Source organism: Natronorubrum halalkaliphilum, assembly GCF_009834785.1.
Lineage (GTDB): Archaea > Halobacteriota > Halobacteria > Halobacteriales > Natrialbaceae > Natronorubrum > Natronorubrum halalkaliphilum.
This window is the reverse complement of the sequence record NZ_WUYX01000013.1, coordinates 97,820-148,367: the sequence shown is the minus strand read 5'-3', so window position 1 is coordinate 148,367 and position 50,548 is coordinate 97,820. Positions and strand designations below refer to the sequence as shown.

The 50,548-nt window shown below is 64.3% G+C and carries 50 protein-coding genes, 1 tRNA gene and 1 other RNA gene; 25 read left to right on the top strand and 27 right to left on the bottom strand.

Annotation, left to right across the window (positions count from 1 at the left end; genetic code table 11):
- The first annotated feature begins 275 nt into the window (after nt 1-275).
- Nucleotides 276-1,250: a deoxyhypusine synthase gene (locus GS429_RS03215; RefSeq protein WP_160062633.1), complete on the top strand. Its 975-nt coding sequence runs from the start codon at nt 276-278 to the stop codon at nt 1,248-1,250.
- Between the two features lie 356 nt (nt 1,251-1,606).
- Here GS429_RS03215 and GS429_RS03210 read toward each other — a convergent pair whose 3' ends face one another.
- From GS429_RS03210 to GS429_RS03200, 3 genes are read right to left on the bottom strand one after another with little or no spacing between them, the layout of a single operon-like run.
- Complete coding sequence (locus GS429_RS03210) at nt 1,607-2,680, bottom strand: Brp/Blh family beta-carotene 15,15'-dioxygenase (protein WP_160062631.1); 1,074 nt, start codon at nt 2,678-2,680, stop codon at nt 1,607-1,609.
- Nucleotides 2,673-3,464, bottom strand: a complete 792-nt coding sequence (locus tag GS429_RS03205; RefSeq protein ID WP_160062629.1) for a lycopene cyclase domain-containing protein — start codon at nt 3,462-3,464, stop codon at nt 2,673-2,675. The genes GS429_RS03210 and GS429_RS03205 overlap by 8 nt, the downstream gene beginning before the upstream one ends.
- 42 nt (nt 3,465-3,506) lie before the next feature.
- Nucleotides 3,507-4,361 (bottom strand): bacteriorhodopsin, encoded by an 855-nt coding sequence (locus GS429_RS03200; protein ID WP_160062627.1) that lies wholly within the window; start codon nt 4,359-4,361, stop codon nt 3,507-3,509.
- A 168-nt stretch (nt 4,362-4,529) separates the two neighbouring features.
- Between GS429_RS03200 and gatB the strand changes: the two genes are divergently transcribed.
- The 7 genes from gatB (at nt 4,530) to GS429_RS03165 (ending at nt 12,083) form a co-directional block, all read left to right on the top strand.
- On the top strand, nt 4,530-6,026 hold the full coding sequence (gatB, locus tag GS429_RS03195; protein ID WP_160062625.1) for an Asp-tRNA(Asn)/Glu-tRNA(Gln) amidotransferase subunit GatB: 1,497 nt from the start codon (nt 4,530-4,532) through the stop codon (nt 6,024-6,026).
- A gap of 103 nt (nt 6,027-6,129) precedes the next feature.
- Nucleotides 6,130-7,152, top strand: coding sequence for an MBL fold metallo-hydrolase (locus GS429_RS03190; RefSeq protein WP_160062623.1), 1,023 nt, complete (start codon nt 6,130-6,132; stop codon nt 7,150-7,152).
- A 117-nt stretch (nt 7,153-7,269) separates the two neighbouring features.
- A complete protein-coding gene (locus GS429_RS03185) occupies nt 7,270-8,604 on the top strand; it encodes an ABC transporter substrate-binding protein (RefSeq protein WP_160062621.1) in 1,335 nt (444 codons plus the stop codon).
- Nucleotides 8,605-8,607: 3 nt separating this feature from the next.
- The gene (locus tag GS429_RS03180; protein WP_160062619.1) at nt 8,608-9,501 is read left to right on the top strand and encodes a branched-chain amino acid ABC transporter permease; all 894 of its coding nucleotides are present in this window, start codon (nt 8,608-8,610) and stop codon (nt 9,499-9,501) included.
- Nucleotides 9,494-10,639: a branched-chain amino acid ABC transporter permease gene (locus GS429_RS03175; RefSeq protein WP_160062617.1), complete on the top strand. Its 1,146-nt coding sequence runs from the start codon at nt 9,494-9,496 to the stop codon at nt 10,637-10,639. The genes GS429_RS03180 and GS429_RS03175 overlap by 8 nt, the downstream gene beginning before the upstream one ends.
- On the top strand, nt 10,636-11,364 hold the full coding sequence (locus tag GS429_RS03170; protein ID WP_160062615.1) for an ABC transporter ATP-binding protein: 729 nt from the start codon (nt 10,636-10,638) through the stop codon (nt 11,362-11,364). The genes GS429_RS03175 and GS429_RS03170 overlap by 4 nt, the downstream gene beginning before the upstream one ends.
- On the top strand, nt 11,364-12,083 hold the full coding sequence (locus GS429_RS03165) for an ABC transporter ATP-binding protein (protein WP_160062613.1): 720 nt from the start codon (nt 11,364-11,366) through the stop codon (nt 12,081-12,083). The genes GS429_RS03170 and GS429_RS03165 overlap by 1 nt, the downstream gene beginning before the upstream one ends.
- A 91-nt stretch (nt 12,084-12,174) precedes the next feature.
- Here GS429_RS03165 and GS429_RS03160 read toward each other — a convergent pair whose 3' ends face one another.
- Both GS429_RS03160 and GS429_RS03155 read right to left on the bottom strand, forming a co-directional pair.
- Nucleotides 12,175-12,633, bottom strand: a complete 459-nt coding sequence (locus GS429_RS03160; protein ID WP_160062611.1) for an acyl-CoA thioesterase — start codon at nt 12,631-12,633, stop codon at nt 12,175-12,177.
- A 92-nt stretch (nt 12,634-12,725) separates the two neighbouring features.
- The gene (locus GS429_RS03155) at nt 12,726-13,517 is read right to left on the bottom strand and encodes an N-acyl homoserine lactonase family protein (protein WP_160062609.1); all 792 of its coding nucleotides are present in this window, start codon (nt 13,515-13,517) and stop codon (nt 12,726-12,728) included.
- A gap of 116 nt (nt 13,518-13,633) precedes the next feature.
- Here GS429_RS03155 and GS429_RS03150 point away from each other — a divergent pair, with 116 nt between their 5' ends.
- Nucleotides 13,634-13,768 (top strand): transporter, encoded by a 135-nt coding sequence (locus tag GS429_RS03150; protein WP_160062607.1) that lies wholly within the window; start codon nt 13,634-13,636, stop codon nt 13,766-13,768.
- A gap of 240 nt (nt 13,769-14,008) precedes the next feature.
- A complete protein-coding gene (locus tag GS429_RS03145) occupies nt 14,009-15,310 on the top strand; it encodes an NAD(P)/FAD-dependent oxidoreductase (RefSeq protein ID WP_160062605.1) in 1,302 nt (433 codons plus the stop codon).
- A 327-nt stretch (nt 15,311-15,637) separates the two neighbouring features.
- Here GS429_RS03145 and GS429_RS03140 read toward each other — a convergent pair whose 3' ends face one another.
- Nucleotides 15,638-16,369 (bottom strand): metallophosphoesterase, encoded by a 732-nt coding sequence (locus tag GS429_RS03140; RefSeq protein WP_328821216.1) that lies wholly within the window; start codon nt 16,367-16,369, stop codon nt 15,638-15,640.
- Between the two features lie 13 nt (nt 16,370-16,382).
- Entirely contained in the window at nt 16,383-17,414 is a 1,032-nt protein-coding gene (artA, locus tag GS429_RS03135) for an archaeosortase A (protein ID WP_160062603.1), read from the bottom strand.
- 183 nt (nt 17,415-17,597) lie between these two features.
- On the opposite strand from artA, the gene GS429_RS03130 reads away from it, so the two are divergent.
- Nucleotides 17,598-18,380, top strand: a complete 783-nt coding sequence (locus GS429_RS03130; RefSeq protein ID WP_160062601.1) for a DUF7839 domain-containing protein — start codon at nt 17,598-17,600, stop codon at nt 18,378-18,380.
- A gap of 125 nt (nt 18,381-18,505) precedes the next feature.
- On the opposite strand, the gene GS429_RS03125 is transcribed toward GS429_RS03130, so the two are convergent.
- Together GS429_RS03125 and GS429_RS03120 are read right to left on the bottom strand one after the other, a co-directional pair.
- A complete protein-coding gene (locus tag GS429_RS03125) occupies nt 18,506-19,405 on the bottom strand; it encodes a glycosyltransferase family 2 protein (protein WP_160062599.1) in 900 nt (299 codons plus the stop codon).
- A gap of 400 nt (nt 19,406-19,805) precedes the next feature.
- Nucleotides 19,806-20,513: a class I SAM-dependent methyltransferase gene (locus GS429_RS03120; RefSeq protein WP_328821215.1), complete on the bottom strand. Its 708-nt coding sequence runs from the start codon at nt 20,511-20,513 to the stop codon at nt 19,806-19,808.
- A 335-nt stretch (nt 20,514-20,848) separates the two neighbouring features.
- On the opposite strand from GS429_RS03120, the gene GS429_RS03115 reads away from it, so the two are divergent.
- From GS429_RS03115 to GS429_RS03105, 3 genes are all read left to right on the top strand, one after another.
- Nucleotides 20,849-21,130, top strand: a complete 282-nt coding sequence (locus GS429_RS03115) for a MarR family transcriptional regulator (RefSeq protein WP_160062597.1) — start codon at nt 20,849-20,851, stop codon at nt 21,128-21,130.
- 126 nt (nt 21,131-21,256) lie between these two features.
- Entirely contained in the window at nt 21,257-22,042 is a 786-nt protein-coding gene (locus GS429_RS03110) for an MBL fold metallo-hydrolase (RefSeq protein WP_160062595.1), read from the top strand.
- Between the two features lie 29 nt (nt 22,043-22,071).
- Nucleotides 22,072-22,752, top strand: coding sequence for a YkgJ family cysteine cluster protein (locus tag GS429_RS03105; protein WP_328821214.1), 681 nt, complete (start codon nt 22,072-22,074; stop codon nt 22,750-22,752).
- Between the two features lie 272 nt (nt 22,753-23,024).
- Here the strand turns inward: GS429_RS03105 and GS429_RS03100 are convergent.
- A tRNA-Arg gene (locus GS429_RS03100) sits at nt 23,025-23,099 on the bottom strand.
- 153 nt (nt 23,100-23,252) lie between these two features.
- Here GS429_RS03100 and GS429_RS03095 point away from each other — a divergent pair.
- The 4 genes from GS429_RS03095 (at nt 23,253) to GS429_RS03080 (ending at nt 25,636) form a co-directional block, all read left to right on the top strand.
- Nucleotides 23,253-23,435, top strand: a complete 183-nt coding sequence (locus GS429_RS03095) for a DUF7511 domain-containing protein (RefSeq protein ID WP_160062593.1) — start codon at nt 23,253-23,255, stop codon at nt 23,433-23,435.
- 42 nt (nt 23,436-23,477) lie between these two features.
- On the top strand, nt 23,478-24,332 hold the full coding sequence (locus tag GS429_RS03090; protein ID WP_160062591.1) for a geranylgeranylglycerol-phosphate geranylgeranyltransferase: 855 nt from the start codon (nt 23,478-23,480) through the stop codon (nt 24,330-24,332).
- 182 nt (nt 24,333-24,514) lie between these two features.
- Entirely contained in the window at nt 24,515-25,147 is a 633-nt protein-coding gene (locus GS429_RS03085; RefSeq protein WP_160062589.1) for an RAD55 family ATPase, read from the top strand.
- A 78-nt stretch (nt 25,148-25,225) separates the two neighbouring features.
- Nucleotides 25,226-25,636, top strand: a complete 411-nt coding sequence (locus GS429_RS03080) for a CoA-binding protein (RefSeq protein WP_160062587.1) — start codon at nt 25,226-25,228, stop codon at nt 25,634-25,636.
- Nucleotides 25,637-25,724: 88 nt separating this feature from the next.
- Here GS429_RS03080 and GS429_RS03075 read toward each other — a convergent pair whose 3' ends face one another.
- The 3 genes from GS429_RS03075 to GS429_RS03065 all read right to left on the bottom strand — a co-directional run bounded on the left by GS429_RS03075 (nt 25,725) and on the right by GS429_RS03065 (nt 28,396).
- Complete coding sequence (locus tag GS429_RS03075) at nt 25,725-26,867, bottom strand: class 1 isoprenoid biosynthesis enzyme (RefSeq protein ID WP_160062585.1); 1,143 nt, start codon at nt 26,865-26,867, stop codon at nt 25,725-25,727.
- Between the two features lie 111 nt (nt 26,868-26,978).
- Nucleotides 26,979-27,959 (bottom strand): PLP-dependent cysteine synthase family protein, encoded by a 981-nt coding sequence (locus tag GS429_RS03070; RefSeq protein ID WP_160062583.1) that lies wholly within the window; start codon nt 27,957-27,959, stop codon nt 26,979-26,981.
- Nucleotides 27,960-28,063: 104 nt separating this feature from the next.
- Nucleotides 28,064-28,396 carry a DUF5798 family protein gene (locus GS429_RS03065; protein ID WP_160062581.1) on the bottom strand — a complete coding sequence of 111 codons (333 nt, stop codon included), beginning with the start codon at nt 28,394-28,396 and terminating at the stop codon, nt 28,064-28,066.
- A gap of 372 nt (nt 28,397-28,768) precedes the next feature.
- Between GS429_RS03065 and GS429_RS03060 the strand changes: the two genes are divergently transcribed.
- From GS429_RS03060 to GS429_RS03045, 4 genes are all read left to right on the top strand, one after another.
- Nucleotides 28,769-29,527, top strand: coding sequence for a DUF7847 domain-containing protein (locus GS429_RS03060; protein ID WP_160062579.1), 759 nt, complete (start codon nt 28,769-28,771; stop codon nt 29,525-29,527).
- 153 nt (nt 29,528-29,680) lie between these two features.
- Nucleotides 29,681-29,991, top strand: an RNA gene (ffs, locus tag GS429_RS03055) — signal recognition particle sRNA.
- Between the two features lie 168 nt (nt 29,992-30,159).
- Entirely contained in the window at nt 30,160-30,885 is a 726-nt protein-coding gene (locus GS429_RS03050) for a helix-turn-helix domain-containing protein (RefSeq protein ID WP_160062577.1), read from the top strand.
- A gap of 45 nt (nt 30,886-30,930) precedes the next feature.
- On the top strand, nt 30,931-31,857 hold the full coding sequence (locus GS429_RS03045) for a DMT family transporter (RefSeq protein ID WP_328821213.1): 927 nt from the start codon (nt 30,931-30,933) through the stop codon (nt 31,855-31,857).
- A gap of 174 nt (nt 31,858-32,031) precedes the next feature.
- Here the strand turns inward: GS429_RS03045 and GS429_RS03040 are convergent, their stop codons facing one another.
- Nucleotides 32,032-32,580, bottom strand: coding sequence for a tRNA (cytidine(56)-2'-O)-methyltransferase (locus GS429_RS03040; RefSeq protein ID WP_160062575.1), 549 nt, complete (start codon nt 32,578-32,580; stop codon nt 32,032-32,034).
- Nucleotides 32,581-32,755: 175 nt separating this feature from the next.
- Here GS429_RS03040 and GS429_RS03035 point away from each other — a divergent pair, with 175 nt between their 5' ends.
- Nucleotides 32,756-33,238, top strand: a complete 483-nt coding sequence (locus GS429_RS03035; protein ID WP_160062574.1) for a cupin domain-containing protein — start codon at nt 32,756-32,758, stop codon at nt 33,236-33,238.
- Nucleotides 33,239-33,406: 168 nt separating this feature from the next.
- Nucleotides 33,407-33,622 (top strand): DUF8119 family protein, encoded by a 216-nt coding sequence (locus GS429_RS03030; RefSeq protein ID WP_160062573.1) that lies wholly within the window; start codon nt 33,407-33,409, stop codon nt 33,620-33,622.
- Between the two features lie 190 nt (nt 33,623-33,812).
- Here GS429_RS03030 and GS429_RS03025 read toward each other — a convergent pair whose 3' ends face one another.
- From GS429_RS03025 to GS429_RS02990, 8 genes are all read right to left on the bottom strand, one after another.
- Complete coding sequence (locus GS429_RS03025; RefSeq protein WP_160062572.1) at nt 33,813-34,271, bottom strand: universal stress protein; 459 nt, start codon at nt 34,269-34,271, stop codon at nt 33,813-33,815.
- 9 nt (nt 34,272-34,280) lie between these two features.
- Nucleotides 34,281-35,954 carry a solute symporter family protein gene (locus GS429_RS03020; RefSeq protein WP_160062571.1) on the bottom strand — a complete coding sequence of 558 codons (1,674 nt, stop codon included), beginning with the start codon at nt 35,952-35,954 and terminating at the stop codon, nt 34,281-34,283.
- On the bottom strand, nt 35,951-36,364 hold the full coding sequence (locus GS429_RS03015) for a DUF4212 domain-containing protein (protein WP_160062570.1): 414 nt from the start codon (nt 36,362-36,364) through the stop codon (nt 35,951-35,953). The genes GS429_RS03020 and GS429_RS03015 overlap by 4 nt, the downstream gene beginning before the upstream one ends.
- Before the next feature lie 57 nt (nt 36,365-36,421).
- Nucleotides 36,422-38,398: an acetate--CoA ligase gene (acs, locus tag GS429_RS03010; RefSeq protein WP_160062569.1), complete on the bottom strand. Its 1,977-nt coding sequence runs from the start codon at nt 38,396-38,398 to the stop codon at nt 36,422-36,424.
- Between the two features lie 265 nt (nt 38,399-38,663).
- Nucleotides 38,664-40,925, bottom strand: a complete 2,262-nt coding sequence (locus tag GS429_RS03005; protein ID WP_160062568.1) for a bacterio-opsin activator domain-containing protein — start codon at nt 40,923-40,925, stop codon at nt 38,664-38,666.
- A 137-nt stretch (nt 40,926-41,062) separates the two neighbouring features.
- On the bottom strand, nt 41,063-43,039 hold the full coding sequence (gene acs / locus GS429_RS03000; RefSeq protein WP_160062567.1) for an acetate--CoA ligase: 1,977 nt from the start codon (nt 43,037-43,039) through the stop codon (nt 41,063-41,065).
- 93 nt (nt 43,040-43,132) lie between these two features.
- Entirely contained in the window at nt 43,133-45,172 is a 2,040-nt protein-coding gene (locus GS429_RS02995; RefSeq protein ID WP_160062565.1) for a cation:proton antiporter, read from the bottom strand.
- Nucleotides 45,173-45,400: 228 nt separating this feature from the next.
- Entirely contained in the window at nt 45,401-45,898 is a 498-nt protein-coding gene (locus GS429_RS02990; protein ID WP_160062563.1) for a universal stress protein, read from the bottom strand.
- 172 nt (nt 45,899-46,070) lie between these two features.
- Between GS429_RS02990 and GS429_RS02985 the strand changes: the two genes are divergently transcribed.
- Nucleotides 46,071-46,286 (top strand): hypothetical protein, encoded by a 216-nt coding sequence (locus GS429_RS02985; protein ID WP_160062561.1) that lies wholly within the window; start codon nt 46,071-46,073, stop codon nt 46,284-46,286.
- A gap of 10 nt (nt 46,287-46,296) precedes the next feature.
- Here GS429_RS02985 and GS429_RS02980 read toward each other — a convergent pair whose 3' ends face one another.
- The 5 genes from GS429_RS02980 to GS429_RS02960 all read right to left on the bottom strand — a co-directional run.
- Entirely contained in the window at nt 46,297-46,776 is a 480-nt protein-coding gene (locus GS429_RS02980) for a hypothetical protein (protein WP_160062559.1), read from the bottom strand.
- A 104-nt stretch (nt 46,777-46,880) separates the two neighbouring features.
- Nucleotides 46,881-47,858: a hypothetical protein gene (locus GS429_RS02975; protein WP_160062557.1), complete on the bottom strand. Its 978-nt coding sequence runs from the start codon at nt 47,856-47,858 to the stop codon at nt 46,881-46,883.
- 137 nt (nt 47,859-47,995) lie between these two features.
- Nucleotides 47,996-49,009 (bottom strand): hypothetical protein, encoded by a 1,014-nt coding sequence (locus GS429_RS02970; protein ID WP_160062555.1) that lies wholly within the window; start codon nt 49,007-49,009, stop codon nt 47,996-47,998.
- A gap of 60 nt (nt 49,010-49,069) precedes the next feature.
- Nucleotides 49,070-49,582, bottom strand: a complete 513-nt coding sequence (locus GS429_RS02965; protein ID WP_160062553.1) for a hypothetical protein — start codon at nt 49,580-49,582, stop codon at nt 49,070-49,072.
- Nucleotides 49,583-49,584: 2 nt separating this feature from the next.
- On the bottom strand, nt 49,585-50,548 hold a 964-nt coding region (locus GS429_RS02960), incomplete at its 5' end, for a DNA primase (RefSeq protein WP_235920718.1).

Below are 50,548 nucleotides of genomic sequence, written 5' to 3'. Positions count from 1 at the left end.
GGCGACCTACACGGGCGAGGATCTGGGCGATATGGGCAGCATCGAGAACCCTCAGGCCCTCGAGGAACTCGAGGCGGCGCGGTAGCGCCGTCGGGATCGTCGCGGCTACTGATACGGTTTACTGTAGTCAATGACCGTCGATCACCAGGGACGGGGTCGGTGATCGGCGGTACATAGTTACAGCAATCCGTATGAGTCACTGTACGTTTGGTAACGCAGCTCAGACTCGGGATCGATCACGAGCCATTCAAAACGCGTCCCGCGTATCTATGTATATGAGCGAAGACGAATCCCGCGACCACGTCGTACCTGACACCGAAGAGGAGCTGTCGACGGCGGACGTTCGGGGCTACGATTTCCGCGGCGAGTTCGATTTTCAGGATCTGCTTAAATCCTACGAGACGACCGGCTTTCAGGCGACACAGCTCGCGGAGGCGATCGACATCGCCGAGCGGATGCAAGAAGAGGACGCGACGATCTATCTGACCTGCACCTCGAACATCATCTCGTCGGGGCTGCGCGAGGTCGTCGCGGCCCTCATCCGCGAGGGTTACGTCGACGTGCTGATCACGACGTCCGGTTCGCTGACCGAGGACGTTATCAAAACGGCGAAACCGTTCAAGATGGGTGAGTGGAACGCGGACGAGGCCGAACTCCGGGAGCGCGGAATCAACCGGCTCGGCAACATCTTCGTCCCCTCCGACCGGTACGTCTGGCTCGAGGAGTACCTCTACGACTTCTTCGACGACTTCTTCGCCGAGGAGAAGGTGCGAACGCCAACGGCGTTCGCCCGCGAGTTGGGCGAGACCCTCGACGACGAGGATTCGGTCCTGAAACAGGCTGCCGACAACGACGTGACGGTGTACTGCCCGGCGCTGACCGACGCCGAGGTCGGGAACTTCCTCTACTACTATCGGCAGGGGTACGACTCGGAGGTCGGCATCGAAATTCTCGACGACTACGACTCGTTGATCGAGGACGGGCTGCTGGCGGATACCACCGGTCTGATCGCGGTCGGCGGCGGCGTCCCGAAACACCACGCGATCATGACGAACCTCTTCCGCGGGGGCGCGGATTACGTCGTCTACATTTCGACGGGGATGGAAGGGGACGGCTCGCTGTCGGGCGCGCCGCCGAACGAAGCGGTCTCGTGGGGGAAGATCAAGGACACGGAGACGAACTACACCCAGATCGAAGCGGAGGCGACGCTCGTCTTCCCGCTGCTCGTTGCGGGCGCGTTCGACCTCTGATACGGATTGCTGTAACGATTTACCGGCGCAACCGCGACCCGGGCGGCGGTTACGCTGGAAATGACTTACAGTAAACCGTATGAAGGCCCGTCATCGAGAGCGACGCCGCGGAATTCGATAATCTCGAGGCGGAACTCCCAACGGAGATCAGCGAGGAACTGAGCAAGCCGTTCCGACCGCGAGAGATCCTCGATTCTCGGGACCGCCGTCCTAACCGATTCGTCGGCACGGCGGTCGAGTCACCACGGTGGTGTAAGAGCGGATCGGTGGCGGCCGCTGTGACGCAGACGCCGAGGCGTTCCACACCGCGGGTTCGGGGCGTCCGAGCGGTGCTCCGGCGTCGGTGGTTAATTCCTTCACGACCGCGAGCGCGGCGTCCAGAGTCCGATCCGTCGGTCGAGCAGCGTAACGACGACGACGTGGGGGAGTGTCAGTACCGCGATCCCTACCAGATAGAGCCCGAGCAAATCGGCGGGAGTCGCCGGCGTCGTCGGTATCGCGAGTGCGAGAACGGCGAACAGCACCAGCGCGCCGGCGGTCAGCGGCGCAGCGTCGCGAGCGAACCGGCTGAACGCGCCAGCGAAACAACGCCGAGCGAGGCGTCCGCTCGTCTGGCCGTCGAGCAGCATCGCCCGGAGGATGTGTCGCAGCGAATGCCAGAACGGAAAGTACAGCCCGATGGCGAGGATCGGCGGTACGACCGCGAAGTACGCGACCAGTCCGAGCGTTTCGCCGGCATCGAGCAGCCAGGGGCCGCGGTCGTCGGCTCTATGAAGGCCGAACGCGAGCGACCCGAGTATCGCCGTCGCGAGGAAAGCGCCGACGGCGAAGCGTGCCTCGAGCGTGAATGCGGGCTCGAGAGCGGTCGCTGCGGCGGGATCGAACAGTCCCACCAGCGCCTGTGCGACGAAGGCGTACTCGGCCGGAAACGCGATCAGCGGGACGAGCATCGGGATTCCGCCGCGAACGAACGCTGTCAGCGCGCGGACCGCCCGCGTTCGGAGGTGGTCCGCACCCGCGAGCGCGACGAGTGCGTAGACGTCGCCCTGTCCCCAGTGGACGAGCGTCAGTGCGATGAACGCCGCGAACGCGGCCGCGGGTGCGCGCCACCAGACGATCGCATACAGGCCGCCGACGACCAGGTACAGGCTACCGACGAACGCCAGGTCGCGAGGGGTGATTGGGCGACTGCGCGCACGGGGAAGCACGAGGTGATCGACGGCGCCGTGGGGGAACCCGAGGACGAGGACGCTCGCCGCGAACGGAAGCAGCTGTGCCCACAGCGGGATCGAGTCGGCTGCGGCGGCGATGACCACACCGACGACGAGGATCGCGACGCCACCGGTAAGCGCGATTCGGGCGGCGACCCGACGTGCGACACTGGCTGTCATCTCTGTCTCGGGCGCGCTCGAGGCCGTCGGCTCAGTCATCGAGCGGCCAGCCGTCGAGTCGCCTCGAGACCGATCGGAACGGTGAACCGGTCGGATGCACGCTCAGGCGGTCGATAACCCATACGTAGAGGACGATCCCCTGAACGATGAAGACGTTCGTCACCAGGAAGAACAGCATCTCCTCGAGCGGCAGACCGGCGACGCTGATGCCGATCGTGTGCGTCTCCGAGATCATCCAGATGCCGAGCGAGATCGCGACCCAGTCGGCGAACCACAGGTATAGCGTCGGAACGGCGATCGCGAGTAACACCTGTCGTCTCGCGCGGACGAGGTAGGTGAGACCGAACCCCCACTGGATCGCGAGGATCGGGCCGGCCCAGACCAGAATCGCTCCGAGATAGAACGTCGACGTCGAACCGAGCAGGAGCCAGCCGGCGAGACAGATTGCTGTGCCGGCGAGGACGCCGACGACGCGGTGACTGATCGGGAGGTCGAGCGAGACGTCGGCGACCTCGAGCAGGTGAAAGAGCCAGAACGCCGTAAGCGCCGTCTGGAGGACGAAAAAGAGGTACTCCTCGATGGGGGTGTACCAGACCGTCGCAATAACGGCACCCTCGCCGTACCACCAGACGCCCTCTGGGATCAATGCGTTCGTCCACGGTGTGGTGTACACCACTGCTAGCGCGACCAGAACGACGAACCCCGAGATCGCCTGCCAGTTCCACCGGGCCCGCTCGCGTCTGACGGCGAGCCAGCTCAGCAGGGCGATCGGCGGGAGCGTGAAGACGAGGTGGAAACCGAGGTAGGTGAGCGGAGGTGTCATCGGATGGAGCTGGAGGCCAGTATCGGGTCAGTTGCGTCCGGGTCAGTCGTCACTCGTCGTCGCGACGGCCTTGCGGGTCGAGCCGTAGTCGAGACCCGCGGTGATCGACTCAGGCTCCTTGGCGACGTAGAGGACGACCAGCCCGGTGACGATGTACTTCGTGATGATGTCGAGGACACTGTAGCCCCACGAGGTGATCGCGACGTCGAGCACGGCGATCCCCTCGACGCCGAGTCCCCACAGGATCGGGTAGCCGAACCAGCCGACGACGGTGAGAATTTTCAGCGTGTTGAACAGGTCGGCGGTCCCCGTCTTCTCGGCTTCGGCCGTCCAGTCAACCATGATGATGTAGACGATTACGAGGAAGAACAGCGAACTGATCACGAACCACCACCAGCGCATGACCAGCGAAGAGGTGGTCAGTGCGGCGGCCAGACCGGTCACACACATCGCGATCGTAAACGCGCAAGTCGTCATGATCTTCGTCAGGTTCGATCCCGCGATCAACCCGAGCACGATGAGGATAAACGGCGTCGAGAACGTCCAGGTGAGATAGCGCCCCCACATGGTCAGCACCTCTTCGCCGGCCCGCGGATGACCCGCGGGCATCTCGATGAAACTTATCGTAAGTCCGGAGGCGAGCCCCGTATAGCTCGAGATCGAGACGACCGATATCAGCATCGTCGCGACGAGGATGAGATTGGCTCGCGGATCCGTTACCCCCCGACCCATCGCGACGATAAACAGAATCGTCAACCCTGCGAGCGCGATGTTGACCACGAACGACAGCGCGAGCAGCGTGTCGTCGAAGACGTACTCGAAGATTTCCGCCTGCGTCTCCGGTGCCTGGAGAACGATCTGCTGGGTGGTTGTCGCTAGTGTGTGAATTGTTTGCATCTATTTCGACACATTCGACCGTATCGAATTGACAATGTGGCCATACTAGTAAGGGGCCTTCGGGCCGCTTATCGAGGTCGACAGAGGCTCTGAACATAACGAGTTCGTTGCCCCCTGACGTAGGTCCGTCCCGTTACGTTTTACCCCGCCCGGCCCGAATCGCCCCCAATGACTGCCCAGACCGTCCAGCAGGGCGACCTCGTGACCGTCATCGGCCTCGAGGTCCACGTCCAGTTGGAGACCGATACGAAAATCTTCTGTAGCTGTTCGACCGAACAAACCGACGAACCCAACGCGAACGTCTGTCCGGTCTGTCTCGGCCTACCCGGCGCCCTGCCGGTACTGAACGAGGCCGCCGTCGAAGCGGCCGTCAAGATCGGGAAGGCGATCGACGCCGACATCCCCGAAGAGACCCGCTTCCACCGCAAAAACTACTACTACCCCGACCTGCCCAAGAACTTCCAGATCACCCAGTACGACGAACCGATCTGTCAGGAGGGGACACTCGAGGTCGCCGTCGAGGGCGACCGACGCAACGTCACGATCGAGCGCGCCCACCTCGAGGAGGACCCGGGCAGCCTGCAACACGTCGGCGGCGGTGGCGGCATCGATTCCGCGGAGTACACCCTGGTTGATTACAACCGGGCGGGGACGCCCTTGATGGAGATCGTCACCGCCCCGGACTTCCGCAGCCCGAGCGAGGTTCGGGCGTTCCTCGCCGAACTCGAGGAGGTCCTCGAGTACCTGAGCGTCTTCGACGCCGAACGGGACGGCAGCCTGCGCATCGACGCCAACCTCTCGATCATTCCCGACGAAGAGATCGAGAGCGACGACGTCACCGAGATCGGCGCGGAGGCGCTGGCAGCGGCCAACCGCACCGAAGTCAAGAACATCTCGAGTCACAAGGGCGCTCAGAAGGCGCTGGCCTACGAGGAGACTCGCCAGAAGAACGCGATTCAACGCGGTCGCGCGGTCGAACAGGAGACCCGCCACTGGGACGAGAGTCGGGGCATCACGGTGTCGATGCGCTCGAAGGAAGAAGAGAAGGATTACCGCTACTTCGAAGAGGCCGATCTGCCGCCGCTGCGCGTCTCGGACTGGAAAGACGAGATTTCGATTCCGGAACTCCCCTCGGCGCGTCGCGAGCGGTTCCAGGACGAATACGAGTTGAGCGAGGAGGCCGCCTCGAAGCTCACCTCGACGAAACAGGTCGCGGATTTCTACGAGGACGTCGCCGGCGAGTACGACCCGGACCTCGCCGCCACCTGGGTTGCGGACAACCTGCTTGGCGAACTCAACTACCGCAACATGGAGATCGCGGACCTCGAGGGGCGACTCGAGGCGGTCAAGCGACTCGTCGAACTCGTCGCCGAAGACGAGATTACGGCGAAAAACGCCCGTGAGACGGTGCTTCGATCCATGCTCGACGACGAGAAGGGGCCCGACGAAATCGTCGAAGACGAGGGGCTCGGCAAGACCGGTGAGGACGAGGTACAGGACGCCGTCGTCGAGGCCATCGACGAGAATCCCGACGCCGTCGAGGACTACGAGTCGGGCGACGATGGCGCGATCAACTTCCTCGTAGGACAGGTCATGCAGAAGACCGGCGGCAGCGCGGACCCCGGCGACGTCAACCAGTTGCTGCGCGCCGAACTCGAGGGGTAATCGACGACTCGGATCGATTTTCGGCGACCAATCTAGTTGGGAAGTTGACAGCGACGTTCCGCGACCATGCGAATTATTAGCGGAACTCGTGTCGGTAGTCGGCATGGATCGCATTTCGCTGGGAAACGACGAGTTCGAAGGACGAAATAACGCGTACGTCCTCGCCGACGACGAGAGCGACGCGCTCGCGCTTGTCGACACCGGTATCGCCACGGACTCCGTCCGAGGCGACCTCCGCGACGGACTGGCAACGCGGGGGTACGAATTCACCGATATCGACGATATCATGCTCACGCACTTTCACGTCGATCACGCCGGGTTAGCGGGGGACATTCAGGCCGAAAGCGGCGCGACGGTCTACGTCCACGAAGCCGATGCGCCGCTGGTCGAACAGGATCCCGACGCGGTGGCCGCCGTCGAGGACCGCCGCCGCGACGTCCTCGAGGAGTGGGGCGTTCCCGAAGCCTCGCGCGAGGAAGTCCAGGCGTTGCACGAACAGTTCTCTCACATCGAAGGAGCCCCCGCCGACGTGACGCCGATCGAGGACGGAACGGTTCTCGAGGTCGGTGGTCGAACCCTCGAAACCGTCCACGCACCCGGTCATTCGGCCGGACTCTGCTGTTTCGAGCCCATCGGTGGGCCGGAGACACCCCCCGGGGATAGCGCGGCCGCCGAAACCGGGAGGGAGGCGTTCGTCGGCGACGCCGTGTTGCCCGTGTACACGCCGAACGTCGGCGGGGCCGATCTTCGCGTCGAGCGCCCGCTCGAGCGGTATCTAGAGTCGCTGGCGCGTCTCGCGAATCGCTCCTACGAGCGCGTCTGGCCCGGCCACCGGGATCCGATCGACGAACCGACCGAGCGGATCACGACGATTATCGAGCACCATCGCGAACGAACTGAGACGATTCTCGATCTGCTCCGCGATCACGGTCCGGCGGATCCCTGGACGGTGAGTGCTCGACTCTTCGGCGACCTCGAGGGGATTCACATCGTCCACGGCCCCGGCGAAGCGTTCGCGCATCTCGATCACCTTCGTCACGAAGGAGTGGTCGCCCTCGAGGGCGGCGAGTATCGACTGGTCGATCGAGCGGTCGATCCGGAAACCGTGATCCCCGATACCACGTAGCCTACACAGATCCTTTAATACGTTCATACTCCTCCATCGGTTCGTGCCAACAACCCGCATATTTATTAACGGGGAATAGAAACTGGTGTGTGAGAATCGGTAACTCAGTGACTCACAATGGCTAACGAAGATAACAATAACCGGGATCCGGGAAAAGATGGAAACGGAGCCGTCGGACGGCGAACGTTTCTGGGGGCCGCAGGTGCAGGGGCTGTCGCGACTACCTTCGCCGGTTGTCTTGGGGGTGAGGACGAAGCGCTCACGATCGGTCATCTCGCACCGATGGACAACCCGCTCGGGGTCGGTTCCGATCGAACGGCACAGATGGCCGTCGACGAGATCAACGAGAACGGCGGGTTCGACGGCGAGGAAGCCGAACTCCTCACGAGAGATACGCGAACCGAACCGTCCGAAGCACAGGACGTGACAGAGGAACTCATCCAGCAGGAAAACGTCGACCTGCTCGTCGGGACGTTCAACTCCGAAACGACGCAGTCGATTCTGGATCTTACCGCGGAGTTCGATGTCCCGTTCATGATCACCGGCTCGGCCGACCCCGGGCTGATCACGGACTTCGTCGGCGACGACTACGAGGAGTTCAAGAACGTGTTTCGCATCGGTCCGATCAATTCGGACTTCCAGTCGGAGTCGATCGCGGACTACTGCGAGTACCTCTCGGAGTTACACGGCTGGGACGAAGTCGCCTTCCTCCGCGACAACGCCGCGTGGACGGAGCCGTTCGGCGAACACGTACCGGATCTGCTCGCCGAGCGGGACATCGATATCGTGCTCGAAGACGCCCTGTCGATCGAAATCGACGACCTCGCTCCGGTGCTGAGCGACGTCAACGAATCGGGTGCGGACTACATCCTCCGGTTCTTCGCTCACATCAACGCCGGGGAGATGCTGGGAATCTGGCACGAAGCCGAGTACGAATTCGGGATCGAAGGCATCCACGTCGCCGGAATGTTGCCGGTGTACCACGCCGCCACGGAAGGTGCCGCGAGCTACGAGACGACCTCACAGTCCGGTGCCGCCGGCGTCTCGCCGATCACGGATCGAACGCAACCGTTCGTCCAGGACTACGCCGAGCGCTATGAAGGCGAGGACGAGCCACCGACGCAAGCGCCGATGTACATGGGTTTCAACACCTACGACGGCATCTCCATCTTCGGAGAAGTCGTCGACGCGATAGGAACGACGAACACGCGAGACAATCTCGACGAGTTCGTCGACGAGATGCTCGAGATCGACTTCACCGGCGTCGCCGGGCAGATCAGTTTCTACGGCGAAGACTCCGACTACCCACACGACGTCGAGGAGGAGCGCGGAGACGACGGAACGATCACGAACTTCCCGATGACCCAGTGGACGCCGGAGGGAGACATCGAGTGTGTCTACCCCGAACAGCATCAGACCGCCGAACACCAGATGCCCCACTGGATGCAGTAAGCAATGCTCGGAGATATCGGCACATTAGTGCTACAGGGCGCGATGATCAGTGCGATTTACGCGCTGATCGCCATCGGTTTCACGATGATCTTCGGCGTCGGCGGCATTCTGAACCTCGCCCACGGTGCCCTGATCATGGCTGGCGCGTACATCTTCGGAATCCTCGTCAGGGAGACGACCGTCTCCTGGATTGCGCTGCATCCGGCTATCGCGTTCCCGGTCACGGTCGTCGCCGTCGCCGTCCTGTCGTGGGGTCTGTATCAGGTGCTCGTGCGCTGGGTCGAAGACAACGTCGTCATCACGTTCCTCGCGACGGTCGTCGTCGCAGTCGCCTCGACCGAACTCGTCATCTATCTGTTCGGAGACACCCCGATGGGGATGACCCTGATATCGGGTGCCCTGAACCTCGAGCCCTTCGGGATCAATGCCAGGCCGCGGTACGTTCAGTTCGCCGGGTTCGTCGTCTCGTGGATCGCGATCGGGCTCCTCTGGTTCTACATTACCAAGACCGACGATGGACGGTCGATTCTCGCGGCTTCGATGAGCGAACGCGGCGCCCAACTGACCGGCGTCGATCTGCACTCGGTCCGGGCAAAGACGTGGCTCATCGCCGGAGCGCTGGCGGGAATCGCCGGCATCTTCCTGGGATCGACGGGCAGTGCGACGCCGCTCATGTGGCTCAACCCGCTCGCGCTGGCGTTCATTATCGTCGTCATCGGCGGTATCGGATCGATCAAGGGGTCCGTTGTTGCGGCGTATTTCATCGGATTCCTCGAACAGTTCACGGTTACCTTCGTGGGACAGGGATTCAGAGGAATTCTGTCGCTGGTCGTCCTCGCGATATTCCTGTTGTACCTGCCCCAGGGCCTCTACGGGAGGGAGTTCGTCCATGATTAGTACGATTCTACTACTCGGAACGATACTCAGTACCGTTCCCGGTCGTATCGAGGACGTGGCCGGTTCGGTCCGACGGAACGTCCTGTTGCCGATCGGGCAGACACTCGATCGACTCCTCGCACCGGTCGACCGAGCGCTCCAGCCAGTTGCAGACGGCTACAATCGGCGGCTGGGGACGTACTTCGGAGAGATGACCGGACTACAGTTCGCGCTCATCTTCGGCGCGCTTATCGCCTTGCTCACCGCGGGGCTCTGGGCGCCGCTCGTCAGCGGCAGCCTCTTGCGAACGCTGGCCCTCGCCAGCATCTGGGCCATCTTCGCCATGAGCTGGGACATCCAGAGCGGCTACACCGGCTACATCAGTTTCGGTCACTCGGTTCTCTCGGCGGCCGCCGGCTACACGACGGCGCTGCTGCTCGTCCACGTCAACCCGGAGCTGTCGCTGTGGATCACCGCACCGATTTCGGTCCTGGCCGCCCTCGTGCTCGGACTGTTGATCGCGCTGCCCTCGCTCCGACTCGAGGGGCCGTACTTCTCGCTGATCACGTTCGTCGCCGTGCTCCTGTTCTACAGGCTGACGACCGCGTTCACCTCGCTCGGCGGCATTCCCGGGTTCAGCAGTCCGGACGTGTTCACCTGGGATCCGACGATGCGATACTACTACATGCTCGTCCCGATGTTGCTCATCGCGCTGGCGCTGACGTTCATGGCGCGGTCGAACCTCGGGATGATCCTCGTCGCGATCCGGGAGAACGAATCGGCGGTTTCGGCCGCCGGCATCAATCCCACGAAGTTCAAGATCTGGTCGTTCGCGCTCAGTTCGATCCCGATGGGGATCGGCGGGGTGTTGCTCGTCGGGTTTACCGGCAACGTCGACCCCCACACCTTCGTCATCGTGGACAACAGCATCGAGATGATCGCGATGGCCGTCATCGGCGGGATGAGCTCGATCCTCGGCCCGCTCGGCGGCGCATTCCTCTTCGAGTTCCTCAACCACGAGGTACTTCACGGGTTCTCGACGCCAGTCCGGTATCTCTTCCTGTGGGGGCTCGTCTTGCTCGTGCTCGTGTTCGCACGCGACGGCCTGTTCAGGATGATCTGGCACCGTCTCGGCGCCGTTCGAGGTGAGAACGAATGAGCGTACTCGAGGTCGACGGCCTGACGAAACGGTTCGGCGGACTCGTCGCCGTCGACGACTTCTCGCTCGACGTCGAACAGGGCGAGATCGTCGGACTGATCGGGCCGAACGGCTCGGGCAAGTCGACGGTGTTCAACTGCATCATGAGCATCTACGACGTCACCGAGGGGACGATCCAGTTCAACGGCGACGCGATCACCGACGACAAAACGCACGAGATCGTCAACAAGGGACTCTCACGGGTCTCACAGGAGTCGAACCCGATCGATCTCTACCCCGTCGCAGGGAACATCAAGCTGTTCACGCTGCCGAACAGTATCCGCTCGCTCCGGGGCGGCGCGAGCGACGAAGAGATCTACGAGTACGCCGCGCGGATCGACATCGAGGACAAACTCCAGGAGATGCCCGACGAGTTGCCCCACGCGGACGTCCGGCGGCTCGAGATCGCCAAGGCGCTGGCGACGGAGCCGGAGATGCTGTTGCTCGACGAGCCGTTCGCGGGGATGAATCAGGCCGAGATCAACGAGCTCGCGGGTCAGATCGAGCGCTTCCGCGAGGAGGGGATGACGATCGTCGTCGTCGATCATAACATGGGCGGGTTGATGAACCTCGTCGATCGCGTCGTCGTCCTCAACAACGGTGAAATGCTCGCGGCGGGCTCCCCCGAGGAGATCGCCGAGAACCAACGCGTCCAGGAAGCGTACCTCGCAGGGGAGGGACTATAATGACGGACACGATCCTCGACATTCAGGACCTCAACGTCTACTACGGCAAGTCACACGCCCTACAGGGCGTCTCGCTGTCGATCGAGCAGGGAGAGATATACGGCGTGATCGGACCGAACGGGGCCGGCAAGACGACGATGCTGAACGCCGTCGCCGGCTTCATCGACTATGAGGGGACGATCCGGTACGACGGCACGGATCTCTCGACCGTAAGCGGACGGGAAATCGTCGAGAGCGGGCTGATCTACTGCACCGAAAATCGGGACCTGTTCCCGTTCTTTTCGGTCCACGAGAACCTCCTGATGGGGGCGCAGTTCCGTGACGACCGCGATGCGGTTCAGGACGATCTCGACATGGTCTACGACCTGTTCCCGCGGCTCGACGAACGCCGCGAACAGGAGGCCGAGACCATGAGCGGCGGCGAACAGCAGATGCTCGCCGTCGGACGGGCGCTGATGAGCGATCCCGAAGTGTTGATGCTCGACGAGCCGACGCTCGGACTCGCGCCGGTCATCATCGAGGACATCGGCGAGGCACTCACGACGCTGAACGAGGAGGAGGGGCTGACGATCTTGCTCGCCGAACAGAACTCGACGTTCGCGCTGCGTCACGCCGACCGGCTCTCGCTGATCGAAACCGGGGAGATCGAGTTGGCGGGAACCCACGAGGAGTTCCACGACAACGAGTACGTTCGCGAGGCGTACGTCGGCGTTCACTGACGACGGCGCGGAACGGGTTTTTCGGAGAGTGGCAAATATCGAGCACCAAGAGGGCGGATGACTCGACTCGAGCCGTCGAGTCCAACCGACGTTAGCCGTCGGTCTCGAGTCCACCCTGAAACGCTGCGACGGCCTCGCGGAACGCGTCGGGAACCGGCCTGGTCTCCTCGGTCTCGAGGTCGACGGCAACGTGGGTGACCATGCCGTCGGCGAGGAGACCGCCGTCGGCGTTCCGTTTGACGCGGTACTCGAACGTGAAACTCGCGGACCCCATCTCGACGACCCGCAGTTCGTTGACGAGCACGTCGCCGAACTCGGCCGCGTCGCGGTAGTTCAACTCCGTGTTGGCGACGTGGGTCTGCCAGCCGTCGGCCGCCATCCGCTCGTAGCCGTAGCCGATCTCTCGGAAGAACTGGGAAACGGTCTCGTCCTGAAACGTGAAATATTCGCCGTAGAAGACGATTCCCTGCTGGTCTGTTTCGGCGAATCGAACGCGGTTCTGGAAAAACGGTTGGAACTCGGCTTCGGCGGATTCCGTTGGCGATCCCATACCGGTACGGGTTCCGGCACCGCAAAAACCGTACCGGTCACCGCCGCTCGGAGTCGAGGTCGCAACCGCGGCCGCAGTCGGTCCCACGCGGGTTACAGTTTTTGTAGCGTCTCGAGGTCGTCCCCGTCGTGGCCACAGACGACGGTTGCATCGTGGCGTCGCTCGAGGTCTCGAACCAGTTGCAGACTCTCGAGCCAGTGGCGTTTGCTCCAGAGCAGACTGCCGCCCATCGGCTGTCCGTCGTGATAGTTCGCCCGCGTGTAGGCCTGGTCGCCGGCGAGGATAACGGTCCCCGCGTCGTCGAGATCGAGTTGCACGCCGAGCAGGCCGGGCGTGTGGCCCGGCAGGCGGACGAACTCGAGGTCCGCGAAGTGCTGTTCGCGATCCCGATGGACCGGCCGCCAGTGTAGGTCGCGGTCGAAGTCCCCGGGGATGTAGGCGTCGGCGCCCTCGCTCGTCTTGGCGCTGTAGTAGGCGTACTCGAGTTCGCGCTTGTGGACGTAGACCGGCGTGTCGGTGCCCTCGAAGGCGTAGAGGCCGCCGGCGTGATCGAGGTGGAGATGGGTCTGGATCACCGCGTCGATGTCGTCCAGTTCGTAGCCGGCGTCGGCGAGGTCGTCCTCGAGCGGTCTCACTCCCGTGTGTTCGAAAGCGGCGTAGAGTTCGGCGGGCCAGTGGCCCGAATCGGCCTCGGGGTGGGAGCCGGTGTCCCAGAGAATCGTCGCCTCGGGGTGGTCGATCACGAGGTTGTAGACCGGGCCTTCGGCCATGATCGTATCCGGATTCGGTTCGTGGGCCGTTCCCAGTGTGGTTCCCTCGATGATGTTATTGGCGTCGGTGGTGATCGTGCCCCGCTCGATCGGCGTAATGGTCGCAGAAACCATAGGGGAGTACTCCGCGTCGCGAGTGATAAATGTCGGCACGGCGGGTCGTCGGCCGAACGGCACCTCGCTGTGTATGCCTGCCGTAACCATACCTATCAGTCCGTTGCCCGTACGGTATGGTCCGCATTTCGACGATCGTTATCGTCATCGGTATCGTCCTACTCCCAGTCCCGATTCCGCCGTTCGCAACGATCGCCGGAATCCTCCTGATCCTTACGGGACTCGCGCTGCGCGTGCTCACGGATCTGTAGCATCCGTAGCGCATCCGCGCGAAGTCACAGCGATTTCCGCATATTGGAGCCATACGCCCTCGGTTCCGTCCGGTTGTAGCCGCCGTTGCGGGCGAACGGCGACGCGCTTAGATGAACGGTTGCGTTTGTTTCGGCACTGCACGCGGTTGGGTTCGGTTGTCCCGTTACCCAACCCCGGCTATCGGCCGCATCTGCATGGGTAGGTCCACGGTTTTACGGGCTTCGGACCGATGGGGGCGTATGCAAACGACGCCACGGGTGTTCGTCGTCGGCGGCGGACTCGCCGGCCTCGTCGCGACGCGCCACCTCGCCGGCGCCGGGCTCGACGCAACGCTCCTGGAGCGCCGTGAGACGGTCGGTGGACGGGTCCGGACGATCGAGCGGGACGGGTATCGGTTCGATCGCGGCTTCCAGGTGCTCTTTCCCGCCTATCCCGCGGTGAAGCGGGAACTGGACCTCGAGGCCCTCGATCTGCGTCGGTTCACTTCGGGGGCGACGATCGCGAGGCCGAATCACCGCTCTGTGCTCGCCGATCCGCGCCAGCAACCGAGTTCACTCCCCGCGACGATATTGAACCCTGATATTACGATGGGCGACCGACTCCGCGTCGCTCGCCTCTGGTGGGAGTTGCGGGGGGCCGACCCCGATCAGTTTTTCGACGGGATCGGGGCCGATACGGACACGTCGATCGAGACCTTCCTTCGCGACCGCGGGTTTTCCGACGGGTTCATCGACAGCTTCGTCGCGCCGTTCTACGGCGGGATCACCCTCGATCGGTCGCTGTCGACCTCGAGTCACGTGTTTGAGTACACGTTCGCGATGCTCGCGGCGGGCGGGGCTGCGGTCCCGGCCGCGGGGATGGGAGCGATCCCGGCACAGCTGGCCGATCGCGTGCGGGCGGTCGGCGGGGAGATCGAGACCGGCGTGGTGGTCGAGTCGATCTCGAGCGAGGGGGCGTCGGTGACCGTCACGGCGGCCGACGGCACGACCCACGAAGGAGACGCCGTCGTCGTCGCGACCGACCCGCCGAGTGCTCGCGGCCTGACCGGCCTCGAGTCGATCCCGACCGATGCACGAGCCTGCGTCACCCAGTACTACGCGCTCCCCGGCCGGCGGGATCTCGACACCGGAAAGCGACTCCTGTTGAACGCGGCCGGCGACGGCGACGACGGACCGAATCACGTCGTGCCCCACAGCGCGGTCGCGCCCGAGTACGCTCCGGACGATGCGACGCTTCTCAGCGCGACCTATCTGGGCGAACCTGAGGCGACCGAGGCGGAACTGGCCGACCGGACGCGACGCGCGCTCGAGTCGTGGTTTCCCGAGGGGCGCTTCGACGAACTCGAGACGCTTCGAACCGACCGAATTCCGTTCGCCCAGTTCGATCAGCCACCGGGGATTCACGAGGGGTTGCCCGACGCTCGAGATCCGGCGGGGAGCGTCTATCTGGCGGGCGACTACACCCGCTGGTCGTCGATCCAGGGTGCGATGCGAAGCGGTCGAGACGCGGCCCAGGCGGTGCTCGAGGATCTGTCTCGGTAGTTCGTCGGCCGTCGCCCGTCGCCCGTCGCGTCCTCGAACCGACCCTCGACCCTCAACCCTCGACCCTCGACCATCAACCCTCAACCCGCCGGATCGTTCGATCGGGCACGACCAGCTATCCCTTTGCGGGAGTACAAGCCAAGGAGATGTCACGCAGAGGCACACAGCGACCCGAAGCGGTGGACCGCCGGCTCACCCGACTGTTCGTCGCCGCGGTGAGCATTTCGCTCACAGCGGCCGCTCTCGTCGTGTTAGTGGCCCATCGATTCGGCGACACGATTATCCGATGGCTGCGGCGGTGCTAGCCCGTTCGACGAACGGTCGCGGTCACAACAGCCGTCGACACTCTCCCAGCCGCGGAAACCATAGCGGCTCCTCGCTCGAGTCGTCCCAGACGGCCGGGTGGAACCGGTCCGCGTCGGAAACCAGCGGCGATTGAAAGTCTCGAGCGCGCATGCCGTTGACCGTCGCCCCCGCGGCGAGCCTCGTGAAGGCGGGAAGCATGACGACGTCGGCTTCGGCTTGCGCTTCGTCCCCGACTCCGTCGGCCGCATCCGGCCCGTAGAGAAAACACGGCAGTTTGCGCCCCTCGACGGAGAGTGCCGGGTGATCGTGGCCGACGACGTACCGCGTCGCCTCCAGTTCGGGTCGTTCGTGGCCGTGACAGACGACCGTCTCGCCATCCGCGAGGCGGTACTCGCTCGCCGTCGGTCCGTCGAACACGTCCTCGAGCATCGCGTCGTGATTGCCAGGCGTGACGACGAACGACGCGCCGGCCGCGTCGACGCAGTCCTCGAGAGCGGAAAGTTCGCGTTCGACGCCGCGGGGAACCCCCCGGAAGGAGTGGAGTACGTCGCCCGCGACGACGACTGTGTCGGGGTCGGTGCGAGCGAGGAGGGACTCGAGACGGTCGCGAACGTCAGCCCCGTCGTCGATCGGCGCGTCGATACTCGAGTCGGCGGCCTTCCCGAGGTGGAGGTCGGCGACGACGAGCGCGTCGGCTTGGGGGACGAAGAGCACGCGTTCGATCGGCGAGACGGGGAGATCGACGGTGGTCACTGTCGGTGATTCGTCATCGCTCGCTGTCAGCGCGCTCGGAACCGCCGTCGGCCCGAATATCGTCCGCGCCGAGCGCCTCGAGCAGATCGTACTCGTTGCCGGTGAGGATGAAGAGGACGTCCTCCAGGGGTTCTAAGATTTCGGGGACGATCTTCACGAGAAGGTAGGTGATCCCGAGGAGGGCAACGATCGACAGCGACTGGGCGATGTAGTTGTGGGCCACGAGGAAGGAGACGCGACTCTCCTCGGCTCCCATGTAGGTGACCATGAACGAGACGAGCCAGTCCTGCTGGAACCAGCCCCACGGCGAGGCCAGGCCGATGAAGACGTTCCGGAGGAGGTTGAGGAACCAGATGACCCCGATCGCCAGCGCGAACGCGGTGACCTTTCGTCTGAGCGGGGCCTTTACCGCGGCGACCAGCCCGCCGAAGATGGCCATGCTACCGATGCCGGTACAGGCGAGGATGATGTAGGTCGTCCGACCGGTTACCGTTTCGTCGGAGTCGAAGTTAAATCGGCTCTGGTAGCCGTTTGCACCCTCGCTCAGACCGGGACTGTGACCGAGCAGTTCCATTCCGTAGTGTGTCTGGACCGCGGTCGTTTCGATCAACCACGCTCGGAACACCGGGATCGTTTCCGCGGGCAGATAGATCAAGCCCATGAACGCGATGGCTTTCGTCAGGAGGAACAGCGAGTCGCGGCCCCCCCAGAGGAGATAGCCGGTGTAGGCACACAGCGGGAGCGCGGCGAGGGCCAGAATCGTCTGCAGGGGACTTTGCATCTCGTAATAGTAGTAGGGCACCATCGTCAGCCAGAAGCCACCGAAGGTGACCCAGGCCCCCGTCGCGAGATAGCGCGCCGGCTCGAGTGCACCCTGCCACCGGAGGACTAACGCGCCGAAGAACGCGGCGACTGCGACCCACGCCAACATATCCGTCAGCTGTATTGAACTGAGGATTGCCGGCGTCAGTGCGGTCGCACCTGCGCTCTCGAGGCCAACGACCGACGCGGCGTCGGTCGCGGCGGATACGGACGCCATATTCATGGAAGACTGAAGCACGCTCTTGCTATCAACTTGACGCCTCGCGAACGCCGCTTTGCGGTCGAGAGCCGATCGCGTTTCGCGGGCCGAGGCGACGATATCCGGTCGCTCGAGCGACGCGAGCCGGCGGAAGACGGGCGACGGCGACCGAGGCTCTTTTTTGGACGGTCGTCAAAGACCTAGCACATGGTCGACGTCCTCGACAACAAGCGGGCCGCGACGCGGTTTCGGATTCTCGTCCAGATCGCCGAACGCCAGCCCGCCGTCAGCCAGGGAGAGATCGCCGAGGAAGTCGGCGTGACGAGTCAGGCGGTCAGCGAGTACATTCGCGAACTCGTCGACGACGGCCTCGTCGAGAAAGAGGGGCGCTCGCGGTATCGCGTCACACAGGAGGGCGTCGACTGGCTCTTTCGGACCGCAGACGACGTTCGCCGCTTCGCCGACCACGTGACCGGGGACGTCCTGGGCGCGATGAGCGAGGCGGCCTACATCGCAACCGACGATATCGAAGAGGGCGAAACCGTCTCGCTCTCGATCCAAGACGGCCTGCTCCACGCGACTCCCGGCAGCGAGGGGCCGGCGACCGGCGTCGCCACGACCGATGCCGAGGCCGGCACCGACGTCGGCGTCACGAGCTTCGAGGGCGTCATGGACTTAGAGCCCGGCTCCGTGACGGTCCTGCAGATACCGACCGTCCGAACCGGCGGCAGTCGCGCCGTCACCGAGGAGACCGTTACCGACGCCTGTGCCGACGCCGACCGCGTCGTCGCGACCGGCGTCGAAGCCGTCGTCGCCTGCCGACAGGCCGGAACCGAGCCGGCCCTCACGTTCGCCGCCGGCGAGGTCGCCGCCGAGGGGGCCGAACGGGGGCTCGCGGTGACCGCCGTTGTCACGACCGACGAAGTCGGCCGGGTCACGGACACGCTCCGCGATGCAGACGTCTCCTACGAAGTGCTCGAAGGGAACTGACGCGCCGGTTTTCAGACTCGTTCTCGAGACAGTGAGAGTTCTCTCGGACCTGTTCCCCACGGCGATAGCGCCCAGCGTCCACCCCGTAATCGTTCTGTGACCGATCCGTGACCGTCTCGTCACCGTTATCGCCGATCGTAGACGTGAACGGCTCGGTCGTGTCGCACCGAGAGCCCGTTCGGATTCCGCTGTGCCGAACGATCGCTGTAGCGCGCGCCGAGTCCGTCCCGGATCCCGCAAACGGCGTTCGAGACGACGTTGGTTCCGTTGGATATCCAACCCGTCGGCGTCTCGTCGCCGGCGACGACCCCGCGGGCACCCGCGGCCCCGTCGCGGAGGGCGCTGCCGATCATGCGGGCCAAGACCGTCGGCCGCGGGCCGTAGTTCTTTGCGAGTCGGTAGGTCAGCGAGCGGTAGGTCGCGCCCCAGTCGGTGTCGGGTTGGCCGCCGTCGGTGCCGACCTCGCATCTGGCGGCCATCTCGGCGTCCCAGGTGGTGTCGAAGCCGAGACCGGCCACGCGGTGGGCACAGTCCCGCTCCCCGCCGACTTCGAGATACTCGTCGAAGCCGTCGACGGCCTCGAGGACGGTCCGATCGAAGGCGACGTTGTCGCCGTCGAAGTGGATCACGCTGCGACCGGCGACCCTCCGTGGCTCCCGGAGTTCGCGGTCGGTGTTTCTGCCGGTCACGGGCCCGGTAACGATATCCGTCCCGTTGGCGATCGACCGCTCGACGGCCTCGTACCAGCTGTGTTCGATCGCGTACTCGCCGTCGAGGAAGGCGACGACCTCACCCGTCGCAGTCCCGAGTCCGGCGTTGCGCGACACGTTCGAATTGCGCTCGGAGATTTCGACGAGCACGTCGACGTCGGTGCGTTCACGGACTACGCCGGACGTTCCGTCCGAAGAGGGGCCGTTGACGACGATCACTTCCGTCGATGCGGGCGTCCGTTCCGCGAGCGCGTCGAGACACGATAGCAACTGCTCCCGGTCGTTGAGCGTCGAGACGACTACCGAGAGCTCCATACCACGTGGTTGAATTCGTCGATAGTAAAATTAGGGGGGTTTACCGCCGCGCGTGATAGTGACAAGAAAGCGAGAGTAGTGACACTCCACCGAGGGCTATAGTAGCTACTGGAACTCAGTTCACACCCGATCGCACGATGGGAGCCCGGTTCGAGGACGCGAGAATCGCGGAGACGCGAATAGCGTGGGATCACCGATCCCGCGAACCGCACGAACGGCGGCACGCCGACGTGAGCAGACGCGGAGTGACCGACCCGCAAGCGAGTGGGGTCGGTGTGTAAACAGTTCCAATTGTTACTATGGCAGCGTCGCGAGAACCCTACAGTGACGGACGTGCCGATCGGTGCAGTTTCTACCGCTCGGCGCGGGTTGGAAGTGCGGACGGACCTGCTATCCGTCGCTATCGAACCCGCGTGTTCCAGTACGACACCGACGCGAGGTGGTCGGTCACCGGCAGCTCGCCGACCGCCTTGTCGACTGCGCGGATCGGTGACGCGAGCGCGTTCGGGATCGAACGGTAGAGCCCGTAGGGAGCGATGAAGTCGTCCTCAACGTCGACCAGCGTCAGGTCGGTCTTCGCGAGCAAGACGGCCACCTCGCTCTTCGAGTAGAGTCTCGAACCCATCGGCAGCGCCCAGTTGTACACGCTGCGGGCGCTAAACCGGTTGAACGTGTCGAAGACGATTTGCTCCCGGGAGACGCGGCGCATCTCCTCGAGGAACCCCTCCGGATCGTCCGCGAGGTGGAAAAACCGCATCGCGATGACGGTATCGAAGTGGTCGTCCGGGAACGGCAGCCGTCCCGCATCACCCCGCAGGAACTCGAGCGTGCCCTCGAGTGCCACGTCCTGAGTCTTTTTGCGCCCCTGCTGTAACATCGCCGCCGAAATATCGAGTCCAATGACGTCAGCGCCCTGCTCGGCAAGCATCACCGAAAACCGCCCGGTACCACAGGCGATCTCGAGGATGTTCCGGTCCTCGACGGGCATAATCGCCTCGAGGACGGCTTCTTTCTCCCGGCGGTCGATCAGCTGTCCGCCCTTGGAGAAGCGCTTGTCGTCGTACTCCTCGGCGACGTCGTCGGCCTGGTACCACTCCTGTCCTTTCACACTGGGCGCAACTACAGTAGCCGGAGGATAAAACGATACTGGAGTCTATCGGCAAGCGACCGATTGACGGGTTGAAATACCGGAAAGAATTCATTGGTAATAAAACAATTCCACGGAGGCTATCCTCGGCATCGGACGTATCGCCTCTCGAGAACGATAGACACTCGTTCGGAGCGCTGCATCGAGATCGAGAAAGGGCATATAAACCCAACCGGGAGACGGAGCGGCAATCCCACAACCTGTGTTAATACCTCATTCATACACCTTATACAAACAGGACTGTTCGTATCTACATATAGGGAAGGTTTACCAATGCCGATTCCGCCGATATAGGTATGAGCATGAGTACAGCCGAGGACCGTGGCGTCGCCGCCGAAGAAACGCTGTCGAAAGAGGAATACCGCGACCGTCTTTGCGACCTGCCACCGAGTGCGAAACTCGTCGCGAAGGTTCTCGAAACCGATTCGCCGCTCTCGCAGGGCCAACTCGCCGAGGAGTCGCTGCTCCCCGACCGTACCGTTCGCTACGCGCTGAACCGACTCGAGGACGTCGGCCTCGTCGGCTCCCGGTACAGCTTCCGCGACGCCCGCAAACAGGTGTACTACCTCAAACACTGATCGGCCGGCATCACGGTCCGCATCGATCCGGGAGTGAGATGGGATCGTTTGCCGACGTCGGTGTCACCGTCACCATCACCGCCGCCCTGCCGACACACACTTTTTCGCTCGCCGATACCTCGAGATATGGATGTTACTCGGTGCTCCGTCCCGGTCGCGACGCGAGCCCCCACCGGAGAGACTAACGCCTATCTGCTCGGACGGGATCCGGCCGTACTCGTCGATCCCGCGGCACGTACCGACGTACTCGACCGACTGGTCGACGAACGATCCGTCGAACACATTCTTCTCACGCACACCCATCCCGACCACGTCGGTGCCGTCTCAGCCTACGCCGAGGAGACCGCTGCAACGGTCTGGGCCCGATACGGTCGGACCGACCGATTCGTCGATGCGACGGGCACCGAGCCCGACCGGACCGTTAAACCGGGACGGACGATTCCCCTCGGTGACGACTCCGTTCGGATCCGCGACGCACCGGGACACGCACCCGACCACATCGCCATCGAAGTCGGTCGTGACGGCCCGATCCTGTGCGGTGACTGTGCCGTCCGCGAGGGCAGCGTCGTCGTCGGCGCACCCGAGGGCGACATGCGCGCGTACGTCACCACACTGCGGCGGCTCTGGGCGATCGATCCTCCGCTACTCTGGCCCGGACACGGACCTGCGATCGAGAGACCGCGTGAAACCCTTGAACGGCTGCTTTCCCACCGAAAACGACGCGAACGGCGGATTCTCGAGGGGGTTGCAGCCGGTGGGAAAACGCTCGAGACGATCCTCGAGACGGCCTACGAGAAGGATCTCTCCGGCGTCCGCGATCTCGCGCGAGCGACCGTCGCGGCGCATCTGGAGAAACTCGCCGTCGAAGGGCACGTCGCGTGGGACGGCGAGCAAGCGGTCCCGAGCGACTGACTTTTCCGCATCGGCACCTACCATCGGGTGTGCAATCGCTCGAGGCCGAACTCGACCAAGCTCGTCAGCTCGCCGTCGCCGATCTCGCGGACGCTATCGAGTCGATCGGCTTCGAGTGTACCCGCTGTGGAGCCTGCTGCAAGGGGGAGGGCGAAGAGACGGACGACCACACGGCGACCGTGTTCCCCGACGAGGTACGCACTCTCGAGGCGAGTGACGGCGTCGAAGGCGACTACGACTGGCGCGACGTCGCCCGCCCGATGCCGTACGGCCTCTCGGCGACCGAAGACGGTGATCTCGAGGGCGAAACGTTCGAGTGGGCGCTCCAGACCGACAGCTGCGGGGACTGTACGTTCTACGAGGAAACCGACGACGGCGTCGGTGCCTGCGTCGCCCACGACGACCGGCCGCTAATCTGCCGGACGTACCCCTTCAGCGTCGCACTCGCGGGAACCAGCCAGCCGATGGGCGAGGCCGTCGACGAGGCGGGAATGGTTCGCGCCCACGAGTGCGAAGGGCTTGGCCGGGACATCGCTCGCGAGGACGCCGAAGAACTCGCCCGCGGGTTAAAAGAGCGCGCAATCCGAGAACTCGAGGAAGCGATCGGCGTCCGGGACGCCTACGAACCCGCGGCCCCCGACGCCGGCGACATCGTCGTCCACGACTCCGAAGGAGCGAAACGAGTCGACGGGACGCCCTTCGAGAAGTAAGCCGGGGTTTTCGGCGTCCGCCTCGAGAACCGTGCGAAGTCGCGGTCAACCCGGCTTTCAGGCCCTCGACCGGCGGTCCGTACGCTCCAGTTCTCGGCTCCGTTGGCCGTCTCGAATGCCGTGTCTGTCGCTCACGCGAGTCCCACCGATATCACGATGCTCGCTCCGGTAGTTGACTCTCGAGAGATTCGCGTACCGGCCCGGATCCGCGTACAAAAGATGGAAATACGTCCCGATGCAGGGTATTGGATTCGCACCGAGTGGAAGAAGGATGGGCGCTGCAGGATTTGAACCCGCGACAGCTTGGTCCGAAGCCAAGTACTCTGTCCAGACTGAGCTAAGCGCCCGCACTACCTGCTTTCCCTCGGTCCCGTATAAGTTACTCGATTCGGGGCGCTTTCGACACCCATCACCACACCTCGAGTCACTCCCCGCCGGAACTTCTCAGTCGATGAAAATCGGCTCCCGGGGTCTTTGCCGTCCGTCGCAAACACCCATCCATGACGGTGAACGAGGGCCCCGTTCCGGACGACGGCCAGACTGTAGACGCACCGCTCGAGTTGCTGACCGACGACGAGGAGGTCTGGACGGCCGTCCCCGCGGATGCGACCGGCGACGATCGGGTGAGCAAGTGGCTTTCGATCGACGCCGACACGCTGTGCAATCTCGAGGAGTGGCGATAGCGGATCGTACCGTTTAACCACCCCGACTGAGCAGTCCCGTTCATGACAGCGGGTGAGACGGGTCGTGGGTTACTCGAGTTGACGCGACCGATAAACGTGATCGCGGCGAGCGTGTTGACGTTCATCGGCGCGTTCGTCGCGGGTGGAATTGCTGACTCGTCGCTTGAGGTCGGGGCGGCGGTCGCCGCGACGGGGCTGGCGGTCGGTGCCGGAAACGCGATCAACGACTACTTCGATCGGGAGATCGACCGGATCAACCAGCCCGATCGAGCCATTCCTCGCGGCGCGGTGAGCCCGCGGGGCGCGCTCGCGTTCAGTATCGTCCTTTTCCTCGGCGCGGTCGCACTCGCGCTTTTCTTACCCGTACCGGCGATCGTCATCGCAGGAATCAATCTCCTCGCGCTGGTGGCCTACACCGAGTTCTTCAAGGGGCTGCCCGGGCTCGGAAACGCGCTGGTTGCCTATCTCGTCGGGAGTACGTTCCTCTTCGGGGCCGCGGCCGTGGGCGATATCGGGCCCGCGGTGGTCCTCTTCGTGCTCTCGGCGATCGCGACGCTGACCCGGGAGATCATCAAGGACGTCGAGGACGTCGAGGGCGACCGAGAGGAGGGACTGAACACGCTTCCGATCGCGATCGGCGAGCGGCGCGCGCTGGGGGTCGCTGCCGGCTTGCTCGTGGTCGGTGTCGTCGCGAGTCCGGTCCCGTATCTGCTCGCGTACTTCGGCGTCGCGTATCTGGTCGTCGTGATCCCGGCCGACGCGGTCATGCTTTATGCGGCCTACGAGAGTTTCGAGGATCCGACGGCTGGGCAATCACACCTCAAGTACGGCATGTTCCTCGCCGCGCTGGCGTTTATCGTCGGTCGCGCAGCCGGTGTCGCTCCGACGATCCTCTGACCCGGTCATCGTCGGGTTTCGTTCCCAACGGCTTCCTGTTACCACCCCAAATCGCCATCAGTAGTAATCGACTAATCAAAAGGAATATATGCTGGATACCATATCTCAATAGTATACGCCGGAGTAGCCAGCAGGCCAGCAGCGGATATCAGTCTGGCTGCAGATGGATGTGAGTATCTGGCATGTATGACCTTGCAGATGTCCGACCGGACACTGAGATCGATCCTGGGACGAACCTGCTTATTACGGGCCCACCACTGACGGGTAAGCGACAGATCGCGTTCGATATCCTCGCGAGCGGTGCCCAGCAGGGGAACGGATCGATCGTCGTCACGACCAAAGACGGTGCTGACAAGGTTCTCAAGACGTTTTCCGACTCCGTCGACCCCCACATCGAGGCCAACATCGGCGTCGTCGACTGCGTCACGAAACAGAGTGGGATCGGCGCGGTCGACGAAGACCCGCGGATCAAGTACGCGTCCTCGCCCGTCGACATGACCGGGATCGGCATCAAGCTCTCGGAGTTCCTGCAGGAGTTCTACGAAACGCGCGGGCTGACCGAAAATCGGGTGCTGTTACACTCCATTTCGACGCTGCTCATGTACTCGAACCTGCAGACCGTGTTCCGGTTTCTCCACGTCTTTACGGGCCGGATCCAGAGTGCGGACGCCATGGGCGTCTACGTCATCGACTCGACGGGCCACGACGATCAGACGATGAACACGCTCAAACAGCTGTTCGACGCCGTCATCGAACTCGAGGAGAACAACGACGGCGAAGAACCCGTTATTCGGACGGCCGGTCTCTCGAGCTAACCGACCGAATACCGGCCCATGTGAGCCCTGCCCGGACCCCGAAACGTTTCACGACCGAGCCCGTAGCTCGAGCCGACTATGTCCGATGATATCACGGACGACCTCGAGGATGTCCTCGCCCACGAGACCATCGCCGTCGTCGGCTGCTCGAGTACGCCCGGGAAGGCGGCCCACGACGTGCCGAAGTACCTGCTCGACCACGGCTACGACGTGATCCCGGTCAACCCCTTCGCGGACGAGATTTTCGGACGAGACGTCTACGACGCGCTGTCGGACGTCGAGGAGGAAATCGACGTCGTCTGTATCTTCCGCCCCAGCGAGGAGGTGAGCGAAATCGTCGATTCGGCGCTCGAGCGCGACGACGTCGACGCCATCTGGACTCAGCAGGGTATCCGCGACGACGATGCGGCGGCTCGCGCCGAAGACGACGGGCGAACGGTCGTCCAGAGTCGCTGTATGATGGTCGAGCACCGACGGCGTTCGGCCTGAGTGGCGGACGCGTGTCGTGTAAACGGCGAAGGCTCTGAGAACGTGATCCACCACAGAGCCGCGAACGCGTACGAACGCGGCTGAATTATCAGGACAGCGGCGCGTTCGCCTGCCGCTCGAGGCTGTCGAGTGCGTCCGAAAGCGACGTGCTCATGACGCCGTCGGTGACCGTCGAAACGTGACTGAGCATGATAGCGACCTCTGCGAGCGGTTCGGCCGGGAGGTCGGCGACGGCACTCTCGACCGCGTTTGGATCGACGTGTGGCTCGAACGGGAGAGACGCCAGAAGGTCGTCGATGAACTGCTGTCTCGTCGCCTTGTCGCCGGTCAGCTGGCGTCGAATCTCGCGCTGGCGAGCCGACGGCACGGTCGCCTCGACCGGAACCGAACAGACCGACTCGCAGTACCACGACAGCGCCCGGGAGACCGCGTCGAGAACTGCCGCGTCCGATCGATCCACTGAATCGGCGAACTCGTAGACGCCGGCCTCGACCGCGGCCCGTCGGTCGGCGAGCAGCGCCTCGAGTCGCCGTGGCGCGTCGGACTCGAGAAACGAGTCGACGGCACGGGACGGGGACTCGGCAGCGGTGAGATCGGCGTCGGTGAGCGCGATCGGAACGTTCGCGACGCCGTTGTCGAGGTCCTCCGGCAGATCCGCGACGTCGTCGACGACGGTGAGGACGAACATCGCGTTGGTAGCCGTTCGCCGGAGGCTGTCGAGTTGGGTCGCCGAGTAGCCGCCGACGGCGTCGATCAGAGCGACGGCGAGATCGCCCCAGACCGCGCCGCGCTCGTCGACGCGGGCGATGGTCTCCTCGAGCGTCGCCGTCGCCGGCTCGAGCTGTTCTTCGCCGAGTTGTCCCCGTCCGATCCGTCGAACGGTCTCTAATACGGGCGTCAGGTCGACGCCGTCGGGAAGTGAACTGGCGGCTTCGAGGACGCCCGTAAAGACGAGATCGCCGACGGTAACGTGCTCGTTTAGTCGCCGTTTTCGGTCGTCACCCCACGCGTCGGCCTCGTCGATCGCGTCGTCGTGGAGGCTACTCGTCACGAAGAGTTGCGTCGGGATCGAGGCCAGCGTGGCGGCGAGTTCATCGTCGTCGGTTTCGAGGACGGTAAGAGCGTACGTCACCGCGCCGAGGAGTCCGCCCTGGTCGGTGTAGGCCTCGTATTTCGACCGAACGGGGGGCGAAACCTGCTCGGCGGGGACGGCGGGAAGCGACCGGCTCATACGTCCACCTGTCAACAGCGCGTAATCAGTGTACTGGTCACGGATCGGTCGCCGAAAAGGCGGGGACCGATCGGCGGCGAATCAGCCGTCGCCGTAGCCGTAACCGTAATCTTAGCCGTCCCACTCCTCGAACGAGCGGTAGATTCCCTTCGAGAGGTAGCGCTCGCTCGAGTCGGCAAACACTGTCACGACGGTATCATGTGGCACGTCCAGTTCGCCGTCGGCGATCTGCCGGGCGACGCGTTTTGCGGCGACGCTGGCGGCTCCGGCGCTCGAGGCGACGAGGTGACCCTCCTCGCTGGCGAGGCGTTTGAGTTCGTCGTGGGCGTCCCGGTCGGGGACGGCGTGGACGGCGTCGACGAGTTCGGGATCGAACAGTTCGTTCGTGTCGACGTTGTGGGTGCCGATCCCTTCCGTTTTGTACTCGCCCTCCTCGCGGTCGTCGCCGAGTACCTCGCCGTACAGCGAGCCCTCGGGTTCGACGGCCGCGACGTGTGTTTCGGGGTGTTGCTCGAGGCCGTACTGTGCGATCCCCATGAGCGTGCCCGCGGTGCCACAGCCGGCGACGACGGCACCGACCGCGCCGTCGAGCGCCTCGTAGATCTCGGGACCGGTCGTCTCGTAGTGGGCTTCCGTGTTGAGCGGGTTCGCGAACTGCTGGGGGACGACGGCGTCGTCGAGTTCGTCGGCCAGTTCGTGGGCGCGGTCGATCGCGCCGCCCATGCCCGCGTCCGTCGGCGTGTTGATGATCTCGGCGTCCAGGGCGGCCATCAGCTGCTGCTTTTCGATGCTGAAGCGTTCGGGCACGACGAAAATCGCGTCGAGGCCGAGCTGTTTGGCGGCGATCGCCAAGCCGATACCCGTGTTGCCCGCCGTGGGCTCGATGATCGTCCCGCCCTCGGCGACGTCACCGCGGTCTAACATACGCTCGAGAATGTACCGTCCGATGCGGTCTTTGATGCTAGCTCCCGGATTGAACGTCTCGAGTTTGGCGTAGATTCGGACGTCCTCGGGGCCGTCTCGGAGTCGAACGAGCGGCGTCCGACCGATCGTCTCGAGCACCGAATCCACCGGCTGCTCGTGGGTCGTCATCGTCTTGGCAAAAGTTGCCCCTATTGTTAGGTCTTGTCTTCTTCCGTTCACCGGACACCAGTGTCCGGGTTCAAAACGGCGCCGTGAAAATCGGTGCGTCCGGGTTACTCGGCGGTTGCGTCGGTCGCTTCACTCGCCGCTGTGTCGTCGGCGTCACTCGAGTCGCCGTCTTCGGCTTCCTCCTCCAGTTCGGCCTCGTCGATGGCCGCTTCGGCCAGGATTTCCTCGCCGTCGATCCCCTGTTCTTCGGCCATCGCAAGCAGCAGGGCGCGCTGCTCGGTGAGCTGGTGGTCGAGCCGTTTGACCGTGTCGTGGGTGTCGTCCATCTCCTCTTCCAGCCCGACGATTCGTTGCTGAAGTTGCTGGACCTGTTTGTACATCGCTTCGGCGCGGTCGGACAGTCCCTGAATCTTCTTTGCAGTGCTTCCAAGTCCCATACGTTGGGGATGTGTCGGCTAACTAATGGGCCTTTTCCTCTGTTGCGTGAACGGCAGTGAGCAAGGAGATCGTTGTCCGTTCACAAACACCGCGGGTTGGGAACTCGGTTCCGAACTGTACACGATCTCCGCTTTGACTCGAGGTATCAGCAATGATGCTCCGACCGATAGCACGCACCCGGACGCAAGGCCGCGACACGTCCTCTCGGCTGTCCGGTGAGCGAGGGAGCAGCAACGATGAACTGTACGAAGCGGACACGAGTTCGCTCTTACGGTCGACACGCCGGGGTTCGAAGCCGAGTTCGTATCGATCGCCGTCCCGTAATATGAAAATACCTACCTATATATGTAATCCGTTGGAAGGGATTGCGTATGTCATTTCGCGTCTCCGACGCGCTCACCGGTGGAATCGAACGGACGCTGGCCAAGAACGGGCTCGTACTCGCGGCCGCGTTTTACGTACTCCTGGCGGTCCAGACGCTCTTCACGCCAAGCGGCGTCCAGACGGGGATGGAACCGGAGCCGATTATCGACGCGCCGGTTATCGGTGGCCTCATCAGCGTTCTAACGTCCTTAGCAGGACTGTACCTACTGATCGTTGCCCTCCGAACGTTCGTAACCGACGAGACCGAAACCATCCCGGACGCCGCCCTGCGTAACCGGCCAGTGTGGGCGTTCCTGAACGTGTTCGTCGGACTGATCATCTTCACCTTGCTGGTCGCGATCGGATTCGTCTTCCTCATCGTTCCCGGCCTCTTCTTGCTGGTCGCGCTGTGGTTCTTCGACGTCTACGTCGCGGTAGAAGACGACGACTTCGTCACCGCCATGAAGCGAAGTTGGTCGCTTACGTCCGGGAACCGACTCGGACTGTTCGGTCTCGGCGTCGGCGTCGTCCTCATCACTATCGCGATCTCGATCCCGTTTACCATTGCGATGGTAATCGTCGGCGGCGTTCTCGGCGTGTTGATCTCGCAGATCGGAACTGCGATCGGCGGTATCTTCGTGTACGCGACGACCGCGGTCGCGTTCACTCAACTTCGGGATTCGAAGGCGGGCGTCGAAGACCGATCGGAGACCGACGACTGGGGCTCGTCGACGGACGACGAGTGGAATCGATCGACCGACCGCTGATTACGCAGTTAGCGAAATCGATCGAATTCGAACTCGAGGACCCGCGGGCGTGTCGCCTCCCGTTCGCGCATCCTCCTGGTTCGCACGGGAGGATCCTCACGCCCGACTTCGATTACGGAGACGAAAGGTCCTTAAGTTTCTACCCCCTACAGGGAACTGGATAGGTCGGGCAGTTTGGCCCTGCTCACTACCCGCGCTATGGTCATTAGCGGGGACCGAACACCGCGGGCGTCCGGTCAGACCGGCCGGGGCCCCGGGAGCCAACGTGGAAGCCTCGTCCGTCGGGGACAGCGGTCCACGATGGTCGTCCGCAGGGACGTCCCACCGTGGTTAGCCGGCGACAGCCCATCAGGCGCGGAAGCGAGCAGTGGACCGCCGGACACCTGTCGCTCGACGGGTCGCGGGGTGGAGAAGGCAACCGGGATTCCCCCGGCCGGAACGCCGGGCAATCGCGGCTTCCGCACTCATACTTCATATTCATACCCGTTTTCACTCTGCACCAGCGGTGCCGACAGTAGTGTGGCCGCTCGAGGTCGGTGTCGGTATCCAGATTGGGATCGAGGACGACACCTCTCTCGCGTTGCTGCACCGCGGACCGCAACTGGATTAGCGCTCGGGCGTGAAGCGGTCGCATGATCAGCCTCGCGCTTTCGGTCCGGCAGTGTGACTGCCCGTTGAGCGCGGCGAGCGCGGAGTACGACGTGGCCTTCGTCACGCCCCACTGGCACTACCACCACGACCGGGCGCGACTCGAGCTTCGAATCCTCGCCGAAGGGAGCAGCCGAACCGCCGTCGAACGCGGGCTGGAGCGAATCCGATCCCACGACGAGACCGATTCCTTCGAGTTACTCACAAAGCAGGGCCACACGGCTCGGGCGCGGCTCACGATGGGCACAACCGAGATGATGGGAACCGTCATCGGCCATGGCGGCTACCTCACCGGCCCCTTCGAGAACGCCGACGGCAGCGAACGCTGGGAGATCGGGTTTGACGACGAAGCCGCCGCCGACCGCGCGCTCGCGACCCTCGAAACCCACGACGACGAGTACGAGGTCCGGGACCGTCGCCGACTGGACCCGGCAACTGTCCTCGAGGACGTCCGGGCCGAGAGCGTGGGCGCGACGGTACTCGAGGGAGCCCGCCGATTGACGCCGACCGAACGCGAGACGCTCCGACGGGCCGTCGACGCCGGCTACTACGACGTGCCCCGCGTGGCGACGCTGGGCGATCTCGCCGCGACGCTCGACGTCTCGGACGCCGCCGTCTCGAAGACCCTCCGGCGTGCCGAGCGCAAGCTGCTGGTACCGACGGTGGCGACGCTCGAGTCGACTGATCGACGGGATCGTACGCGAGGTTAACATCCTAACGGGAGGGAGTATCCTCGCGGGACCCCTCGTACGACTGTGAGCTGGAACTCGGTTTCGCGATCGGTCATATCGACGTATCTCTTCGCACTCGCCCCCCTCGCCGCGGCGGCGCTATGGGGCGGGCTCTACGTCGTGAGCAAGTGGGGGTTCGACGCCGTTCCGCCGCTGACGCTCGCGTTCATGCGGGTCGTCGTCGGCGCGGTCGCGCTGCTGGCCGTCGTTCGGGTGACGTATCCGCGCCGACAGTTCTCCCGGCGCGACCTGCTCGGATTCGCCGCCCTCGGTACCGCGGTAGCCGCGTCGCTCGCGACGCAGTTCCTCGGCACCGCGCTGACGACGGCGAGCCAGGGATCGCTCATCACCGTCCTGACGCCGATTTTCACGATCCTGTTGGGGGTGACGCTGCTCGGCGAGCGGCTCTCCGCCCGACTGGTGATCGGCATGGCGATCGCGACCGCCGGGACGGTCGTCGTCCTGACGGGTCAGTACCGACTTTCGGAGCTCGCCGGCGCTGCGACCGCGGGAATCGGTATGCTTCTGGTTGCGAGCGCGACCTGGGCGCTCTACACGGTTTGGGGGAAACCCCTGATCGACCGCTACTCCGCCCTCGAGACAGCGACCTACTCCTGCGTCGTCGCGGTACCGATCCTCGCCGTGTTCGTCGCACTCGAGATCGCGACGACCGACGCCTCGCTCCGGGCGATCGAGCCGACGCCAGGGCTCGTCGTCGCGGTGCTCTACCTCGGGCTGCTCGGTACGGCTGCGGCGTGGTATCTCTGGTACAAGGGGATGGAGTACGTCGACGCCAGCGTCATCTCTGCGTTTTTCTTCGTGCAGCCGGTCGTGGGCGCGCTCTTCGGAGCGATGGTACTCGGCGAATCGCTCGGTTCCCGGTTCGTCCTCGGCGGCATCGTGATGGCCGTGGGCGTCTATCTCGTTTCGACCACGCGAGCCGCCGCGTAGTCGGTGCGGATTCGAGACGGTCTCCGACTCCCATAGCCGTTACCAGGTGGTGCGGTTCATTTTATGATAACTATTCGAGGAGTCTCGTCGCGACTACGCGACCGACTCGAGGGCTCGCTCGAGACGCCGTATCCGCCTCCCGGGCCGTTGTCGGCGCTCGTCTTCCGCCGGTAGCTACTCCTCGTCGACCGGTTCGACGCGTTTTCCGGTCGCCATCGGAATCACCCGCTGGTCGGCGTCGACCCACTCGCGCTCGAGTTCCCGGCCCTCGAACAGCCGGTCGAGGAAGACGGCCAGGCCAGCGACTTCGGAGTGTGGCTGGTTGGTAACCCCGACGTTCCAGTCAGCCGCCTCGTAGACGTCGAACGAGACCTTCTCGGCGCCGACGACGACGAGAATCGGCTCGCCGTCGTCCCGGTGTGCGGCTCGAATCTCGCGTTCGACGTCCTGGACGCGCTCGCCGTACATGGTGAGATGGACGACTCGGCCGTCCCAGTTGCGGATGATTCCCTGCGGCGAGTCCGTGAGTTCGACGTCGAAGGGGCCGCCGAAGCGGTCGGTGATGTCCGCGACGGTGTCGAGCGACTGGCCGGCGTTGTCGGGGAGCAGAACGCGGTCGGCACCCAGCGCCCGCGCCGTCAAACCGACGTGAGTCGTCATCCGCTCGTCCCGGCCGGGGCGGTGGCCGAGTCGAAGGACGGCGACTTCGGAGTCGTCGTGCATGCTCGAGTACACTCTCGGGCGAGGTTAGGGGGTTTCGTTTTCGACCTGAAATACCTCGCTGGGTCGAACGACCGCTCGCTTTGCGAGCGGATGTTGGGCTTCGCCGCGGCGAATGGGTTGCTGCCCTCTCGAGTCCGGAAAGTCTTATACTGTTGACCTGTTTCGGTAACAGGGGATGGAGCAGATCAACGAATCCGATCTCGAGTGGACCGAGTACGACCCCGAACCGGAAGACACGGCGTTTCGCCGCAAAGAACTCTCGAGCGCGGTCGGTGCCGACGACCTCGGCTGTAGCCTCTACGAACTCCCGCCGGGGATGCGCTCGTGGCCCTACCACTACCACACGGCGAACGAGGAAGCGCTGTACGTGCTGGCGGGCGATGGACTCCTCATCGCTGCGGACGGCGAGGAGCCGCTGACGGCGGGCGACTTCGCGACCTTACCCGCGGACGAGCGCGGCGGCCACCGGATCGTCAACGACGGCGACGAACCGCTCCGATACCTGATGCTCTCGACGATGAACGAACCGGACGTCACGATCTATCCCGAGATGGAGAAATTCGGCGTCTTCGCCGGCTCGCCGCCGGGGGGCCGCGACGAGCGGTCGTTTCACGGCTACTACAACATCGACGACGAGACGGCGTACTGGGAGGAGTGATCGGTAGTCGAACGGAGGTCGACTCGAGACTCGAGGCCCGATATTTGAGACTCGAGACTCGAGCGAATGCGGCCATCCACGGCCGCCGGTGCGTCGATAGGCTCTTGGGGAACCCTTGCGAAACGCCCACGTAATGACCGCGTTCGGACGCGAAACGGTGAGCGCTCGATGACGAGCGTTCGCGAGTGGATTCAGGAGGTGCGCCAGGACCGATGGGGACTGCTGGTCGATCTGGTGTTTGCGATCGTCTGGGTGACGATGGTCGATCTCCTCTTTCGCGTTCTCGACGGCCCCGACTGGGCCTACTACATGCTCATGCTCGCGGGAATCGCCGCGTACTTCGTCTTCTTTGCGAGCCTCGAGATGGCGACGTCCGACCGATAGCGACGACGGCGGTAGTCGAGACGGGTCTTTGAGGGACGTCTGTCTCCGAGATTACCCTCGAGTGTCCGAAACGAAAAACAGGAGGAAACCGGTCTCGAGCCGCGGGCTTATACGGTTTACTGTAGTCAATGACCGCCGATCACCGACCCCGTCCCTGGTGATCGGCGGTACATAGTTACAGCAATCCGTATTAGTCCTCGCGGATGTCCACCACGAGGACGGGGATGTCCGTCGTCCGGAGCGTTCGTTCGGCGACGCTGCCGAGCAGGACGCGTTTGACGCCGCCGCGGCCGGCCGACCCCATGACGATGAGGTCGACGCCATGGTCGTCGGCGTAGTCCGCGATTCGGTCGTGCGGTCGGCCGGCGACGACGGATTCGGTAACCTCGAGACCCTGTTCGCGCGCTCGCTTTGCGACGCTGCCGGTCGCCTTGTCGGCTCGCTGTTGCACCTCGGGCATCTCGTCGTACTTGCCCTGTCGAATGCGGTCGACCTGTTCGGTGCCGAGGCCGACGTCCATCGCGCTCGTATCGATGACGTACAGGGCGTGGATCGCGGCGTCGTACTTCGCTGCGAGATCGAGCGCGTGATCGACAGCGTTCTCTGCAACCTCGCTTCCGTCGGTGGGAATGAGTATCGTATCGTACATGGGTACTGGTTAGTCGTCTGCGGGGGTGCCGCCGTCAGCGGCGGCGTCTTCGGCGGATTCCATCTGTTGCATCGGCTCCGGGCTGTGACACTGACGGACGAGGCGTTTGATCTCCTGTGGCGGTTCGTCCGTGGCCACCGAGACGACGATGATGACGGCGAAGACGACCGGCACGCCGATCAGTGCGGACGACGTTCCCGGGAGGTAGGTTGCGACTCCGGGGATGACCGCCTCTTCGACGCCGGTATACATCGGGATCGCAGTGTCGTTCAGGATTGCACCGAACGAGAGCAAGATCCCGACGAGCATGCCCGCGAGCGCGCCCTCGCGAGTCGTGTTCTCCCACCAGAGACCGAGGAAGAACACGGGGAAGAAGACGGTTCCGGCGATCGCGAACGACATCGCGACGAGTTCGCCGATGAGCGCCGGCGGGTTCAGCCCGATCAGCGCGACGAGGATCCCGATCCCGACGATCGTCGCGCGGCCGACGAGCATCTGCTCGCGCTGGGTCGCGTCTTCCTTGTAGAGGTTGGTGTAGATGTCGTGGGCCGCCGCCGAGGAGGCGGTGATGAACAGTCCGGCAGTCGTCGCGAGTGCAGCGGCGACCGCGCCGGCAGCGACGAACCCGACGAGCCACGTCGGCAGGTCGGCGAGTTGGGCGGTCAGCACGACGAGGGCGTCGGCCTCAGAACCGGACATGCCGCCGTCGCCGGCGAATCCACCGCCGTTCGTCACCTCGCTGTCGTAGAGCAGGCCGCCGAACGCGGCGTAGGTAGCCGTCCCCCAGTACAGCAGGCAGATGAAGAACAGACCCCAGACGGTCGACCAGCGGGCGGTCCGCTCGTTGTCGACCGTATAGAACCTGACGAGGACGTGCGGTAATCCACAGGTCCCGACGATCAGGCTAAAGGCCAAGGCGATCCACGCGTAGTAGCCCGCGTTCGCGAACGGTTCGACGAACTGGGTCTCGATTTCGGCCGCCGCCGAGACCTCGCTCCCGAACTCGAGGTACGGCAAGACGGTCGAGTAGCCTTGCGTCCAGCCGACGGCGTAGAGACCGAGCGTGAACGCGATGATCAGGATGACGTACTGGATGGCCATGTTCTTCGTCGTCCCCAGCATCCCCGAGAGGGCGACGTATCCGATGGTAACGGCCATCAGTATGATCACGCCGGCCTCGTAGGAGATGCCGAAGATGTACTGAGCCATCAGTCCCATCCCGCTGGCCTGCCCGATTGCGTAGGTAAAGGCGATCGCGAGCGTGGTGAACGCGGCGATGCCCCGCGCCCAATCGGAGTAGAACCGGTCGCCGACGAAGTCGGGGGCCGTGTACTTCCCGAACCGGCGGAACTGCGCCGCCAGGAAGATCAGGAGGATGAAGTAGCCCGTCGTCCAGCCGACGACGTACGCGAGTCCGAAGTATCCCGAAAGCGCGATCAGCGACGCGACGCCGAGATACGACGCGGCGCTCATCCAGTTGGCACCGATTGCCATCCCGTTCTCGATCGAACCGATGGATCGACCGGCGACCCACAGTTCGTCGACCGCGGCGACGCGGAAGAAGTAGCCGACGCCGAGGAACAACAGCAACATTGCGGCCACCGTCAGCGCCGGAACGAGCTTGAACTCTCCGACGTCGAGGGCGGTTTCTTGCAGGATAACCGGGTCGATCGCTTCGATCATTCTTCACCTCCGTCGGCAGCGACGGTGCCGCCGGACTCTACTTCCTCCTCGTGGGAGATGCCGTACTTGGTGTCGAGTCGGTCGCGCTGCATCGCGTAGGCGACCGAGAGCAACAGGGCAGCAAGCGGCGTGAAGATCGCGGCCAGGAAGAAGTGGAGCGGGAACCCGCCCAAAACCTCCGTCCCGGTCATCAGGTCCGGTGCGAGAAACGTCGCCGTCGTCGGGCCGAAGACGACGAGGATCCACGCGATAAACGAGAGCCAGATTACTCGGAGATGGTCTCGCATGAACGGCGTCGCCGGCTTGAAGATGTTTATTTCCTTATCGAGGTACGCTTCCGTCGCGACGCCGCCGTCCGTCTCGACTGGATCTGACGTCTCGGTCGAATCGTGTTCGTTATTATCTGACATATTCCGTGTGCTCTGTATTGGTCGGCTCTCGCTCAGTAGTAGAAGAAATCGGCCGAGTTAGTCTCCCTCGGCCTGTTTGGCGATCTCGTCGACGACCTCCGGATTCCGAAGCGTCGACGTGTTGCCCAGTTCGTCGCCGCTCGCGATGTTCTCGAGCAGGCGGCGCATGATCTTGCCCGACCGCGTCTTCGGCAGTTCGGGCGTGAAGATCACTTCCTCCGGTTTCGCGATCGGGCCGATCGAATCGAGGACGCCCTCAACGACGCGTTCCTCGAGTTCCTCGTCCGTCTCGGTGCCGTCTTCGGAGATGGCGTAGACGTAGACGGCCTCGCCTTTGACCTCGTGGTCGCCGCCGACGACGGCGGCTTCGGCGATCCCTTCGACGCCGACGACGGCCGATTCGATCTCCATCGTGCCGAGGCGGTGGCCGGAGACGTTGATGACGTCGTCGACGCGGCCGAGGACGGTGATGTAGCCGTCGTCGTCGATTTTCGCGCCGTCTTCCGGGAAGTAGACCCATTCGTCGGACCCCTCGTCGGAGTACTCCTGCCAGTACTCCTCGATGAATCGCTCGTCGTTGTTGTACAGCGTTCGGAGCATCCCGGGCCACGGGTTGTTGACCGTGACGTAGCCGGCCTCGCCGGCCGAAACCTCATCACCCTGTGCGTCGACGATCCGTGCGTCGATACCCGGCAGGGGCGGCCCCGCAGAGCCGGGTTTCATCTCGTTGATCCCCGGCAGCGTGGTGATCATCATGCCGCCAGTTTCGGTCTGCCACCAGGTGTCGACGATGGGACACTCCTCGTTGCCGATGTGTTTGTAGTACCACTTCCAGGCCCGCGGGTTGATCGGCTCGCCGACGGTGCCGAGCAGTCGCAGCGAGGAGAGGTCGTGGTTCTCGGTGTACTCCTCGCCCCATTTCATGAACGCGCGGATAGCCGTCGGCGCGGTGTAGAAGATGTCGACGTCGTTCTTCTCGACGATCTCCCAGAGTCGATCCTTGTCGGGATAATCCGGCGTTCCCTCGTACATCACGCTCGTCGTGCCCAGTGCGAGCGGCCCGTAGACGATGTAGGAGTGGCCCGTGATCCAGCCGATATCGGCCGAACACCAGTAGGTGTCGTCGGCTTCGATGTCCAGGACGGCGCGGCTCGTCCAGGCGGTGTAGGCCAGATAGCCGCCGGTCGTGTGTTTCACGCCCTTGGGCTTCCCGGTCGTCCCCGACGTGTACATCAGGAACAGCATGTCCTCCGCGTCGCGGGAAACGGGCTCGACCGTCGATCCTTCGTGGTCGGCCACCAGTTCGTCGTAGTCGTGTTGGTTGTCCGCGAGGTCGTGGGAGAGGTCGTCGCCCAGTCGGTCGACAACCACGACGTCGGACACCTCGTGCTCGACGCCCTCGAGGCCCTCGTTGGCCTTCGAGATGTGATCCAGCGCGTCGCCGCGACGGTAGTAGCCGTCGCAGGTGACCAGATACTCGCTTTCGGCCGAGTTCATCCGGGTCGCGAGCGCGTCGGCCGAGAAACCGGCGAAGACGACGCTGTGTGGCGCGCCGATGCGGGCACACGCCAGCATGGCGATCGGCAACTCCGGAATCATCGGCATGTAGAGGGTGACGACGTCGTCCTCCTCGACGCCGAGGTCGCGCAGCGTCGCCGCGAAGTCCTCGACTTCGTCCAACAGTTCGGCGTAGGTGTAGCTTCGCGTCTCGCCGAGTTCGCCCTCCCACTCGATGGCCGCGCTGTCGGCGCGGCCCTCCTCGACGTGGCGATCGAGACAGTTGTACGACGCGTTCAGTTCGCCGCCGGTGAACCACTCGTAGAACGGCGCGTCACCGTCTTCGAGGACGGTGTCGTACTCTTCGTCCCACGAGAGCAGGTCTGCGGCGCGCTCCCAGCATTCGGGCCAGTTCTCCTCGAACTCCTCGTAGATCGCCGGATCCGTGACGTTCGCCTGTTCGACGAACGACTCGGGCGGTTCGAACGTTTCCTGTTCCTCGAGACGAGCCTCGAGGTTGGCATCCTCCTGTGACATGATACACCAACCCAAAACACAACGAGCATCGTAAGTGCTCCATCTAGTTGTACAAAATCGGGCCCCGAACCCGGTGAACACCTCGGCGATACTGACTGTATAAGGAGGCTATATCCGATTATACGGGGTTGTCTCGGGCCCGGATCGGTCGCGCGACGGACGGCCGTGAGCCGCGAGGGTCGATCGAGAGTCGGTTCTCGCTCTCCCCCGGACACCACTCTAGAGGATTAGTGCGAATCTCGGCCGTGCGCTCGCGGACGTTCCGTTAGTCCTGTTCCGCGACCTCGGCCCCGCTCCCGGTCGGATCGTCGAGGAACGTCCGTAAGAGTTCGTGTTGGCCCTTTCGGAGGTGGTTGTGCAACGTCGGCGAGGAGATCCCCATCGCGTCGGCGATCTCCTCGGCCGTGCTCTCGCGGGGCCAGTCGTAGTAGCCGCCGAAGTAGGCCGCTCGGAGCGACGCTTCCTGGCGATCGGTCAGTCGGTCCTCGAGGCCTTCCTGGAACTCGCGGGCCGTCTGGACGGTCCGTTCGGCCTCGCGCTTTCCGACCAGTTCGGAGTCGGGGAACGCGGAGCGAAGGCCCGCGACGATCGTCCGCAGGTCGGCGTCGGCGGCGCACTCGGCCGTGATCGTCGTCACGCCGTCCTCGGTGACGGCCTCGAGGACGGTCACGCCGTACTCGGTAAGCGTCAACGCCGGCGAGGAGCCGTCGACGACGAACTCGACGCGCCAGCCGTCCTCGTCGGTCTCGACCAGTCGGCAGTCGTCGATCCCGGGGTCGTCCGCCGCGAGATCGAAGAGGTCGGCCGGCGACGCCCCCTCGAGGCGCAGGTAGTACAGCTGTGTCGTCTCCGAAACCGGGACGAGCGAGTCGAGTTCGAACCGACAGCCCAGTCGCCGCGCGGCGTCGACGAAGAAGGAGTCGGCGTCCCGGCAATCGATCTCGAGTTCGACGACGCGGTCGGACAGCAGGAGGTTGCGCCGGCGAACCGCGGCGATCGCGTAGCCGACCTGCTGGCCGATCGTCTCGAGCCACCGGCGTTCGTCCGCGTCGAAATCGGAGACGCCGTCGGTCGCGACCGAGAGCGTGCCGTACACCGTGTCGCCGTAGACGAGCGGGACGCGTGCGAGCACGCCGCCGTCGTCCTCGCGGTCGCCGCGCTCTCCGGGCCCGCGTTCGACCGGGAGGCTCACGTCGGTCGCGACCGAGACCGCGGCGTCGCCGTCGTCGGTCGGCGGTTCGTCCGCTCGCCACTCCGCCGGAACCAGTCGATCGACCTCGCTCGGTTCGATCCCGCTCGAGGCGCGCCACGCTCGCTGTCGATCCGAGAGCGTCGCTCGGTCGATCCAGGCGAACGCGTAGGCCTCCCCCTCGGTCAGCGCGGTACAGGTCTTCGTCTCGATCTCCTCGTGGTCCGTCGATTCGAACAGCGATCGCGTGACGGATCGGTAGGCCCGGGCGACGGCATCCCGTCGCTCGAGTTCGTCGCGGCGCGACCGGACGGACTCGAGTTCGTCGTGGGACGCCGAGACGTCGCGGACGAAGACGGCGAAGCCGCGGTGGCGTCCCTGATCGTCCCGCAGCGGGGAGATGACCTCGGTCGCCCGAAATCGCGACCCGTCCTCGTGAACGCGCCAGCCGTCGTCCTCGTAACCGGACTCCTCCAGGCTCGCCGCTAACGTCCGCTCGGGGACGCCATCGTCGACGGCCTCGTCCGTGTAGAACGTCGAGACGTGCGTGCCGACGATTTCGCCGGCTCGGTAGCCGAACATCGACGCCGCGCTTCGGTTCCAGCGCTCGACGTAGCCGTCGGCGTCGAGGCGGATGAGGGCGTATCGGTCGCTCGCGGCGAGGAGCAGGCGGACCACGCTGTCGTCGCTCACGGCCGAGCCGGGCTGTGTTCCCGAGCGACCGCGACGCTGTCCGTGTCCATGCCCGTGCCCGGCTCCCGTCGCTCGTTCGAGCGCGTCGAAGGCGTCGACGATCTCCGCGTCCGCCGGCTCGGGCAGGTACGGCTCGAGCGCTTCGAAACTCCGCCAGCCGCCGGCGGCCTTGACGACTCGAGGGTTGACCGCGTGGTCGACGAGCGCCCGCCGGGCGAAATACTGCCGCAGATCGCTCGTGGATGCGTCGGTAAGCGCTGGCTGGTCGAACAGGTCGCCGGCCCGGTCGGCGACGTCCGACACCAGCATCTGGAGGCGTCGCGCGGTAACGGAAAAGATCCGGTCGTCGGGCGACAGTCCGTTGCTCCGCGCGTATCGCCGCAGTTCCCGCTCGATTCGTGTCGGCAGGTACGCCGTTCTGCCGTCCCCGTCGCCGACGGCCGGCACCCGAATCAGATATCGCGGCGGATCGATCCGGACCTGTTCGACGTCGTCGATCGTGAGCGCGGTGAGCTCCGTCGGACGGAGCCCGACGTCACCGCAGAGCCGGACGACGAGCGCCTCACGATACGTTTCGGCGGCGTCGAGGAGCGACTCGTACTGTTCGCGCGAGAGCACCGTCGAGTCGGGCTCCTCGAGACTCATATTTCGCCCTTTCCAGTGACGCGAACATAATTGTGTCGACACGGTCCGCTATCAGAACCCGCTGCCGGTGCTAACGCCGATACCAGAACGAAGAAGGCTTCGCGAGAGTTGATAGTCCGAAACAGCCGATCGGCTACTCACTCATCGCGGATTTCGGCCTGGATCTCGCCGACGATTTCGGGATTGCGCAACGCGCTCGTATCTCCCAACTCTTCGCCGTTCGCGACGTCCTCGAGCAGGCGACGCATGATCTTCCCCGAGCGCGTCTTCGGGAGTTCGGGTGTGAAGACGATCCCTTCGGGACGGGCGAACGGACCGATCGCCGCCTCGATGTTGTCGATGATCGCCTCGCGAACCGCGGCGGTGTCGTCGTACCCGCCCTCCGTGCTGACGTAGGCGTAAATATCGGTTCCCTTCGTCTCGCTCGAGCGCCCGACGACGGCCGATTCGGCGACGCCGGGGACGTCGGTGATCGCGCTCTCGATTTCCATCGTGCTCAGGCGACGGCCGGAGACGTTGATCACGTCGTCGACCCGACCGAGAACGGTGATGTAGCCGTCCTCATCGACTCGAGCGGCGTCGCCGCTGAAGTAGCGCCACTCCTCGCGGTCGGGGTTCGAGAAGCGGTCCCAGTACTCCGTCAGGAAGCGGTCGTCGCCGTCGTACAGCGTCCGGGCCATGCCGGGCCACGGACGGGCGATGGTCAGGTAACCGGCCTCGCCGGCGTCGACCTCGGCGCCGGATTCGTCGACGATACGGACGTCGATGCCGGGGAGTCCCGGCCCCGCAGCGCCGGGTTTCATCTCGTCGACGCCCGGCAACGTCGAGACCGTCACCGCGCCGGTCTCGGTCTGCCACCAGGTGTCGACGACGGGGCAGTTCTCCGTGCCGATGTGCTCGTAGTACCAGTTCCAGGGCCGCGGACTGATCGGTTCGCCGACGGTACCGAGCAGGCGCAGCGAGGACAGATCGTGCTGTGCAGGGTACTCTTCGCCCCACTTCATGAACGCGCGGATGGCCGTCGGCGCGGTGTAGAAGATGTCGACCGCGTTCCGGTCGACGATCTCCCAGAGCCGATCCCGGTCGGGGTAGTCCGGCGTTCCCTCGTACATCACCGTGGTCGTCCCCAGCGCGAGCGGGCCGTAGACGATGTAGGAGTGGCCGGTAATCCAGCCGATGTCAGCCGCACACCAGTAGGTGTCCTCGGGTTTGATGTCCAGAACCGCGTGGCTCGTCCAGGCGACGTGGGAGAGATAGCCGCCGGTCGTGTGGACGACACCCTTCGGTTCGCCGGTCGTCCCTGACGTGTACATCAGGAACAGCATGTCCCCGGCGTCTCTCGGAACAGGGTCGACGGTCTCACCCGCGAACGCGTCGACGAGGTCGTAGTAGTCGTGTTCGTTGTTGCCGAGGACGTGCGGCAGATCGTCGCCGAGACGATCGACGACGACGGTCTGGACGTCCTGCTCGAGGCCGAGCAGGGCGTTGTCGACCTTGCTCTTCTGGTTGAAGGCGTCGCCCCGGCGGTAGTAGCCGTCGCAGGTGACCAGATACTCGCTCTCGGCGGCCGCCATCCGGGTCGCGAGCGCGTCGGCCGACAGCCCCGCGAAGACGACGCTGTGTGGCGCTCCGATGCGGGCACACGCCAGCATGGCGATCGGGAGCTCCGGAATCATCGGGAGGTAGATCGTGACGACGTCGTCCTCCTCGACGCCGAGGTCGCCAAGCGCCGCCGCGAACTCGTTGACTGCGACGAAGAGGTCCCGATACGTGTACGTCTCTCGTTCGCCGTGTTTTCCCTCCCAGCGAATCGCCGTGTGGGTCTTGCGGCCCGCCTCGAGGTGCCGGTCGAGGCAGTTGTACGACGCGTTCAACGTTCCGCCCTGGAACCAGCGATAGAAGGGCGCGTCCTCGTCCTCGAGGACGGTGTCGTACGCGTCGCTCCACGACAGCAGGTCGGCTGCCCGTTCCCAGCACTCCGGCCAGTTCTCCTCGAACGCCTCGTGGATCCCCGACTCCGTGACGTTCGCTTGCTCGACGAACGACGACGGAGGGCGTCGGAGTGACCCGGTGAGGACGTGACGGTCACGCCCCCACCCGTTCCGATCGACCATATTTCGTCCGAATCGAGGGCAGGCACCGGAATAAGCGTTGCCTCGCGAGCTTTTTTAACGGGGTCCTCCCACGGCCGCAGGCCGCCCGAACGGTCATCGGAACTGGAGGAACTGTCGATCGTCGCTTCGCTCGCCGACGGCCGGATAGATCACGATGAAGTTGCCGTCGGTCTCCTCGGAGACCGTCGTCGGGAGCGTCCGAAGTTCCGAATGCCAGCCCATTGTTCCCCGGCGGGCGCTCATCGTGACGACGAGGTCCGTCTCGTCGATGTCGTCGCGCAGACGGGCGGAGACGGCGCTCCAGTCGTCCACCCGCTCGAACGTCGCCGGAACGTCGGGGGAGACCATATCGAAGAGGCGCTCGAACTGATCGGGGTTTCGGTCCACGACGAGGCCCCGGACCGGCGCACCGACCTGTTCCGCGAGGTGTTCGATCGTGTGTACGGCCTCGTAGAACCCGTCGTTGTGGTCGATCCCCGGCGGCAGGATCACCACGACCTCGCCCGTCGTGTTCAGGGGCTGGCGCACGTGAGAGACCAACACGAGCTGTTTCGTCCGGATAAGCACCTGGTCGATGACGTCGCCGAACACGCGCTGGTGGCGCGGCGCCCCGTCCCAGCCGATGATCAGCGTCGTGATCCGATTCTCGAGGATCGCCCGAATGATCCCCGAGGCGACGTTCCCTTCGACCCGGGTCTGGCGCTCGAGGGGGACTTCGGCTCCGGCGGTGTAGGCCTCGGTCTCCTCGAGCGACGATTCGATCTCGGCGATGTCGGCTTCGGCTCGAGAGCCTGGCTGGGCGACGCTCAGGGTGTACAGCGGCTGATCGTCACCGGCCTCGCGGACGATCAGGGCGAGATCGAGCAGTCGCTCGCGGTACTGAGACTCGCGCGAGAACGGAACCATGACCCGCTGTGGCGCGTTTCTGGGATCGTACTCGGTGTGCTCGGACGCGCGGACGATCGCCCGTCCGTAGCGGTCGACGACGGCGGGGCTGATGACACTGACGACCAGGATCATCAGCACGACGGCGTTGAGCATGGCCTCGCCGAACAGGCCCGCGTCGAATCCGATCAGAACGATCGCGAGCGCCGCCGCAGCCTGACCGACCGAGAGTCCGAACATCGTCATCGTCTCGTCGTGGGAGTAGCCGTATCGGCGTGCGGTCACCCAGGCCGCGGCGTACTTCGTCGTGAGCACGAGGCCGACGAACGCGACGGTGATCGACAGCGTGTCGAGGCCGTCGGTCAGCACCCGAGCGTCGACGAGCATTCCGACCGACAGCAGGAAGAACGGGATGAACAGCGCGTTCCCGACGAATTCGATGCGGTTCATCAGGGGTCCGCTCTCGGGGATCAGACGGTTGAGCACGAGGCCGGCGAGGAACGCGCCGACGATGTACTCGACGCCGGCGAGTTCGGCGAGGTAGGCACAGACGAACAGGACGGCCATCACGAATAGGAACTCGAAGTAACTCTCCTGGTCGACGGTCCGAAAGAACCAGCGGCCGATCCGGGGAACGAGCAGCCAGACGCCCGCGAAAAAGAGCGCGAGTCCGCCCGCGAGTTCGAGCCAGAAGCCGGCCCCGAGTTCGCCGTCCGCGCCGGCGATGACGACGGCGAGGACGAGCAACGCGAGCGTATCGGTGATGATCGTGCCGCCGATCGTCGCCGTGACGCTCTCGGTCTTCGTGATCCCGAGTCGGTTGACGACCGGGTACGCGAGCAGGGTGTGGGAAGCGAAGATGGCGGCGAACAGCGCTGCGGCACCGACCGAGAGCCCGAGGACGTAGTAGCCGACGACGGTCCCGATCGCCTGCGGGATGACGAACGAAAGGAGCCCGAAGACGATGCTCCGATCCTTGTACTCGATGAACTGGGCGAGGTTGATCTCGAGGCCCGCGACGAACATCAGGTAGACGATGCCGACCTCGCCGAGCAGGACGATCGTCTCGTCGCGCTCGAGCACGCCCAGCCCGTTGGGGCCGATGACCGCGCCGACGACGATGATGCCGATGATCCCCGGGAGCCGGTACCGACCCAGCACCAGCGGGACGACCAGAAAGACGATCATCGCCAGCCCGAAGATGAGGATCGGATCGTCGATCGGGAGCGACAGCGCCGCCGGGATCATGGTCCGATCGCTCCGTCGGGCACTCGACGACGTCCGTTCGTCACAACCGTTCGAACCTGTATCGACACGTTTCTACTCGAGACTGTCACGTCCGCATACTAACGGCCCTCGGTTTCGATATCCCCGATTCGACTTCGCTCGTATCAAACTCCGATACTCCGCTCCGATCGGGTCATCCGTTTCGACCGCAAAACGTTGCCCAGTCGACCGGGTTCGGCGTCGCGATGCTCATAGTCCGTCGGTCGAATCGATGTCAGTGATGTCCTCGGGATCGAGCGCTTCGCCGGGCTCGCGGACGACGTAGACGTCGTAGCGCTGGTCGTTGGCGACAGGGCTGCCGACGCTCGACTGCGGAGCGATCACGGAGCCCGCGTTTTCCGACCCGATAAAGACCACCGAGGCCTCGATTTCGCCGGCGATGCGTCGGATTTCCCGGACGACGTTCGTGGTCGAGGTCGCGGTCGGTTCGTCGGAATTGACGCGCTCGGTCCGGAACGTCGCCTCCGAATCGATCTCTTCAGCTCGCGCTCGGATCCCCGTTTCGATGGCGTCCGGATCGAACGGTTCCCCCTCCGTAATCCAGCCCCGGTCCCGCGCGTACTCGGCGTCGTCGGGGATCACCGTCACCACGACGACCTCCTCGTCCAGCAACTCGCCAAAGGCGGCGGCCTTCTCGAGCGCTTTTCTCGCCAGGTCCGACCCGTCGAAGGGCACGAGTAGTGTCATACTGTCCTGTGGTACGACGGCGGAGGTAAATGTTCGCCCTCCGACAACCGGCCAGCTACCGGCCGGAGACCGCGGCTTCGGAACCAGCGCCGGCGATACCTCTCACCGACGCTGCGATCGACGACGCATCGAAATCTCGTAGCACTATATGTCGCGACTCGTAGTGTCTCGTATGACGGACGAAGTCCCGGTCAATCGCACGGATCTGCTCATCCTGCTGGCGGTATCGGTCGGCGGCGGATTTCTCATTGCGTCGCTGATACTCACGCCGGAGCTCTCACCGCAGTTTCTCAACACCGGGTTCGTCGGCACGATGTTGCTGGCCTTCTTCCTGTTCATTCCGGTGATGGGGATCCGGCTCTTCCTCGACGACTCGCGAGAAGAGTAGCCCGCCGCCGCTATGCATCGTCGGCCGGCGCTCGCGCACCGACGACCGCGACGACGTTCCGAACGTAGCGCATGCTCGTCGCGATCGACATGATGCCGTCCATCAACGCCTGCTGACGGGCTTCGTCCGGGTAGAGCCGATACTCGACCTGTACCGTCTCCGCCCGTTGCAGTCGGCAGGAGTCCCCGTTCGGGTCGAGAAACGTGTAGAACCCCGGCGTCGCCGCCAGCATCGGGCCGATGTACTCGAGGAGTTCGCCCCGGTTCTGGTCGTCACGGAGCAACTCTTTGGTCCGTTCGGTGTCGAACCCGCTCCGACCGACGATTCGGACGGGGCCGAACTCCTCCTCTTTGATCACGTGAACCGGAAGCTGTGAGAGTTCGACCTGGAGGTTGAACTCGGTGTCTTCGTCGGAGTGTGCCGTCACGCTACGGACCGCCGTCTCGTCCAGCCAGTGGCGAACCTGCGTCTCGCTAACGTGTCTCGTCATACGGTCCGGACGACGGCGGTCCGGATAAGGCTTCAGCGGTCTCCTGCATGCGTTTCGCAGTGTTGCGTTTCGACGGCGGCGGAGTCGCGTGACTCGAGCGACGATCAGTGCTTATCCGGCATCGTCGAGTGACGCGCGGTCCCCTTCATGTCCGCGCGTTCCGACGGCGGCGGCGCCATCGTCGAGTGGCGAGTTCCGCTTCCCGAGGCGGTACCGCGGTCCTGATCCGATCCGAGCCCCGAGTCGATGAGTCCGTCGTCCTCGTCTGCTTCGGCTTCTGCTTCGGCCTCGTCGTCGGACTCAGTCTCACCACCAACGGAACTAGCACTTGCACTCTGGAGTCGCTCTTGCAGTCCCCCGAGGTCGTCGCCGACGTCCGAAACCGTCGATTCCATCGCCGATCGAAGCTGTTCGCCGAGGTCGCCGTCCGACTCGTCGTCCGCATCGGTCTCGGCTCCGTCGTCATCGTCACCTCCGAACGCATCGTCGAGCCCGCTGGCCTCGCTGACGCCTTCGGCGACCGACTCGACGGCCGCTCGAGCCCCGCCGTTCTCGCTTTCGGACTCGTCGGTTTCGTCGGCGGTAACCGACTCGATCGCGTCTCGGACGACGCTCCCGTCGCTTTCGCTTTCTTCGTCCGTGTCGTCCTCGCCCTCCGTTTCACCGCTTTCTTCGGCTGGCGTTTCGTCTTCGGCTGCCGCCTCGTCTTCATCGCGCTCCTCGCTATCGGCAATCGACTGCCGTATCGCACCGGCAGCCCCCTCGAGCGCGCCGTCCTCGTCTCCGTCGGCGAGATTCGCTAGCCGGAGCAGCCGCTGTAGCTCCTCGACCTGCTCGGGATCGCCCCGCGCGATGGCCGCCGGGATCGAGTCGGGTTCGCTGCCGTCCGGCAGTTCGTCCAGCCCGACCGCCTCGAGTAGCGCGTCGGGTTCGGCCGAGTCCAGGAGGTCGCTCGCCCGGTCGGCGGTCTCGAGCAAGTCGGTCTCGTCCGACTCGCCGTTCTCGTCGGTGATCATCGACCCGCTCGCGGTCTCGGCGTCGTTCAGTATCTCGCTCACCCGTTCGTGAAGGTCCTGGCTCATGTGTCTCGTCCGTCTCTCGCTGTCGTCGCTCGGTCATCGTTCACGGTCCACGATTCCCCGTTCGGTCGCCGATTCGCCGCTCCGATTTCCGTCTCGCCCGCCGCTGGAGACTCGACGATTCGAAGACGGTAACCGAACTACTCGGCTTCCGCTTCCGCCTCCGACTCGTCTTCCTCGTCGTCCGTCACCGTCGCGATGATCTCTTCGGTCATCTCCTCGCGGCTCAGGTTCGCCTTCACGTCGACGTCTTTGGCCACCGACTGCAGGTCCTCGTAGGACATCACGCCGAGGAAGTCCTTGAGGGTATCCTTCCGGAGGTCCTCGATGTCCTCGACCGACGGCTCGTCGTCGGTCGCTTCTTCGGTTGTGTCGTCCTCGGATTCGGCCGCCTCGTCTTCGGACTCGTCCGCCGCGTCTTCCTCGGTGTCCTCGGCCTCAGGTTCCTCTTCGGCGTCGTCTTCCGACTCCGTCTCCGTGGACTCGTCCTCGTCGGCTTCGGCGTCGTCTTCACCCTCGTCATCGTCATCCGTCGCATCCTCGGCGGAGTCCGCTTCGTCTTCGGCGTCGTCCTCGGATTCAGCCGCCTCGTCTTCGGACTCGTCTGCATCTTCGGCTTCGGATTCGTCTTCGCTCTCGAGAACGTCATCGAGGCCGCTGGCCTCACTGACTTCCTGGGCGACCGACTCGACTGCCGCCTGCGCACCGCCGCTCTCGCTGTCACCCTCACTTTCGGCACCCTCGGCACTCTCGGGCTCGCCTTCACTCTCGCTTTCGTCCGCATCGCCCTCGAGAAGCCCCTCGACGCTACTTCCGTCGGTAACGTCCTGGGCCAGCGACTGGACCGAATCCTTGGCCTCGTTGTCTTCGACGGTCTGCGTGATGGCATCGCGGATCGCCGACTTGAGATCGGACTGGAGCTCTTTGCGGTCTTTCTCCTCTTCGAGGCCCTCGGCGATCGACTCGTGGATCCCGCGACCGATCGCCGCGCCGAACTCGCGGCCGACGCGTTCGCCGAACTCGCGGCCGACCGCGGCTCCGATTTCGCCGCCGTCGAGCCCGTCTTCGAGGCTGCCGTCGCCGAGCATATCGCTGACCTCGAGTTGGTCGCTTACCTCCTCGGCGACCAGCTGTTTCAACCCGGCCTCACTCATCGCGCTCACCTCGGGCCGGGGGGAGCGATCCGGTGCTGGAAGGCTGATTCGGTCGCATCGTCATTCCTCCTCGTCCTCACTGTCCGCATCGTCGTCCGCGGATTCGTCCTGGCTCTCCGCTTCGTCCGTCTCCTCGGATTCGTCCTCGCCTTCGGCGTCGGACTCGTCTGTCCCCTCACCTTCGTCGGCATCCTCGTCTTTCGCCTCTTCCTCGCCTTCTTCTGCGTCAGTTTCTTCGTCCTCATCCTCGTCTTCCGCTTCTTCCTCGCCTTCTTCTGCGTCGGACTCTTCGTCCTCGTCCTCTTCAGCCTCCGCTTCGTCCTCGTCCGCTGGCTCCTCGTCGGGACTGAACAGTTCGTCGACGACCATATCGCCAATCGTTCGGCCGATGGACTCGCCGACCTTCTGTCCGACGAGGGCACCGATCTGGCCGCCCAGGGCCTCCCCGAGCGGCTGGTCTTCGTCGATTTCGTCTTCCCACTGGGTGCCCTCGATCAGGTCGTCGACGTCGATGTTGTCGGTGATCTTTTCGTAGTCGATACGCTGTGTCACTGATTCGGATTCGTCACTCATGATTAGGCTCCGGCCTGTGATGCTGCTTCGGATTGGTCGCCCGATTCGTCCTGTTCGCTCTCCGGTTCTAGCTGCTCGATCAGTTGTTCGATGACCTGGCTGACGATCGTCGCCACGAGGTCTTCGATCGGGAAGCCGGGGATGAGCCCGAGGAGCTTCTCTTTCAGCCAGCTGCCGGCGGCGGAGATCCGACCGGGAGATTCGTCCGCCGCGTCTTCGGCCTCATCCGTATCGGCTTCGGCCTCTTCGTCGTCGGCCTCGGCTGGCTCGCCGTCTTCGGTTTCTGCCGCTTCCTCCTCGGCTTCACCGTCCGCACCGGTGCCGAAGAGTCCGCCGAGCCACGATACCGGCTTGGTGACGACCCCTTTCAGCCAACTGAAGAACGAGGCGATTCGGCCGCCGGACTCCGCCGCACCCTCTTCGGCTTTCTCCACGGCGCTCTCCGCTTGCTCGCCGCCGATTCCGAAGAGCTTGCTGAGCAATTCCTTCGGCTTGTTCACGACCGCGGTGAGCAGCTGTTTCGGTTTCTCGAACAATCCGCTGAGGAACTCCTTCGGTTTCTCGACGAGGCCGCTGAGCATCTCCATCGGCTTGCTCAGCGCCGATTTGATCTTGTCCGGAATCGACATCGCGCCGTCGAGCAGGCCCGTCACCGCGGACAGCAGGTTCCCGAGCAGGTTGTTCTCGCCCGGCCGTGCCGAGACGTCGAGCTGGACCGGGTTCAGGTTGACCTCGAGGCCGAGCAGGTCGAGGAACAAGCCGTCGAGATCGAGGTGCAAGACGCCGGAGGCGTCGTCGCCCTCGTACACCATTTCGGCATCGTCGGCGTGACCCTCTTCACGATCGTCTTCGACGAGTTCGCCGGTGTCTTCCGTTCCCTCTTCGGCTTCTTCTTGCTCGTCTTCGGCCTCCTCTTCTTCCGCTTCTTCTTCCTCGGCTTCTTCCTCTTGCTCGTCCTCGGCTTCC

Coding starts and splice junctions, on each gene's coding strand:
- acs (WP_160062569.1), bottom strand. CDS start 38,398: ATGTCACAGGAGGATGCCAACCTCGAGGCTCGTCTCGAGGAACAGGAA.
- GS429_RS03130 (WP_160062601.1), top strand. CDS start 17,598: ATGGTCGACGTCCTCGACAACAAGCGGGCCGCGACGCGGTTTCGGATT.
- GS429_RS03040 (WP_160062575.1), bottom strand. CDS start 32,580: ATGCACGACGACTCCGAAGTCGCCGTCCTTCGACTCGGCCACCGCCCC.
- GS429_RS03150 (WP_160062607.1), top strand. CDS start 13,634: ATGGTCCGCATTTCGACGATCGTTATCGTCATCGGTATCGTCCTACTC.
- GS429_RS03205 (WP_160062629.1), bottom strand. CDS start 3,464: ATGACACCTCCGCTCACCTACCTCGGTTTCCACCTCGTCTTCACGCTC.
- GS429_RS03125 (WP_160062599.1), bottom strand. CDS start 19,405: ATGGAGCTCTCGGTAGTCGTCTCGACGCTCAACGACCGGGAGCAGTTG.
- GS429_RS02980 (WP_160062559.1), bottom strand. CDS start 46,776: ATGACGAGACACGTTAGCGAGACGCAGGTTCGCCACTGGCTGGACGAG.
- GS429_RS03025 (WP_160062572.1), bottom strand. CDS start 34,271: ATGTACGATACGATACTCATTCCCACCGACGGAAGCGAGGTTGCAGAG.
- gatB (WP_160062625.1), top strand. CDS start 4,530: ATGACTGCCCAGACCGTCCAGCAGGGCGACCTCGTGACCGTCATCGGC.
- GS429_RS03190 (WP_160062623.1), top strand. CDS start 6,130: ATGGATCGCATTTCGCTGGGAAACGACGAGTTCGAAGGACGAAATAAC.
- GS429_RS03110 (WP_160062595.1), top strand. CDS start 21,257: ATGGATGTTACTCGGTGCTCCGTCCCGGTCGCGACGCGAGCCCCCACC.
- GS429_RS03185 (WP_160062621.1), top strand. CDS start 7,270: ATGGCTAACGAAGATAACAATAACCGGGATCCGGGAAAAGATGGAAAC.
- GS429_RS03215 (WP_160062633.1), top strand. CDS start 276: ATGAGCGAAGACGAATCCCGCGACCACGTCGTACCTGACACCGAAGAG.
- GS429_RS03075 (WP_160062585.1), bottom strand. CDS start 26,867: ATGAGCCGGTCGCTTCCCGCCGTCCCCGCCGAGCAGGTTTCGCCCCCC.
- GS429_RS03085 (WP_160062589.1), top strand. CDS start 24,515: ATGTATGACCTTGCAGATGTCCGACCGGACACTGAGATCGATCCTGGG.
- GS429_RS03030 (WP_160062573.1), top strand. CDS start 33,407: ATGACGAGCGTTCGCGAGTGGATTCAGGAGGTGCGCCAGGACCGATGG.
- GS429_RS03175 (WP_160062617.1), top strand. CDS start 9,494: ATGATTAGTACGATTCTACTACTCGGAACGATACTCAGTACCGTTCCC.
- GS429_RS03180 (WP_160062619.1), top strand. CDS start 8,608: ATGCTCGGAGATATCGGCACATTAGTGCTACAGGGCGCGATGATCAGT.
- GS429_RS03020 (WP_160062571.1), bottom strand. CDS start 35,954: ATGATCGAAGCGATCGACCCGGTTATCCTGCAAGAAACCGCCCTCGAC.
- GS429_RS03080 (WP_160062587.1), top strand. CDS start 25,226: ATGTCCGATGATATCACGGACGACCTCGAGGATGTCCTCGCCCACGAG.
- GS429_RS03095 (WP_160062593.1), top strand. CDS start 23,253: ATGACGGTGAACGAGGGCCCCGTTCCGGACGACGGCCAGACTGTAGAC.
- GS429_RS03070 (WP_160062583.1), bottom strand. CDS start 27,959: ATGACGACCCACGAGCAGCCGGTGGATTCGGTGCTCGAGACGATCGGT.
- GS429_RS03005 (WP_160062568.1), bottom strand. CDS start 40,925: ATGAGTCTCGAGGAGCCCGACTCGACGGTGCTCTCGCGCGAACAGTAC.
- GS429_RS03115 (WP_160062597.1), top strand. CDS start 20,849: ATGAGCATGAGTACAGCCGAGGACCGTGGCGTCGCCGCCGAAGAAACG.
- GS429_RS03060 (WP_160062579.1), top strand. CDS start 28,769: ATGTCATTTCGCGTCTCCGACGCGCTCACCGGTGGAATCGAACGGACG.
- GS429_RS03170 (WP_160062615.1), top strand. CDS start 10,636: ATGAGCGTACTCGAGGTCGACGGCCTGACGAAACGGTTCGGCGGACTC.
- GS429_RS03035 (WP_160062574.1), top strand. CDS start 32,756: ATGGAGCAGATCAACGAATCCGATCTCGAGTGGACCGAGTACGACCCC.
- artA (WP_160062603.1), bottom strand. CDS start 17,414: ATGAATATGGCGTCCGTATCCGCCGCGACCGACGCCGCGTCGGTCGTT.
- GS429_RS02975 (WP_160062557.1), bottom strand. CDS start 47,858: ATGAGCCAGGACCTTCACGAACGGGTGAGCGAGATACTGAACGACGCC.
- GS429_RS02965 (WP_160062553.1), bottom strand. CDS start 49,582: ATGAGTGACGAATCCGAATCAGTGACACAGCGTATCGACTACGAAAAG.
- acs (WP_160062567.1), bottom strand. CDS start 43,039: ATGGTCGATCGGAACGGGTGGGGGCGTGACCGTCACGTCCTCACCGGG.
- GS429_RS03165 (WP_160062613.1), top strand. CDS start 11,364: ATGACGGACACGATCCTCGACATTCAGGACCTCAACGTCTACTACGGC.
- GS429_RS02970 (WP_160062555.1), bottom strand. CDS start 49,009: ATGAGTGAGGCCGGGTTGAAACAGCTGGTCGCCGAGGAGGTAAGCGAC.
- GS429_RS03065 (WP_160062581.1), bottom strand. CDS start 28,396: ATGGGACTTGGAAGCACTGCAAAGAAGATTCAGGGACTGTCCGACCGC.
- GS429_RS03210 (WP_160062631.1), bottom strand. CDS start 2,680: ATGACTGAGCCGACGGCCTCGAGCGCGCCCGAGACAGAGATGACAGCC.
- GS429_RS03145 (WP_160062605.1), top strand. CDS start 14,009: ATGCAAACGACGCCACGGGTGTTCGTCGTCGGCGGCGGACTCGCCGGC.
- GS429_RS02985 (WP_160062561.1), top strand. CDS start 46,071: ATGACGGACGAAGTCCCGGTCAATCGCACGGATCTGCTCATCCTGCTG.
- GS429_RS03155 (WP_160062609.1), bottom strand. CDS start 13,517: ATGGTTTCTGCGACCATTACGCCGATCGAGCGGGGCACGATCACCACC.
- GS429_RS02990 (WP_160062563.1), bottom strand. CDS start 45,898: ATGACACTACTCGTGCCCTTCGACGGGTCGGACCTGGCGAGAAAAGCG.
- GS429_RS03050 (WP_160062577.1), top strand. CDS start 30,160: ATGATCAGCCTCGCGCTTTCGGTCCGGCAGTGTGACTGCCCGTTGAGC.
- GS429_RS03160 (WP_160062611.1), bottom strand. CDS start 12,633: ATGGGATCGCCAACGGAATCCGCCGAAGCCGAGTTCCAACCGTTTTTC.
- GS429_RS03200 (WP_160062627.1), bottom strand. CDS start 4,361: ATGCAAACAATTCACACACTAGCGACAACCACCCAGCAGATCGTTCTC.
- GS429_RS03090 (WP_160062591.1), top strand. CDS start 23,478: ATGACAGCGGGTGAGACGGGTCGTGGGTTACTCGAGTTGACGCGACCG.
- GS429_RS02995 (WP_160062565.1), bottom strand. CDS start 45,172: ATGATCCCGGCGGCGCTGTCGCTCCCGATCGACGATCCGATCCTCATC.
- GS429_RS03015 (WP_160062570.1), bottom strand. CDS start 36,364: ATGTCAGATAATAACGAACACGATTCGACCGAGACGTCAGATCCAGTC.